Origin of the sequence: Paenibacillus sp. EKM211P (genome assembly GCF_011066175.1) — a bacterium.
Taxonomy (GTDB): domain Bacteria; phylum Bacillota; class Bacilli; order Paenibacillales; family Paenibacillaceae; genus Paenibacillus; species Paenibacillus polymyxa.
The window spans coordinates 57,672-115,342 of record NZ_JAAMNS010000009.1 but is presented as its reverse complement, the minus strand read 5'-3'; the positions used below and the strand labels follow the sequence as shown (position 1 = coordinate 115,342).

At 44.7% G+C, this 57,671-nt stretch carries 50 protein-coding genes and 1 riboswitch (2 of these 51 cut by a window edge); of the genes, 39 read left to right on the top strand and 11 right to left on the bottom strand.

The window, feature by feature from the left end:
- A protein-coding gene (locus G9G57_RS14715; protein ID WP_019686214.1) for an amino acid permease crosses the window boundary here: on the top strand, positions 1-934 show its 3' portion. Its footprint begins 449 nt before the window's first position; only the last 934 of its 1,383 coding nucleotides appear in the window; its start codon lies off the left edge, out of view; the stop codon is at positions 932-934.
- Between the two features lie 215 nt (positions 935-1,149).
- On the opposite strand, the gene G9G57_RS14710 is transcribed toward G9G57_RS14715, so the two are convergent.
- Positions 1,150-2,190 carry an NAD(P)-dependent alcohol dehydrogenase gene (locus G9G57_RS14710; RefSeq protein WP_019686215.1) on the bottom strand — a complete coding sequence of 347 codons (1,041 nt, stop codon included), beginning with the start codon at positions 2,188-2,190 and terminating at the stop codon, positions 1,150-1,152.
- Between the two features lie 260 nt (positions 2,191-2,450).
- On the opposite strand from G9G57_RS14710, the gene G9G57_RS14705 reads away from it, so the two are divergent.
- The 3 genes from G9G57_RS14705 (at position 2,451) to G9G57_RS14695 (ending at position 7,022) form a co-directional block, all read left to right on the top strand.
- Positions 2,451-2,867 carry a MerR family transcriptional regulator gene (locus tag G9G57_RS14705; RefSeq protein WP_019686216.1) on the top strand — a complete coding sequence of 139 codons (417 nt, stop codon included), beginning with the start codon at positions 2,451-2,453 and terminating at the stop codon, positions 2,865-2,867.
- A gap of 116 nt (positions 2,868-2,983) precedes the next feature.
- Complete coding sequence (locus G9G57_RS14700; protein WP_017426237.1) at positions 2,984-3,691, top strand: hypothetical protein; 708 nt, start codon at positions 2,984-2,986, stop codon at positions 3,689-3,691.
- A gap of 418 nt (positions 3,692-4,109) precedes the next feature.
- The gene (locus G9G57_RS14695) at positions 4,110-7,022 is read left to right on the top strand and encodes an S-layer homology domain-containing protein (protein WP_017426238.1); all 2,913 of its coding nucleotides are present in this window, start codon (positions 4,110-4,112) and stop codon (positions 7,020-7,022) included.
- Positions 7,023-7,134: 112 nt separating this feature from the next.
- Here G9G57_RS14695 and G9G57_RS14690 read toward each other — a convergent pair whose 3' ends face one another.
- Complete coding sequence (locus G9G57_RS14690; RefSeq protein WP_016819845.1) at positions 7,135-7,809, bottom strand: NAD(P)H-dependent oxidoreductase; 675 nt, start codon at positions 7,807-7,809, stop codon at positions 7,135-7,137.
- 142 nt (positions 7,810-7,951) lie between these two features.
- Here G9G57_RS14690 and G9G57_RS14685 point away from each other — a divergent pair, with 142 nt between their 5' ends.
- Together G9G57_RS14685 and G9G57_RS14680 are read left to right on the top strand one after the other, a co-directional pair.
- Entirely contained in the window at positions 7,952-8,332 is a 381-nt protein-coding gene (locus G9G57_RS14685; protein WP_017426240.1) for a winged helix-turn-helix transcriptional regulator, read from the top strand.
- Positions 8,333-8,536: 204 nt separating this feature from the next.
- Positions 8,537-9,529: an ABC transporter substrate-binding protein gene (locus tag G9G57_RS14680; protein WP_113050749.1), complete on the top strand. Its 993-nt coding sequence runs from the start codon at positions 8,537-8,539 to the stop codon at positions 9,527-9,529.
- Between the two features lie 118 nt (positions 9,530-9,647).
- Here G9G57_RS14680 and G9G57_RS14675 read toward each other — a convergent pair whose 3' ends face one another.
- The 3 genes from G9G57_RS14675 to G9G57_RS14665 form a co-directional block, all read right to left on the bottom strand.
- Complete coding sequence (locus G9G57_RS14675) at positions 9,648-11,150, bottom strand: stalk domain-containing protein (RefSeq protein ID WP_113050750.1); 1,503 nt, start codon at positions 11,148-11,150, stop codon at positions 9,648-9,650.
- A 219-nt stretch (positions 11,151-11,369) separates the two neighbouring features.
- Positions 11,370-12,008: a cyclodeaminase/cyclohydrolase family protein gene (locus G9G57_RS14670; protein ID WP_102998739.1), complete on the bottom strand. Its 639-nt coding sequence runs from the start codon at positions 12,006-12,008 to the stop codon at positions 11,370-11,372.
- Positions 12,005-12,871 carry a bifunctional 5,10-methylenetetrahydrofolate dehydrogenase/5,10-methenyltetrahydrofolate cyclohydrolase gene (locus tag G9G57_RS14665; RefSeq protein ID WP_113050751.1) on the bottom strand — a complete coding sequence of 289 codons (867 nt, stop codon included), beginning with the start codon at positions 12,869-12,871 and terminating at the stop codon, positions 12,005-12,007. The genes G9G57_RS14670 and G9G57_RS14665 overlap by 4 nt, the downstream gene beginning before the upstream one ends.
- Before the next feature lie 113 nt (positions 12,872-12,984).
- Positions 12,985-13,068: riboswitch (ZMP/ZTP riboswitch) on the bottom strand.
- A gap of 212 nt (positions 13,069-13,280) precedes the next feature.
- Between G9G57_RS14665 and G9G57_RS14660 the strand changes: the two genes are divergently transcribed.
- The 12 genes from G9G57_RS14660 to G9G57_RS14605 all read left to right on the top strand — a co-directional run bounded on the left by G9G57_RS14660 (position 13,281) and on the right by G9G57_RS14605 (position 26,086).
- Positions 13,281-14,342 (top strand): fatty acid desaturase, encoded by a 1,062-nt coding sequence (locus G9G57_RS14660; RefSeq protein WP_164965129.1) that lies wholly within the window; start codon positions 13,281-13,283, stop codon positions 14,340-14,342.
- Between the two features lie 60 nt (positions 14,343-14,402).
- A complete protein-coding gene (locus G9G57_RS14655) occupies positions 14,403-15,536 on the top strand; it encodes a sensor histidine kinase (protein ID WP_113050983.1) in 1,134 nt (377 codons plus the stop codon).
- Positions 15,533-16,132, top strand: a complete 600-nt coding sequence (locus tag G9G57_RS14650; RefSeq protein WP_064795848.1) for a response regulator transcription factor — start codon at positions 15,533-15,535, stop codon at positions 16,130-16,132. The genes G9G57_RS14655 and G9G57_RS14650 overlap by 4 nt, the downstream gene beginning before the upstream one ends.
- Positions 16,133-16,300: 168 nt before the next feature.
- Entirely contained in the window at positions 16,301-16,921 is a 621-nt protein-coding gene (locus tag G9G57_RS14645) for a deoxynucleoside kinase (protein WP_016819853.1), read from the top strand.
- Positions 16,921-17,562: a deoxynucleoside kinase gene (locus tag G9G57_RS14640; RefSeq protein ID WP_017426248.1), complete on the top strand. Its 642-nt coding sequence runs from the start codon at positions 16,921-16,923 to the stop codon at positions 17,560-17,562. Before G9G57_RS14645 ends, G9G57_RS14640 begins: the two co-directional genes overlap by 1 nt.
- Before the next feature lie 190 nt (positions 17,563-17,752).
- Complete coding sequence (locus G9G57_RS14635; protein WP_017426249.1) at positions 17,753-18,754, top strand: Gfo/Idh/MocA family protein; 1,002 nt, start codon at positions 17,753-17,755, stop codon at positions 18,752-18,754.
- Between the two features lie 331 nt (positions 18,755-19,085).
- Entirely contained in the window at positions 19,086-20,111 is a 1,026-nt protein-coding gene (locus tag G9G57_RS14630; RefSeq protein ID WP_017426250.1) for a methionine ABC transporter ATP-binding protein, read from the top strand.
- Positions 20,101-20,763, top strand: coding sequence for a methionine ABC transporter permease (locus G9G57_RS14625; protein ID WP_016819857.1), 663 nt, complete (start codon positions 20,101-20,103; stop codon positions 20,761-20,763). Before G9G57_RS14630 ends, G9G57_RS14625 begins: the two co-directional genes overlap by 11 nt.
- Before the next feature lie 43 nt (positions 20,764-20,806).
- A complete protein-coding gene (locus G9G57_RS14620; RefSeq protein WP_016819858.1) occupies positions 20,807-21,694 on the top strand; it encodes a MetQ/NlpA family ABC transporter substrate-binding protein in 888 nt (295 codons plus the stop codon).
- A 68-nt stretch (positions 21,695-21,762) separates the two neighbouring features.
- Entirely contained in the window at positions 21,763-22,971 is a 1,209-nt protein-coding gene (locus tag G9G57_RS14615) for a M20 family metallopeptidase (protein ID WP_017426251.1), read from the top strand.
- Between the two features lie 185 nt (positions 22,972-23,156).
- Positions 23,157-24,590, top strand: a complete 1,434-nt coding sequence (locus G9G57_RS14610) for a purple acid phosphatase family protein (RefSeq protein ID WP_164965128.1) — start codon at positions 23,157-23,159, stop codon at positions 24,588-24,590.
- Positions 24,591-24,859: 269 nt separating this feature from the next.
- Positions 24,860-26,086 carry an RtcB family protein gene (locus G9G57_RS14605; RefSeq protein WP_017426253.1) on the top strand — a complete coding sequence of 409 codons (1,227 nt, stop codon included), beginning with the start codon at positions 24,860-24,862 and terminating at the stop codon, positions 26,084-26,086.
- A gap of 92 nt (positions 26,087-26,178) precedes the next feature.
- Here the strand turns inward: G9G57_RS14605 and G9G57_RS14600 are convergent, their stop codons facing one another.
- Together G9G57_RS14600 and G9G57_RS14595 are read right to left on the bottom strand one after the other, a co-directional pair.
- Positions 26,179-27,069 carry a shikimate dehydrogenase gene (locus tag G9G57_RS14600; protein WP_017426254.1) on the bottom strand — a complete coding sequence of 297 codons (891 nt, stop codon included), beginning with the start codon at positions 27,067-27,069 and terminating at the stop codon, positions 26,179-26,181.
- Positions 27,070-27,096: 27 nt separating this feature from the next.
- Positions 27,097-28,287: an MFS transporter gene (locus G9G57_RS14595; protein ID WP_016819863.1), complete on the bottom strand. Its 1,191-nt coding sequence runs from the start codon at positions 28,285-28,287 to the stop codon at positions 27,097-27,099.
- A 216-nt stretch (positions 28,288-28,503) separates the two neighbouring features.
- On the opposite strand from G9G57_RS14595, the gene G9G57_RS14590 reads away from it, so the two are divergent.
- From G9G57_RS14590 to aroD, 3 genes are all read left to right on the top strand, one after another.
- A complete protein-coding gene (locus G9G57_RS14590; RefSeq protein ID WP_025364101.1) occupies positions 28,504-29,415 on the top strand; it encodes a LysR family transcriptional regulator in 912 nt (303 codons plus the stop codon).
- Between the two features lie 129 nt (positions 29,416-29,544).
- Positions 29,545-30,807, top strand: coding sequence for an MFS transporter (locus G9G57_RS14585; RefSeq protein WP_113050981.1), 1,263 nt, complete (start codon positions 29,545-29,547; stop codon positions 30,805-30,807).
- Between the two features lie 103 nt (positions 30,808-30,910).
- Complete coding sequence (gene aroD, locus G9G57_RS14580; protein ID WP_017426256.1) at positions 30,911-31,675, top strand: type I 3-dehydroquinate dehydratase; 765 nt, start codon at positions 30,911-30,913, stop codon at positions 31,673-31,675.
- Between the two features lie 100 nt (positions 31,676-31,775).
- Here aroD and G9G57_RS14575 read toward each other — a convergent pair whose 3' ends face one another.
- A complete protein-coding gene (locus tag G9G57_RS14575; protein ID WP_016819867.1) occupies positions 31,776-32,348 on the bottom strand; it encodes a shikimate kinase in 573 nt (190 codons plus the stop codon).
- A gap of 565 nt (positions 32,349-32,913) precedes the next feature.
- Here G9G57_RS14575 and G9G57_RS14570 point away from each other — a divergent pair.
- The 3 genes from G9G57_RS14570 (at position 32,914) to G9G57_RS14560 (ending at position 35,835) form a co-directional block, all read left to right on the top strand.
- Positions 32,914-33,606, top strand: a complete 693-nt coding sequence (locus tag G9G57_RS14570) for a pectate lyase (RefSeq protein ID WP_016819868.1) — start codon at positions 32,914-32,916, stop codon at positions 33,604-33,606.
- 137 nt (positions 33,607-33,743) lie between these two features.
- The gene (locus G9G57_RS14565) at positions 33,744-34,781 is read left to right on the top strand and encodes a phosphotransferase family protein (RefSeq protein ID WP_181575654.1); all 1,038 of its coding nucleotides are present in this window, start codon (positions 33,744-33,746) and stop codon (positions 34,779-34,781) included.
- Between the two features lie 55 nt (positions 34,782-34,836).
- A complete protein-coding gene (locus G9G57_RS14560) occupies positions 34,837-35,835 on the top strand; it encodes a glycosyltransferase (protein ID WP_016819869.1) in 999 nt (332 codons plus the stop codon).
- A 74-nt stretch (positions 35,836-35,909) separates the two neighbouring features.
- On the opposite strand, the gene G9G57_RS14555 is transcribed toward G9G57_RS14560, so the two are convergent.
- Positions 35,910-37,118 (bottom strand): MFS transporter, encoded by a 1,209-nt coding sequence (locus G9G57_RS14555; RefSeq protein ID WP_017426259.1) that lies wholly within the window; start codon positions 37,116-37,118, stop codon positions 35,910-35,912.
- Positions 37,119-37,337: 219 nt separating this feature from the next.
- Here G9G57_RS14555 and cysK point away from each other — a divergent pair, with 219 nt between their 5' ends.
- The 12 genes from cysK (at position 37,338) to G9G57_RS14500 (ending at position 51,754) form a co-directional block, all read left to right on the top strand.
- Positions 37,338-38,261: a cysteine synthase A gene (cysK, locus tag G9G57_RS14550; protein WP_017426260.1), complete on the top strand. Its 924-nt coding sequence runs from the start codon at positions 37,338-37,340 to the stop codon at positions 38,259-38,261.
- An 805-nt stretch (positions 38,262-39,066) separates the two neighbouring features.
- The gene (locus G9G57_RS25670; protein ID WP_080561132.1) at positions 39,067-39,228 is read left to right on the top strand and encodes an epilancin family lantibiotic; all 162 of its coding nucleotides are present in this window, start codon (positions 39,067-39,069) and stop codon (positions 39,226-39,228) included.
- A gap of 66 nt (positions 39,229-39,294) precedes the next feature.
- Positions 39,295-40,236 carry a S8 family peptidase gene (locus G9G57_RS14545; protein ID WP_228552540.1) on the top strand — a complete coding sequence of 314 codons (942 nt, stop codon included), beginning with the start codon at positions 39,295-39,297 and terminating at the stop codon, positions 40,234-40,236.
- 4 nt (positions 40,237-40,240) lie between these two features.
- A complete protein-coding gene (locus G9G57_RS14540) occupies positions 40,241-43,324 on the top strand; it encodes a lantibiotic dehydratase (protein WP_019686237.1) in 3,084 nt (1,027 codons plus the stop codon).
- A 10-nt stretch (positions 43,325-43,334) separates the two neighbouring features.
- Entirely contained in the window at positions 43,335-44,606 is a 1,272-nt protein-coding gene (locus G9G57_RS14535; protein ID WP_017426262.1) for a lanthionine synthetase C family protein, read from the top strand.
- 15 nt (positions 44,607-44,621) lie between these two features.
- Complete coding sequence (locus G9G57_RS14530) at positions 44,622-45,179, top strand: DUF5823 family protein (protein ID WP_017426263.1); 558 nt, start codon at positions 44,622-44,624, stop codon at positions 45,177-45,179.
- A gap of 14 nt (positions 45,180-45,193) precedes the next feature.
- Positions 45,194-46,987: an ABC transporter ATP-binding protein gene (locus G9G57_RS14525; protein ID WP_017426264.1), complete on the top strand. Its 1,794-nt coding sequence runs from the start codon at positions 45,194-45,196 to the stop codon at positions 46,985-46,987.
- Positions 46,988-47,002: 15 nt separating this feature from the next.
- Positions 47,003-47,593 (top strand): accessory gene regulator AgrB, encoded by a 591-nt coding sequence (locus G9G57_RS14520; RefSeq protein WP_019686238.1) that lies wholly within the window; start codon positions 47,003-47,005, stop codon positions 47,591-47,593.
- A gap of 228 nt (positions 47,594-47,821) precedes the next feature.
- Complete coding sequence (locus G9G57_RS14515) at positions 47,822-49,060, top strand: sensor histidine kinase (RefSeq protein ID WP_230877401.1); 1,239 nt, start codon at positions 47,822-47,824, stop codon at positions 49,058-49,060.
- On the top strand, positions 49,057-49,836 hold the full coding sequence (locus tag G9G57_RS14510; RefSeq protein ID WP_017426267.1) for a LytR/AlgR family response regulator transcription factor: 780 nt from the start codon (positions 49,057-49,059) through the stop codon (positions 49,834-49,836). The genes G9G57_RS14515 and G9G57_RS14510 overlap by 4 nt, the downstream gene beginning before the upstream one ends.
- 46 nt (positions 49,837-49,882) lie before the next feature.
- Positions 49,883-50,641 (top strand): TraX family protein, encoded by a 759-nt coding sequence (locus tag G9G57_RS14505; protein WP_017426268.1) that lies wholly within the window; start codon positions 49,883-49,885, stop codon positions 50,639-50,641.
- Between the two features lie 135 nt (positions 50,642-50,776).
- Positions 50,777-51,754: an aldo/keto reductase gene (locus tag G9G57_RS14500; RefSeq protein WP_017426269.1), complete on the top strand. Its 978-nt coding sequence runs from the start codon at positions 50,777-50,779 to the stop codon at positions 51,752-51,754.
- A gap of 83 nt (positions 51,755-51,837) precedes the next feature.
- Here the strand turns inward: G9G57_RS14500 and G9G57_RS14495 are convergent, their stop codons facing one another.
- Together G9G57_RS14495 and G9G57_RS14490 are read right to left on the bottom strand one after the other, a co-directional pair.
- A complete protein-coding gene (locus G9G57_RS14495) occupies positions 51,838-52,638 on the bottom strand; it encodes a WYL domain-containing protein (protein ID WP_017426270.1) in 801 nt (266 codons plus the stop codon).
- On the bottom strand, positions 52,613-53,938 hold the full coding sequence (locus G9G57_RS14490; protein ID WP_164965127.1) for a helix-turn-helix transcriptional regulator: 1,326 nt from the start codon (positions 53,936-53,938) through the stop codon (positions 52,613-52,615). The genes G9G57_RS14495 and G9G57_RS14490 overlap by 26 nt, the downstream gene beginning before the upstream one ends.
- 198 nt (positions 53,939-54,136) lie before the next feature.
- On the opposite strand from G9G57_RS14490, the gene G9G57_RS14485 reads away from it, so the two are divergent.
- The 3 genes in view from G9G57_RS14485 to G9G57_RS14475 are tightly spaced (at most 21 nt apart) and all read left to right on the top strand, a layout consistent with a single transcriptional unit that may run on beyond the window.
- Positions 54,137-55,705 (top strand): limonene hydroxylase, encoded by a 1,569-nt coding sequence (locus G9G57_RS14485; RefSeq protein ID WP_164965126.1) that lies wholly within the window; start codon positions 54,137-54,139, stop codon positions 55,703-55,705.
- Between the two features lie 19 nt (positions 55,706-55,724).
- Positions 55,725-56,543, top strand: coding sequence for a nucleotidyltransferase domain-containing protein (locus G9G57_RS14480; protein ID WP_164965125.1), 819 nt, complete (start codon positions 55,725-55,727; stop codon positions 56,541-56,543).
- Between the two features lie 21 nt (positions 56,544-56,564).
- On the top strand, positions 56,565-57,671 hold the 5' portion of the coding sequence (locus G9G57_RS14475) for a 3' terminal RNA ribose 2'-O-methyltransferase Hen1 (protein WP_164965124.1). 333 nt of this gene lie beyond the right edge of the window; the window shows 1,107 of its 1,440 coding nt (coding positions 1-1,107); its start codon is at positions 56,565-56,567; its stop codon lies off the right edge, out of view.

Below are 57,671 nucleotides of genomic sequence, written 5' to 3'. Positions count from 1 at the left end.
GTTTGCGATGATTAAGATTATCGCTATTATCTTCATGCTAGTAGTTGGTACGGGGATGATCTTCTTTGGCCTCGGTAACGGCGGACAACCGATAGGTCTATCCAATCTAGTCAGCCATGGTGGTTTTTTTGCAGGAGGGTTAAAAGGGTTCCTATTTGCACTATGTATTGTAACGGCGGCTTACCAGGGGATTGAGATGGTAGGCATTACAGCGGGTGAAGCAGAAAATCCGAAAATGACCCTGCGAAAAGCTATTAAAAACATCATCTGGCGTATTCTGATTTTTTACGTAGGGGCAATCTTTGTCATTGTTACGATTTATCCTTGGAACCAAATTGGCGAGATTGGCAGCCCGTTTGTTCTGACTTTTGCCAAGGTGGGAATTGTAGCTGCTGCGGGTATTATTAACTTTGTTGTACTTACAGCTGCGATGTCAGGTTGCAACAGTGGTATTTATAGTGCGGGCAGAATGTTATATACATTGGCTAAGAACGGACAAGCTCCTAAGTTCTTCGGGAAGGTTTCCGCAAGCGGTGTCCCTAGAAATAGTATAATAACGACCATTTCATTGCTACTGGTAGGCGTGTTATTTAACTACCTAATGCCTGATTCCAAACTGTTTTTGTATATTTACAGCGCTAGTGTTCTCCCGGGTATGGTACCGTGGTTTGCATTAGCCATCAGTCAATTTAAATTCCGGAAAAAGTGGAAAAACGAAATGGAAGATCATAATTTTAAGTCTCGTTTTTTCCCGATCAGTAATTACATCACTATTATCTTTTTGTTGCTGGTAATCGTTGGAATGTGGTTTAATCCGGATACACGCTTGTCGTTGATTGTCGGGGCAACATTCATGGCGATCGTCGTTGTTGGATATTTTGTCTTTGGCATAGGAAAGCGGCAGAGAATTGAAGAATTAGAGAAACACGAATAGGCTGCTCAAGATGTAGTATTTGCCGAGTGTAATTCAGATGTCCTGAGTTGCACTCGGCTTTTCTTTTTATATGAAGAGGAATAGAGCAATGGGAAGGCTGTGAGTGAGCTACAGAAGGGTGTGATCATTGCAAAATAAAGCGAAGGTATCCCCAAGCTATACTTGGAGACACCTTCAAATTAAAACTGCTTTTACAACTTATTGATTTACCTAGCTTACATTGTGCTAATGTCAATCACGAATCTGTACTTCACATCAGATGCTAATACTCGTTTGTAGGCTTCGTCAATCTGGTCAGCTGATACCACTTCAATTTTAGGAACAATATTGTGTTTCGCACAGAAATCCAGCATTTCCTGTGTCTCGCGGATGCCTCCTATCATTGATCCTGCAAATGAACGGCGATGTCCGATAAGGGACATCACATTGAGTGACATCGGCTCGCCAGGGGCACCGACGTTCACCAAAGTTCCGTCAAGAGTGAGTAGTGCAAAATAAGCGTTCAGATCGATGTTGGCACTTACCGTATTAATAATCAAGTCAAAGCGTCCAGCCAGTTTTTCAAATGTTTCTGGCTCGCTTGTGGCATAATAGTGATCCGCGCCAAATTGCAAGCCATCTTCTTTTTTCTTTAATGTTTGTGATAGAACGGTTACCTCAGCACCCATAGCATGTGCGATCTTGATAGCCATATGGCCAAGGCCTCCCATACCCACAACTGCCACTTTCTTATCTGGGCCAGCTCCCCAGTGGTTTAACGGCGAATAAGTCGTAATACCTGCGCAAAGTAATGGAGCAGCCACGTCAAGCTCAATATTATCTGGAATTCTTACTACAAAATCCTCAGTTACGACAATGTGGGTGGAATACCCGCCTTGTGTAGGCTCGCCGTATTTGTCAACACCAGCGTAGGTAGGGACATTTCCTTTAAGGCAGTATTGTTCCTCTCCTTTACGACAGTTCTCGCATTCGCCACAGGAATCAACCATACAGCCAACTCCTACCCGGTCACCAACTGTGTACTTTGTAACTTCAGCTCCTACATCCGTAACAATCCCTGCAATTTCATGTCCAGGTACAAGTGGGTAGTTCACGGGTCCCCATTCGCCGTGAGCAGTGTGGATGTCAGAATGGCATATGCCAGCATATTTAATTTCAATCAATACATCATGTGAATCAAGATCCCGTCGTTTAATTTCAGCCGCTCGAAACGGTTTGTCTGGGCCGTCGACAGCTCGTGCTTTAGCAGTAATCATAAATAGCCTCCTAATTACTTATATTTTTCAAGAGAAAGTAATTGTATTGAATACAAAGTGAAAACTAAGTGAAGTCGATTGAAGTTTTCCTCTTGCAGATCAATGTTAATCCTTATAGTTAACTCTAAGTCAAGCAACTACCTATAATCCTTTTTAAAAATTATGCTAGGAGACTTTGACACTCCACCAATAGCTTGATAGAATCCCTTTATTCCTAGAGTTAACTCGAAGTCTATATCATTAAGGATAGGAGATACATGATGAAGACATATTCGATCAGCGAAGTTGCTAAAGAATTGAATCTTACAGCATATGCATTGCGTTACTACGACAAGGAGGGACTTATGCCTTTTGTAGAACGGACATCTAGCGGAACAAGATTATTTAAAGAATCCGATATTGACGCTTTAAAAATAATTGAATGTCTAAAATCCACCGGAATGCCGATCAAAGAAATTAAAAATTTCATTGATTGGTGTTCTGGGGGAGATTCCACACTACAACAAAGATATGACATGTTTTTGGAACGAAAAGCGACTGTAGAAGCACAAATGGAGGAACTAAGAAAAACAATGGAGGTTATTGAACATAAATGCTTATATTACAAAACTGCATTGGATGCCGGAACGGAAAATATTCATAAAAACAATAATATAGGGAGTCACATGACTAACTAACAGAAAAGACATAATTTATCCACACTTCCTTCTAATATTTAACTGTTAGTAGAATTATTGAAAAGCTATAATTCTAATGATGATTTGAGTGTATATGAAGAAAAGAGGTTGTGGGTATGAAGTTGAAAAAATGGCCAGTAGTATTCATGCTAGGTATTATCATGCTGGTATCCGTAGGGTGGAACAGTGGAATATCTTATGCAAAATATTATTACGAATACTCTTGGGATCAGTACAAGGGGACTGAAATCAAGACCTACAGGCTGACACCGGTAGCCGGTAGAGCTGGATTTATGGATCAGGAAAAGGCCTTTGCTGCGATTAGCAAAACCCCGAATGTGTATGGAAAGTTCAGTGGCTACCGAACAGAGAAAACAACTGAATTTGCAACCAAGAGTGTAACGGATGAGGTTTATAAATATGCAGTTGTTGATTTTAATACCGACAAGGAGCCAGAAACTGTAGAATACATTAATCCAAAAGACGGAATTCCTCATACATGGAACGGAACCGATGAGATTCGAATTTTTATGAGAGGATCTGAGGCAGCTTCGTTGGCTGAGCTGTTTTATGAGGGAACTCCAAGTGAAGAACGCTATCATTTTAATGCTGACGATGTATACTTAGTTGCATTCTGGTCCAGCGCAGCAAAACCAATCACTGGAATGTCTGCTGAAGCACTAGTTGAGGAAGGCCCCTCTACGCTTATAAACCGAGAGTGGGTAGCTCAAATAAAAGACAAAGATCCTGCTGCTTATCCACAAAACGGATCTTTAAAGGGCTACTTTTATATTTATAAGGGCTCTGAGTTGAAAAAGGATTAGAAAGAGAAGACAGAATTTAATAAGTGCATCTTACACAAAAAATGAGATAACATTTTGTATTCAGACGAATGCGGATACAGGTGTCATCTCTTTTTTTGTTTGTATACATGAATAAAATGATAACCCAAAGGTGATAAATATTTAATTGCCAATGAAAACCATTGTTTAGTGATAGGGAATTACGGCTTAAAAAAACAGGGTGAATGAGCAGGACAGCAGATTGCTCAAACCACTTTTTTTGCTGGCTTTATTCAATCCTAGAGAGATTATTCCGATAAACCAAGTATATACAGTTTGGTGTTAACAGTAATGAAAAATCGTTTGAAAACAAAAGAGATTTATTTTCAAAGTTGATATGAAGGTACAGGTGAAAGTGGCCCAGTGCCATCTCGTAAAGGAGGTGTAATGATCTCAAATAATGAACTGTGAAAAAAGGTTGAAACAAATTAGGCATTACATGGCTGGTTTACTGGCTGTCTGGTTGTTCTGTATACATAGTGCGCCTGTTTTTGCGAACAGAGCCTTTAACGATATCGAACATTCCTATGCAGCTGATGCGATTGAGGCCATGGCTGCTCAAGGTTATGTTACAGGTTATCAGGATGGGAGCTTTCGACCTTTACATTTTATCTCGCGTCAGGAATGGGCAAGCATTTTTGCTAAAACCTTAAAGCGAACATCGAATAACAGAGGCGTAACTTCTTTTCGGGATGTGTCACCATGGGCCTTACCTTATGTACAGGCCTTGCAGGAAGAGAGCATTACGAAAGGGATTAGCGATCAATTATTTGGTGCCAGGCACAATATGACCCGTCAGGATATGGCCGTTTGGTATGCCCGGTATTTTGGTGTTACCCGATCTGCTGGAATATCCAGTTTTGTGGATCAATCAGATATATCAGACTATGCACAAACGAGTGTATGGCTAATGGAACGGTTGGAGCTGATCGAGGGGGATACGAATCACTATTTCCATCCTAAAGAGTCTGTGAGACGGCAGGACGCCACGCTGGTTGCTTATCGGATATGGCTAGGCGGTGACGGTCTGAGAGAACGTGCCAAACGTTTGCTGGAGTCATTAGGAAATGGAGCTGCAACGATGCCTCAGGCGACCAGCCAACAAGAATCGCAGAAGATTGCGGTCGATTTGACACCGGAAATTAGGCAACAACCTGTGAATTCGGAAATTGAGGAGCCTAAAAGGCATCGCCCAAGACCTGATTCACCAGTCTCCCCGGTGACACCAATAGAGCCGAAACCGGAACCGCCAGTGACACCACCGAAACCGAAGCCGGAACCGCCGGTGATACCACCGAAGCCGAGACCGGACTCGCCAGTCACACCACCGGTGCCTAATCCCAAACCACCAGTAATTCCAGTAGATCCATCGGATCCTTCTTCGGATTTTCTGGTAGATGAAGTCGTAATCAAGGCGGAGGAGCTGGTAAATCAGCCGGAAACGTACTCTTCGTATCAGCTATCCTTTCAGCTCTACCATGAAGGGCGTCCAGTAAGCATTCCTGCTGCCAGCGTCACAAGTGTTACGTACACATTTAGTGATGAGTTAGGCGTGTTTGATGTACAAGGGAAAATCGCACATCCTGAAAATATTCCGGCTGCGGACAGCTTCATTCCTGTAGAGATGAAGGTCACTATTGCCAAACCTTATCAGGTCCTTACAGCTCAGACCAAGCTGATCGTGAAAGGGAAGACTCCGCCGGCAGAGCCACCGAATGTAATCAGGTCCGTATACTCGTCTACGTATACTATTTCAGAGGCTGCTGCTTTAGATCCCGCTGCTTGGAAAATGTCCTACGTATTTCATAATGCTAAAGGAGAGGTTATAGCTCCTGAAATGCTGCCGTCCGACTTGATACTTCGGGTAGAGGATTCCAGAGGAATATTTGACGAGGATGGAAAGATTGCCAATCTGCATTTGATTCCGGTAGTAAACTCGGTTATTCCATTAAAGCTCACGGTTGAGTCACCATCCCAAGGGATTCTTTTCACATCTGATGCGGAATTAACGGTAGAACCCGGGGAACGCAAGAAGCAATATTTTGCTGTCTCCATCATGCTGCAGGGAAGCGTGACTACCGTAGACCAAATCAAGCAATCTCGTCAATTGCTGATGGATCACTTTGGTCCCAACATCAAAGTGACGTGGGCGATGGAAAACGGATTTGTTTTTGTGGAATCGAACCGACCGCAGCTTAAACAGGTTCTGGATTACGTCGATCAGTATGGAGATGAAGTCGGGATACTGGCCGGGTATCCGAATAAGCTATACGAGTTACCTATTTGGGAAACCCGGATGGACGAGTGGCTGTATATGTACCGTTACAATGCATTCAATGAGCTGCACCAATCCGGTACAATGGGATCACCATCCGTGTTTGAAAGCATGGATACAGACCAATATCGGAAGTATCTGCCGAAATCATTGACCAGCTTTACGGTGAATCCCGAACAGACTCAATGGCTTAAGGATCACTATCGAATTACATCCGCGATGGGATGGTCGGCTACACAATATAATGTCAACGGCATGTATGGTGAGGGCTCACCTTTGATGCCTTACTGGTCTCATAAGGACAATCCAATTGTTCCCGCACAAGGAATCGCTGATAATAGCGGTACCGTATTCATGAACTCGGTTACGATTGATCCGATTGGGTCACGCTATACGAAAGATTCCTCACGCTGGACTCTTCATCCGGGTGATCCCTATGTGACGGAGACGGATGCGGCACCACAACTGTATATAGTACAGCAATATTTGGATAACCCTTATCAACGTATAAATACGGTAAACTACTTGTCTATTATTTTGGACATCAACGCACTTGCCAACACCCATAACATGGGTCCAATATGGGAGAACTTTGTGAATCATTTCCCGCTTGATCGCAAGGTCGAGATTGTGGGTGTTGACGGGCTGAAACAGATTTATGAATCGGTAGCAGGAGCTAATAATGATCATACTGAGTTTACGCTTATGTTTAGAGGTTCAGGAATAAAGACGGCTATGGATTCCAATAATTCACCGGCAAATCTGCGCTATTTGTGGACTGAAAATGCCTCACAGCGGATTATTTTATCCAAAGAGGATGGAGATGCGGCATGGTCCATTATTGACTTTACCGATTATACCTCAAAACCGGTTCCGAAGCTTGCTTACAGCCCGGAAAATAGTCACACGGACGTAAGCTATGTCACTGGAAGGAACTTCAAGCTATGTCCAACGGCTCCTTTAACAGTAGATGAAATTCAGCGTGTGAAAACTCGTTTGAAGGAAATCTATTTCGTGGAAGAAGTGAATTATCAGTAGGCGTTATGAAGTGACAGCACTTTTAGGAACTATAGTTTTATGTAAAGAGGGCGCCCCTAGCCATGGAAATGGCTTGGAGCGCCCTTTGTTTTTAATAAGGATATTCCGCGCTTTATACCCACTCCACAATCTGATCTACAGGTCGCCGAGTTTTGTCGCGCGGCTCGTTCAGGCGGTATCCAAAAGCCACCATACAAGAAATACCGAAATGCTCGGCATCCATAATGCCTTCTTCGGAGAGGATGCGTTCAATTTCTTGTTTATTAAAACCTTCGATAGGGCAGGAATCAATGCCGATTTGAGCTGCGGCAGTCATCATATTGCCCAGTGCGATATAGGTTTGTCGGCATGCCCACTCGAACATAGCTCTTTCATTTTCCTCAAGCGCAAAATCTGATTTTAGGAAGGCGTCATATACCTTCTCTTTGCCTTGCATCACTTCAGCAGGTAATTGCTGCACGTTTACCATCATATTCTTGATATAATCGGATGAAGCTACCATATCTTTAGGCAATCTGGAGAGAATAAGTACGAAATGGCTTGCTGTTGGCAACTGTTTTGTGGCCCCCCAGGAATAGGGCAACAGCTTCTCACGCATATCTTTACTTTGGACGACAACAAATTTCCAGGGTTCAAAGCCAAACGAGCTTGGGGATAAACGACCGGTTTCAAGAATAAACTCAAAATCGGAATCGCTAATTTTCTTATGACTATCAAATTCTTTTGTAGCATGTCTGAACTTGTATGCAGCCAAGATTTGATCTTTAGTGGTTGTTAAGGTTTCCATCGTGATTCCACTCCTTATGGTTGTGATTGAAATTGACGCTTACTAAGTGCATGACTAATATTAGAATATACATGACCATTTTTGAAGTACGCACATTAATGTGCTGTAGTATATAAAATGATACCAAGGAGGAGAAGGGCCAATGCGCAATCGGAAAGGCGGTTTTGGTGAATGTACCGCTGGGAATGATCAGGCGTGTCCTGTTGAGTACACGTTGGATGTGATTGGGGGCAAGTGGAAAGGGATTATTTTATACCATCTCATGTATGGGACTAAGCGATTTAGTGATTTTCGGCGGATCTGCCCGGGAATTACCCAGCGTATGCTGACACTCCAATTGCGCGAGCTGGAAGAGGACGGTGTCGTTCATCGTGAAGTCTACCAGCAGGTTCCGCCTAAGGTTGAATACTCTCTCACCGAGTTTGGAGAAACACTCATCCCGATTATTAATCTGATGAAGGATTGGGGAGAAGAATATAAAACAAAACAGCGATCACCGGAAAGCAGCCCTTCAGCAACCTAGCCCCAATTTGTAGGTTTAAGAAGCAGCCGCATCCAAAAGACCTGGCCATCATTTTGGCAGGTCTTTTTATTTTAAAAGTGAAATAATAAAAAGTTCGCTTTGCAGTTGACAGCAAGGATGACGCTTGATATATTTCTTACGATATTGATAATCATTATCATAATGGTATAAGGCTATTACCATATTACATAGGGGGCTAATAGGTTGAGGAAAAAATCGATATTTATGCTGGCTACTTTGATGCTTGTATTGGCTGTATTTATCAGCGCATGCGGCGGAAATAATACTGAAAGTAATCCCGCTTCATCGTCTAGAGATAAGCAAGAGTCGGCTACCACTGGAGAGACAAGGAACTTTAAAACGGTTAAAGGGGATATTGAGATTCCCGCTAAGCCACAGCGTATCGTAACGGATTTTTACGGCGGAGAACTGCTGTCTGTTGGTGCTAACGTGGTGGGTGTGGAGCCGACTGCGTTTCAAAATCCTTTTCTGACTGATTTGCTAAAGGAAAAAGGAACCAAGGAGGTAGGTGATCCAACCAATTTGGAGAAGACGCTGGAACTCAAACCCGATCTGATCGTGGTTATGAAGGATACGAATTATGAAGCTTTGTCTAAAATTGCACCTACCCTGTATATTCCGTACGGCACCACGACTAATATCTATGATACGGTCAAGCTGTTCGGCGATATCACTGGGGAAAAGGAGAAGGCTGAGCAATTTATCGCCGCCTTTGACAAAAAGGCTGCTGAAGGCCGCGCTCGTCTGAAAGGTGTTATTGACGAAAAGGCAACTTTCGGGTTGTATGAGCTGACGGACAAAAACGCACTTTGGATCTTTGGCGACAATGCAGGACGAGGCGGACAAGCCGTATACAATGCGCTCAAACTGAACATGCCGAAGAAGACAGCTAATTCCAAGGAACAAACTGTACAGCTTTCAATGGAGGTACTGCCGCAGTATGACGCAGATTACATGTTCCTGACAACCTATGATCCAGACAAAAAGGGAACCGCGCTTAAGCAACTGAAATCGTCCGCTGTGTGGGGCAATCTGCCTGCGGTGAAGAATAATAGAGTGTTCTTTAATGATTTTGATACGTACTATCGCTATGATCCGATCGCTATTACCGGACAGATTGATATGATTGTGGATATGCTGGTTGAAAGAGAGAAAGAAAATAAAGCTAAAAAATAGGTGAATTTTGTGTTGTAACGAAATGTCGAAGGCAGATAGGAAGTTGCATACTACACGCAGTATATAGCAATAAAAGACCAGTCCAACATAAATCATGTTTGGACTGGTCTTTTATATATTATTTCGTCGTAATTACGATAGTATCTTCTTTTTGTATCCAATCTACCTTGGCTCCCAGTGTCTCGCTGATGAGCCTCAGTGGAAGATAACCAATACCGTTCACCATGAAGGGTGGATTGGTGAGTTCTACAGATTTACCGTTCACTTTTGTTTGGCTGGTTTTAAAATTTATTTCTAGAGAGACGGGAGGGTCTCCCGCCTTGGACTGATTCATTTTCGCTATTTTGCTGTTGAAATCATAAGTGATGTCGGCTCCCAGTTGATCAAAAACAGAACGCAGGGGAATAAACGCCTGCCCATTGCGGGTAATCACACCGTTGCTTAGAGGGACAGGTGTACTGTTGAGACGGACGAGAATCGGCTTTTGTACAGGAACTGGCGTACTATAAAGAAATTCATAATCGCCTATGCCGAGTTGCGCGTGTTTGTTAACACCCCAGCCCCACAGTGCGTCGTTTGCCTTTTGCATGATGACGTGCCGTGGTCCTGCCTTGATGCTTTGAATATTTTGAGCAAGTAATGTAAAAGGGACATGGGAGGATAATTTTTCGCCATCTAGAGATGCAACATATACATTGCCAGCAGTGGTTAGAGCAAGAAGGGAGCGCTCAACGAAAAAGGCGTCTTTAACGTCCTTTACTCCTGTTAGCAGTACAGGGGTATTCGTGTTGTGATAGGTTGTATTGTCTAAGGCACCTGTAACTGTAGCCCCCCAGAACCATAGCCGACCTTGCTGATCAATGGCGAGATTGGAATACCTATTAGCCTTGATGGTCTTGATGCCCGATAAGGCTTGAATTTGCGATACGGATAGCGTTTCGGACGGAGCTGCATTTTTATCAAATTCTTTGGGCCACGTCCACACGGTACCATTCTTTTTTAAGGCTATATTTTTAGTAATTGCCGTAATGTCTTTTAATGGTGAAATAGGTTCGAAGCCCTGTAAGGCTGTTGTGTTTTTCCATACACTGCCGTCTTTCTTAAGAAATATCCAGCGTTCCTCATAATCCGGTCTTTCCTCATAGTAACTGACTATATCGGCAACCTCGTCGATGCCAGACAGAATTTGAAAAGGACTAAAGGTATTTTTATCTTCGAGTTGATCAGCGAGAAATATGCTGCCTTCGTTGGTCAGAGCGAGTACATGATCATTCAAACTACTTACAGCAGCGAGGTTCTGTAGTCCTTCCAGAGGAACAAACTTCACAGATTCAGAAATGTTGTTTCTAGGCACATACCAAGCAGAGTGGTCTTGCAAGGTAAATACCAGATCACCCTCGTTGATGATATTAGAGAATGTTTTTATTACGTTTGGCTTACCCTCTACACGAGTCGGTACGGATTGATTATAGCCCCACAGCCACAAGCTTCCATCGGATTGGATCAGACTTCCGGAATTATAGGAGCGAATATGCGATGTAGAATCATTTCCGGCCGCCCACACCCTGGGACTGATCAGTAATAACGTAATTATACTGAGTAATAGACCACGTCTTTTCATACGATTTTCCTCATTTCTTGATCAATGTGTATAAGAGAAAAAGTAATCTTAAAGAATATCCCTAATCCATAGACGAAGAAAGTATAGAAAAGTTTTCCAAATATAATGAATCAAAATAAAATAGCCTCCAAATCCAACCAATAAAGATGGATTTGGAGGCTATTTCTGTTAGCAAGTAGGTAGAATATATGGGTTAGCACAGCTAGAGCGCAGTATGAGCTAACTACTCGCGATTCGACTGCGTACGGTCAACAAGGTTTGCTCTTTAATTTGTCCGATTTCACGGAGGAGTGTGGCTGTTTTGGCTTCGTAGGATTGTTTGACATCCAAGTCTTTTAGCGAGGCAAGGTTAATATCAATGGTGAGCAGGGCGGATTGAGCGGCTGCTTCAAACAAAATCGCACCGATGCCCAGATCGGAGATCACATTTTTATTGGATATTTCCACAATGTTGTAGGCTTGTGATAGTCCGTCCCGGCATACTTCCAGCAGGCGCATAGGTACCTCAATGGCAGCAATCACAGCTGTTTGTAAGGAATGGGTGCGATAGCGCTTTTCTTCGTCTGTTTCTTTGGGCAAACGCAGCGCGGTCATGTACTGTTCAAAGGATTGGATGTCTGCGGCCATCAGTTCCTCACAATGCGTAGACAATCTTTCCATACTGCTAATGACTTGCACCATTTGTTCACGGAATTGCGTGTATTTTTCTCCTTGTGAAAGGTTGGCGGTCATGGAGGTCATCGCTGCGCCTAGTGCCGCAGCCAGCGCGGATACACTTCCTCCACCAGGGGTAGGCGCTGCACTTGCAGCTTCTTTCAGAAAATGTCCGATGGACTGGTTCCACGACAGTTCACTCATGAATAAACCACCTCTCTGGAGTAATGTTGCAGACGTATCGCTTTGAGCAGATTTTTGTACAAAATTGCAGTCGTTAAGGTGCCCACACCACCGGGAACGGGAGAAATGGCATGTACCTTTTCTACAACGTCCTGAGCAGCGTCCCCCACAATTTTACCCTCCAGCGTCTCATTAATTCCTGCATCCACGAGAATCAGACCTGGATGAACCATATCCTGCGTAATCACATCAGGACATCCGACTGCGACGAAGGCAATGTCTGCATGGCTCAGATGCTCTGCAATATCACGCGTACCTGCATGACAGGCGGTGACGGTGGCATTTTCTCTTTGCAGCATGTGGAAAAGGGGAAGTCCCACTGTTTGCCCGATGCCCACGAGCGTGACATTTTTGCCTGCCAAGGAGTGGCCGTAATGCTTGAGCAGTTCAATACAGGCTTGAGGTGTAGCGGGGTATAGTCCTGCGTCACCCGTAACGGTAGCCAGTTTGTTATCAGGTGTAATTCCATCAATATCCTTGTAGGGGGCGATGGACTGTTTAATAACGGAGGCAGAAAGATGTTGAGGAAGCGGGAGTTCCAGCATAATGCCATGTACATGGGATGCATCATTTAGGGTACCGATCACGTGCAGAAGTTCGGCTTCGCTTACATGACGATTAAAAGTATGGAGATGAAATGAGATGCCCAGCTTCTCTGCTATTTTTTGCTTGGTCCGTGCATAGTATGCAGATGCCGCATCACCCTCTATCAACAGGGTTGCCAGATGGGGACGGTGTCCTTGCTGTTTCATTTGCTCTACTTGGGAACGGATCGTTGCATACACTTGCTCAGCTGCTTCTTTGGATTTCATGATAATAGCCATAGTCCGAGCCTCCTCTGAATTTATCGCATAATGGAATCAACAGGGTGTCATGGTCTTAGAAAACGAAAAAAAGTATTTGCACAAGGTCGTCAAGACAGACGAATCCTCTGCAAATACTTCTCCCAGGCGAACGGTACGCTTGATTGTATGCTCCCTCGTGGTTCATTCCACTGACTTCGCCAGTCACATACAGCGTTATATATCTTATATTTTAACAAAATAACAGCAGAAAAGAAACCCGTGAACATTTGCCAAACAGGTTTGGTTAGTTGTCTATATGACAAATGTCATATGCCTGAACTGACGTTTATGACTACAGCAGATACAGCGGTCTCCTTATACTGAGCTTAGATCAACATGTACGCCTGACAGGATTAAGGTATGGGCTGCATTTTAAAGGAGGATCATAATGGGTATGACACAACTCCCGTTAGCTCAATTGAAAAAAAATATGGCTCCCTACGAGAAAATAAACACGAAATCCAGCGTTCTGCAACTGTTCAATACCTTGGGACCGCTGATCCTATTGTGGTATGCCGCTTATCTTAGCCTAGCGGTTTCTTACTGGCTGACGCTTCCCATTACCATTATTGCGGCAGGGTTTGTGGTACGGACGTTTATTATTTTTCACGATTGTGGTCATCAATCTTTTTTCAAAAGTCGCAAGCTGAACGATATTGTGGGAACGATTACAGGTATTATTACGCTCTGCCCTTATCACCAATGGAAAAATAGTCACGCGATCCACCATGCAACCAGCAGTAATCTGGATAAAAGAGGCACAGGTGATATGTGGGTGCTCACGGTAGAAGAGTACACAGCAGCTTCCACATGGACACGGCTGGCCTATCGTGTATATCGAAATCCTTGGGTTATGTTCGGCCTAGGTCCAATCTATACTTTTTTGATTTCCTATCGGTTTAATGTCAAGACAGCCAAACGTAAGGAAAAGATAAACACTTATGTGACGAATATATCCATTGTTGCATTGTATGCACTGTTGTGCTGGGCTATTGGTTGGCAGGCATTCCTTCTGGTACAGACGCCTATCTTTTTTGTCTCTGGTATGTTGGGAATCTGGCTGTTCTATGTGCAACACCAGTTTGAGGATTCGTATTTTGAGCATGATGAAGAGTGGAGTTATATTAATGCGGCCGTCGAGGGCAGTTCTTACTACAAGCTTCCTAAAGTATTGCAATGGATTACAGGTAATATTGGTTTTCATCATGTTCACCACTTGAGCCCGAAAGTACCAAATTACAATTTGGAAAAAGCGCATGAAGCGACACCGTTGCTGCAAAAGGCGACCACGATTACGGTGAGTAGCAGTCTGGAATCTTTAAAGTTCCGACTATGGGATGAAAGTACAAAGACCTTTCTGACCTTTAAACAAGTAAAGCCGCTGCTTAGCAAACGTGTTGGCGCTTCAAAGCCCATCCCTACGCCTGTTGTAGGCACGGAACGAAAATAACGTTGTACGGAAATTGGTATGATAAAATAAGGGGTATCTAAAGTAGAAAAGGGTGGCAGGATGCAAAAGTGGTATCAGATTTTCCAAAGAAATACGGGACTTAGCCCTTATGTGTGGGTTGTCTTTTATATCCTGCCCTTTTACTATTTTAGCTCTTCATCTACAAGTCATATTATTCTGGGAACTGCTATTATTTTGGTGTTTTTTGCTTGTTATGTACTGGCTTTTGTCTCTCAAGGCTGGCTCATATACTTTTGGACCAGTGTGCAGATTGCTATATCGATTACGATGACGCTGCTATTTAGCTATATGTACTTTTCCATATTTATCGCTTATCTGATTGGTAATATGAAAAGTAAGGCTGCATTTACGGCGCTGTATATTATTTTAATGGTGATTACGATTGGATTAATTAATTATGGGTTTGTTTCTCAAAATCCTGTATTCATTAAGCAGATTCCTTTTATCCTGCTCAATCTGATTGGTGTGATCCTCCTGCCGATTACGAACTTTAATCGCAACAAAAGTGATCGGCTTCAGGTCCAATTGGAGGATGCCAATAAAAAAATATCGGAATTGATTAAGTTGGAGGAACGGCAAAGAATCGCGCGTGACCTGCACGATACCTTGGGTCAGAAGCTGTCACTCATTGGACTGAAGAGCGATTTGGCGGGCAAGCTGCTGGACCAGTACCCGGAACGGGCTCATGCCGAAATTAGCGATGTTCGTCTTACGGCGAGAAGTGCGTTAAAAGAAGTACGAGAAATGGTTACTCAAATGCGCGGCATGAGACTAGAGGATGAACTGCTGCGTATTCGGCAAATTTTAAAGGCTGCTCACATCGAACTGACCTTGGAGGGCGACCCGAAGCTGGAGCATACGTCATTAATGAATGAAAATGTGCTGAGTATGTGTATGAAGGAAGCCGTAACCAATGTAGTGAAACACAGTGGAGCTACCGCTTGCTCCATCACCATTGAGCCGTCTCGTAAGGAATTGACCCTGCGGATTCAGGATAATGGAGTTGGTATTATGGGAGAAAATGCAGTCTTTCGGGGACATGGTCTGCAAGGCATGAAGGAAAGGCTCGAATTCGTGAACGGATGTATGGAACTGCGTTCAGATCAGGGAACGACCCTGGTCATTAAAGTGCCTAACATCACTGAAAAGCCGAATGAGGAGGTGGGGCCATGATTCGAATCGTCATCGCAGAAGACCAGCGTATGCTGCTGGGTGCTCTAGCCTCCCTGTTGGACTTGGAAGAAGACATGAAAGTAGTCGGAAAAGCAAGCAACGGGGAAGAAGCTATAGAACTGGTGAAGCAACATCAGCCAGACATATGCATTATGGACATCGAAATGCCTATCAAGAGCGGATTGGATGCGGCAGAGGAACTCAAAGGCTTGAATTGCAAGGTGCTTATTTTAACAACGTTTGCTCGCCCCGGGTATTTTGAACGAGCGATTAAGGCGGGCACACACGGTTATTTACTCAAGGATAGTCCCAGTGAAGAACTGGCTTCCTCCATTCGCAGTATTATGGCAGGTCGGCGTATTTACGCTCCAGAACTGGTTGATGATGCTTACGCCGAGGTCAACCCGCTGACTGAGCGTGAAAAGACCGTTTTGGCGCTTATTGCTGACGGAAAGAACACCAAAGAAATTGCTGGTGAACTGTATTTAACAACAGGGACAGTGCGGAATTATATTTCAGTCATTCTCGATAAGCTGGGTGTCAGCAACCGGATTGAGGCCATTACACGTTTTAATGAAAAAGGTTGGTTTAAATGAGAGACAGACAAAATATTAAGCAGGACAGGGACGCTATGAATCCAAACATAGCTGCTCTGTTTTTTTGTTTTATCCATAGATTTGCTATGCCTCTAGCGTACTTCCTTGTGATACAATAGGATAGTTGTCCACAGGATGGACCCGGAGTACAAGGAGGAGCAGAACCGCATGAAACAAGCCCCGTTTATAGCCGTTGAAGGGCCGATTGGAGCCGGCAAGACGACGTTGGCTTCGATGCTTTCAACCGAGCTACATTTGCCGATGATCAAAGAGATTGTCGAGGAAAACCCGTTTCTCGATAAATTCTATCAAAATATAGATGAGTGGAGCTTTCAGCTGGAAATGTTCTTTCTCTGCAATCGATATAAGCAGCTAGAGGATACTGGCCTGCAATATATCGAGAAAGCTCAGCCTGTGATTTCAGATTACCATATCTATAAAAATCTGATTTTTGCTGAACGTACACTTAAAGGTGTAAAACTCGAAAAATATCGCCAAATCTATCATTTGCTCACCGATGATATGCCTAAGCCGGACATTATCGTTTATATTAGAGCAGATTTGGATACGTTGCTGAGCAGAATCCGTAAGCGCGGACGCTCCTTTGAACAGGAGATGGACCCTGCCTATCTGGAGCAATTGATTACGGATTATGATAAAGGCATTCAGTTTCTCGCCGAACAGTCACCTGCCCCACGTATATTGACCGTGAACGGGAATGAAATTGATTTTGTAGAAAACCAGGCACAATTTGAACAAATTGTTTCCGATGTAAAGGAGCTTATATAGTGAATAATTACAACATTCCTGCAAATGCCCTGATTACGGTAGCGGGTACGGTAGGTGTAGGTAAATCCACGTTAACAGGTGCTTTGGCCAGTCGTCTTGGTTTTAAAACCTCGTTAGAGCAAGTCGATCATAATCCGTATCTGGAGAAGTTTTATCACGACTTCGAACGATGGAGCTTTCATCTGCAAATCTATTTTCTCGCGGAACGCTTCAAGGAGCAAAAGAACATTTTCTTGTCTGGTGGAGGTTTTGTGCAGGATCGTTCCATTTATGAGGATACGGGTATTTTTGCGAAAATGCATGCTGATCAGGGAACAATGAACCCTACCGATTACGAAACATATACTAGCCTGTTTGAGGCGATGGTCATGACCCCGTTCTTTCCGCACCCTGATGTGCTGATCTATCTGGAAGGCAGCTTGCCCTCCATACTGAGTCGGATCGAAGAACGCGGCCGCGAAATGGAAATCCAGACCGAGCGATCCTATTGGGAGCAAATGCATCGCAGATATTCCAATTGGATCAACGAATTTGATGCCTGTCCTGTACTGCGTCTAAACATTGATGAGTACGATGTACACGACCCTGCCTCCATGGATGCCATTTTGACAGAAGTGGGCAAGGTAATCTCCACAAAGTAGAGATATAACCCCAAAAAGCATACAAGGACTGTGGTACAATCAGTATAAATTAAGCTGATAGACCACAGTCTTTTTTAATATGTGGAAGCATGAGGGATGACAGGCGGTAGAGTGGACAAGTCTTGGCTGGAATGCGAGAATAGGACATATATTATTTGTAATGACTCACGGGAAAGGATGGGATACTGTGATGCGTTTTGGTATCGTTGGAACGAACTGGATAACAGAAAGATTTATTCAAGCTGCGATAGAGACAGACGAATTTTCCCTGACCGCGGTGTACTCACGCACAGAAGAGAAAGGCCAAGCCTTTGCTGCCAAATATAACAGCCAGCCGGAGGTTTTTACAGATCTGGCCCAAATGGCTGCAAGTGACCAAGTGGACGCCGTATATATTGCCAGTCCCAATTCCTTACACGCGGAGCAAGCGATCTTATGCATGAATCATGGAAAGCATGTGCTGTGTGAGAAGCCTTTTGCTTCTAATGCAGCAGAGGTGCAGAGCATGATCGAAGCCGCGCGCAACAACGATGTTCTGTTGATGGAGGCTGTTAAATCCACGCTTATGCCCAACTTTAAAATTATAAAGGATCATATGTATAAAATAGGCCGGGTTCGGCGTTATTTTGCAAGTTACTGTCAATACTCTTCACGCTTTGATGCTTTTAAGCAGGGTAAGGTGCTGAATGCCTTTAATCCGGCTTTTTCAAATGGTTCCTTGATGGATCTGGGAGTGTATTGTTTGTATCCGATGGTGGCATTGTTCGGCAAACCGGATGAGATCCGAGCGGTGGGTGTGCTGTTATCCTCTGGTGTGGACGGCGAGGGCAGCATCGTGATGAAGTATCCGGATATGGATGCGATCGTCATGCATTCCAAAATTACAGATTCCTATTTGCCTGCCGAAATTCAGGGTGAGTATGGAACGATGGTGATCGACAAAATCAGCCAGCCCTATGAGGTGAAAATTCATTATCGGGACGGCACGATTGAGGATTTGACCAAGGCTCAGACGCGTGAGCCCATGTATTATGAAATTCGGGAATTTATGGATCTGATCAAGAGTGGGGAACGCAACAGTTCTATTAACTCTTTGGAGTGTTCACTGGCAGTCGCTGAAGTGATGGAGGAGGCAAGACAACAATTTGGCCTTCGTTATGAAGCGGATTTGAAAAATACTTCTGCGCATTAGTCTGTGGCGCATAATCAAGATTAACAATGCACAAAAGGCTGCCGATTTTGCATAACTTTGCAAATATACGGTTAGCCTTATTTGGCTTTGTAGGTCTAAAAAGGTAATCCATGGTGATGACGAGAGTAAGCAGATTGTATTCTTTTTTTATTGACAGATTCTCTTTCATGTCTTAAGGTGTTAACAATACATGATCAATATCAGTTAAATTATCCCATTTTCGTCCACGAAGATTAGGGAGTTTTTTTTTAGTTTTAAATCCGATTAAATCAACCGGATTACTAAATAAGATGGAGGAATACATCAATTGTAGGCGCAAGGGGGAAGCGGTTTGATAAAGTTTGAGCAAGTTAGCAAAATATTTTCCTTACCCAATCGTAAGGTAAATGCACTGGAAGAGGTATCGCTATCGGTTGGAAAGGGAGAAATTTTCGGCGTGATTGGCTTTAGTGGTGCGGGCAAAAGTACGCTACTGAGGCTTGTCAATCTACTGGAGCGTCCCTCAGAGGGACGGATTGTCGTTAATGATCAGGATATTACCCAGATACGTCCCAAGGAGCTGAGGAATTTAAGAAGGCGGATCGGGATGGTATTCCAAACCTTTAATCTGTTTAACTCTCGTACTGTGTACGGGAATTTGGCTTATCCGCTAAAACTGGCTAAACTGCCTAAGGCTCAGATCGATGTCCGTGTTAAGGAATTGCTACAATTTGTTGGATTGGAGGACAAAGCGGATTCCTATCCAGAGCAGCTATCTGGTGGGCAAAAGCAGCGGGTCGGCATTGCCAGAGCACTGGCGAATTCGCCTGATATTCTGATCTGTGATGAAGCGACCTCAGCACTCGATCCGGAAACGACAGAAGACATATTGAGGCTGCTGAAAAAAGTAAATGAGGATTATCAGATTACCATTTTGCTCATTACCCATGAAATGAATGTGATTCGTAGTATTTGTGATCGTGTGGCAGTAATGGAGAATGGTAGGGTGATTGAGCAAGGGAGTGTATTCGATGTATTTGCCAATCCACAGACGAAGACGACGAAAAATTTTATTCGTTCTGTACTGAATGACCAACTCTCACCCAAGCTGCTGGACAAGATTCGGGAGCATCACGTCGGCCGATTGTACAGACTTGTTTTTCGAGATGGGGCGACAAGTGAACCAGTGCTCTCAAGAGCGACACGTAAGTATAATCTGGATTACAACATTGTATATGGAAGCATTAATGAGCTGCAGGGGGCGCTGTTTGGAAGTTTAATTGTTGAATTAATCGGTGCAGAGGATGAAGTTAACAAGGTCGTGGAGGAACTGCGAACGACGGTGGAAGTCAGGGAGGTGGTCGATCATGAGAGTTAATTGGGATACGTTTTGGCTTAAGATCGTGGAGGCTACAGGGGAAACGCTTTTAATGGTTGTTGTCACGCTGATTTTTGCTAGTATTCTGGGACTTATGATTGGTTTAGTGCTGTATGTGACACGAAAAGGGAGCTTGTTTGAAAACAAATTTGTGTTTATGTCTCTAAACCTGCTGATTAATATCATTCGCCCGATTCCGTTTATTATTTTTTTAGTGGCGATTAGTCCGGTTACACGTTTAGTCATAGGAACTACGATTGGCACCTCGGCAGCTATTTTTCCAATGACTATTGTAGCAGCTTTTGCAGTTGCAAGAATTGTAGAAAACAATCTGGTCTCCATTGATCCAGGGATGATCGAAGCAGCCAAGGCGCTGGGGGCAACTCCCTTTCAGATCATCACGGGTGTGCTGATTCGGGAAGCACTGGGACCTTTAATTCTTGGTTTGACGTTTATTACGGTGGCCTTGATCGATTTCTCTGCTATGGCTGGCACTGTGGGCGGAGGGGGTCTCGGGAATCTGGCCATGACCTATGGTTATCAACGATTCGATACTTCGGTTATGATCGTCACGATTGTTTTGCTGATCGTCTTTGTACAGGTCGCCCAATATGCGGGGAACTACTTGTCTCGTAAATTCCTACGTCGTTAATTGGAAAACAAGGATTATACATAATGATAAAGGAGAAATGAAAATGAAAAAAATATTTCGCTTAGGTTTGCTGGCTATTCTTAGTGTCTCGGTTCTTTCTGCTTGCTCAGCTAATGGTTCAGGCTCCAATGGTAATGAAAAAGTACATGTTAAAATTGGGGTTTCAGGATCAGAGGATACGTATTGGGATGTGCTTAAGAAGAAAGCAGAAGCCAAAAACATTGAAATTGAGCTGATCAGCTTTTCGGATTATACCTTACCCAATAAGGCACTTGCGAATAAAGAGGTGGATTTGAATTCCTTTCAGCATTTGGCCTTTCTCAGCCAATTTAATGTAGAAAATGATGTGAATCTCGTCCCTATTGGTGCAACGATTATCGCTCCCATGGCGCTGTACTCCGAAAAATTCAAAAACGTATCGGATATTCCTGCTGGCTCCAAAATTGCTATACCGGATGACCCCTCCAACCAGGGACGGGCTTTGAAATTGCTCCAGTCTGCCGGATTGATTACATTGAAGCAAGGCTCAGGCCTGTATCCGACCCCAGATGAGATCGAAGGGAATCCCAAAAAGCTAGAGATTGTTCCTGTTGTCGCCCAACAGACGCCGCGCGTCTTGTCTGATGTAGCTGCCTCAGCCGTGAACAGCGGTGTTGCTACGGATGCCGGGCTCAAGCTGGATGGAGCCATTTACAAGGATGATGCAAGCAGTGAAGAAGCGAAGCCATATGTGAACGTGTTTGCTGCCCGTGCAGAGGATAAAGATAATGCGACCTACAAGACGATCGTGGATTTGTACCATGACGCTGATGTAGCCGAGGCTGTAAAGCAGGATTCCAAAGGAGCTAATGTCGTAGTAGACCAGTCTGCCGAGGAGCTGCAGGCTACATTGGATAAGCTGGTGGCGGATGTTAAAGCGCAAAAGAAATAAGGATATCTGATAGAAGTTAACTTGGAAGCATATAAAAACTACTATTATTGAAATGAGGAGAGATTGCGATGAGTACAGCGAATACGGTGGATACCCAAAGACAGCGGATTATTGAGAAAATTGAGGAGTCTCGTCAGCTCTACACGGAGACGAGCCGGTTTATTCACGCTAATCCCGAAATCGGCAATCAGGAATTTCAAGCTTCCAAGGCACTGACGGGTATTTTGGAGCAAGCGGGATTTGAGGTAACCCGTAATGTAGCGGGACACGAAACCGGATTTGTTGCTCGCAAGACTTCGGCTAGACCAGGTCCGAAAATTGGATATCTGGCTGAATATGATGCACTGCCCGGTCTGGGCCATGCTTGCGGCCACAATATTATCGGGACCGCAAGTACGGCAGCAGCTATCGCTTTGGCACAGGTGATTGATGAGACGGGGGGCGAGGTGTATGTGTTCGGTACTCCTGCGGAAGAAGGCGGTCCTAATGGAAGTGCAAAAGGCAGCTTCGTGAAGCACGGGCTGTTCGAAGGAATTGATGCTGCGCTGATGGTTCATCCATCAGGTGTGACCCGGCTGACCTCACCGAGCCTGGCAGTTGACCCGCTAGACTTTCATTTTTACGGCAAAGCGGCTCATGCCGCAGGATCACCAGAGCAGGGAATCAATGCGCTCGATGCGGTGCTGCAATTGTTCAGCGGGATCAATGCTTTGCGCCAGCAACTGCCGACCGATGTGCGTATTCATGGCATCATTACGCATGGAGGTGACGCACCCAATATCATTCCGGATTATGCGTCGGCGCGCTTTTTCATTCGGGCAAGCACTTGGCAGCGCACAGAGGAGGTTTCCACGAAAGTTCGCCACATAGCTGACGCTGCTGCTTTGGCAACGGGAGCCACTGTGAAAATCGAACGTTTTCAAAATGAAGTGCGCGACTTCATACTGAACGATACGCTGGACGAGGTCGTCGGTCGTGAACTGGAAGCGCTGGGAGAACAGGTGGATCGTGGCCCTCGTGCCGGGCTGGGTTCGACAGATGCGGGAAATGTGAGTCATGTTGTCCCAACTGCACATGCTTACATTAAAATCGGCCCGGATGATCTCATCGCTCATACGGTAGAGTTCCGGGAAGCAGCGGGTTCTGTCAAGGGAGAGGAAGCCTTGGTGACTGGAGCCAAAGCGTTAGCCTTGTCAGGCTTGGAGCTACTGGTGAATGAAACCCTGCTGGTTGCGGTGAAGGAGGATTTTAAGCGTACGCATCCAGCGGCGCAGTAAGCATCAGCGCTTTAATAACTTCTATCCTAATAGCATAAAGAGGATATCTTACTGTCTTGTTGACTGTAAAGATATCCTTTTTTATTTTTACAAAGCACTGCATCTCAGCAAATAACGTATTAACAATTGATTGTTATGATCATGTTTATAACTTTTACATATTAACTGCACAGAGGAGTGTACACATGTTTAAGAAGTTTCAAAAATGGTCAGCAACATCTATGTCTGTTGCTCTTGCACTAGGTTTGATTACTGGCATGTCAGCTTTGCCTGTTCATGCTGAGTCACCAGGGAACACAGATCAAGGTATTAGTAAAGTTACAGCTACATTTTATGGAGACACCAAAGCCTCCAAAGGATTTACCTGGTATACCTCAAAACTTTTCACGAAGAGCACGGTTCAAGTAACCAAGAAAACCGCTTCTGAAGCTGATTTTACGAGTGCTCTTACATTCGAAGGTACTTCCTCTCCATCAACCAATTCTCCAGAAGAGCTTGTCCATAAAGCCGTAGCAACAGGTCTTCAAGCGGACACAGCTTATTATTATCGTGTGGGTGATGCAGCGCGTGGGATATGGAGCGAAACAGGTACGTTCCAAACAGCTCCTAAGAGTGGTGAATTTACCTTCATTGATCTAGCTGATACACAAGCAAAAAGCGAAGATGAAGCCATATTGTCTTCACAGACGCTCGAAAAAGCACTTCAAACCGTAGGTAATGCTCAGTTTGTAGTTCACAACGGGGATATCGTAGATACCGGTACCAAAGAAGAGCAGTGGAACTGGTTGTTGGGGCATTCACAAAAAAGCCTTTTGAATACAACCATTGTTCCCTCAGCAGGTAATCATGAGGATGAGAACTACGCTTTTTATGATCACTTTAATATTAACCAACCAGCTGGTTCAGCTACTAAAACAGGAGCGTACTACTCCTTTGATTACAGCAATGCTCACTTTATCGTACTGAACTCCAATGAGGACTCAGAGAAATATGCCAATTTTTCTGAAGACCAAGTCGAATGGTTAAAGAAAGATGCTGCGGCAGCCAAAAAGGCAGGTGCAAAGTGGATCATTGTGAATATTCATAAAGGTCCTTACACTACCTCTAACCATGCAACAGATGCTGACATCATGGATAACAATGGAGTTCGTAACCAAATCGCTCCACTCATGGACAAACTTGATATCGACTTTGTCGTGCAGGGGCATGATCATATTTATGCTCGGACGAAACCAATCAACCAAGAGGGTAAAGCAACAACGCCAACCAAATTAAAAGATAGATTAAATGAAAAGACGATTGAATATAGTGTGAATCCGGATGGAAGTATCTATGTCATCCCGGCAACCGCTGGCCCCAAGGTCTACTACAAAAACCCAAGTGAAAAACCTGGAGATAAGTACTATAATCTCTTTGAACTAGCTGAAGAGAATCATGCGGCAGTTTATGGCCCAGATCCGAGTGACAATCGTAGACCTGTACGAGGACAGGTACAAAATTTTGTGGGCATCACCGTAGACGAAAATAAACTTACAGCTGTAACGTATGAAATTGATCAAAACAAAAATGATGCCAAACCTTTTATTGTGGATCAGTTCGGAATCATCAAAAAATATTAGTATATTTTGATTCAATGGTTTCCAAATAATCTCTAAATGATCATACAAGGATATCCTACAGTCTGTTTGGCTGCAAGGATATCCTTTTTCATTTCCTTATAGGGCCGGGACTTTCTTATAGAGAGACATCTGAAGTGGTGCTTGTAATACTTACGCCCTGTTCGGAAGCGGGTACATCGTACATAATGCTATTAACAGTCCAAAGTTTAAAAGTAGAGTATTCAATTTTACATAGATAATTTTTTTGCAAAATAAGGGAGGATACAACGATGGCTTATCAAGAAATGAATGGAGTACGCGTATGGGGAGCACCTGATCCGGGGGCACTATCTCAAGCCCGCACATGTGCCGAAAATGGCAATGTGATTCAGGCGCTGCTGATGGCAGATCATCATAAAGGCTACAGTCAGCCGATTGGTGGTGTGGTGGTATATGACGGACAAATTTCACCTTCAGGTGTGGGATATGATATCGGCTGTGGAAATAAGGCGGTAAGAACCAAGCTGTCTGCAGCAGATATTATGCCGCGTATTTCAACCGTGATGAATGAGATTGCACGTCAGATTTCGTTTGGCGTAGGTCGTGTGAATGAGGTTCAGGTAGACCATGAGCTGTTCGATGACCCGGATTGGGCGGTATATGCAGCGATTGGGAAGCAAGAGCATAATAAACTGAAGACCTTGGCGAGAGAACAGCTGGGTACAGTAGGAAGTGGCAATCATTTTGTTGATGTATTTGTGGAGGAAGCGACAGGACAGGTCTGGATTGCCAATCATTTCGGCAGCCGGGGCTTTGGTCACAAAACAGCAAGCGGGTTTCTAAATTTGGCCGCAGGACGGGAGTTCCTTGGAAAGGCGCCAGGAGAACATATGGATCAGCCGCCTGTGCTGCTGGATATGAACAGTGAGCTGGGGGATATGTACTACCGTGCGATGCGCCTTGCCGGACGTTATGCTTATGCCGGACGCGACTATGTGATAGAACAAGTGCTTGGTATTTTGGGGACTGAAGCGGACTTTACGGTGCATAACCACCATAATTACGCGTGGAAAGAACAGCATGATGGACGCGACACCATTGTGGTCCGCAAAGGTGCAACCCCCTCGGCCCCTGGTCAAATGGGCTTTATTGGAGGAAGCATGGGCGATATCTCGGTGATTGTACGTGGAAAAGATTCGGTAGAAAATCGGGATTCCTACTATAGTACAGTTCATGGTGCAGGGCGTATTATGAGTCGTACCCAGGCAGCTGGTAAAATGAATTGGAAAACCCGTACGCGTAGCGGTGGGCAGATTACGGACCTACAGATGAAGGAGGCCGTTCGAAACTACGGTGTCGAGCTGCGCGGAGCAGGTACTGATGAGAGTCCGTTCGTCTACCGCAAACTGCGTGAGGTGCTGGACGCTCATTCCGAGACCGTGGAAGTTATGCATGTGCTGAAGCCGATCGGGGTATGCATGGCTGGGGCCAATGAGTTTGACCCTTATAAGGATTAATGAAATGATTTAACAATAAAAAGGGACTATACCCGACAGGAATGATCATTCGTCGGGCATAGTCCTTCTGAGTTATGTAGTGCCTCTCAATCTTACAGTTGATCAGCAAAAAGCTGTTCTTTAATATAAGCGACAGGCATTTCTTGTCCTGTCCATAATTCGAAGGCAAGTGCGCCCTGCCACAGCATCATGCCCAGACCGTTAATGGCGGTTGCACCTACAGACTCAGCTTGTTCCATCAGCTTGGATTTGGCTGGGCTGTATACAACATCGGTCACGATCAGGTCGGAACGAAGCATGGACACATCCTCAATGACACTTTTACCTTCCAGCGGTTTCATACCCACACCTGTACCGTTAGCGAAAATATGACTTGTAAGAATCTCTTCACGTAGCTTCTCTTGATTCTCTAATGCATAGATATTCGCTTTGACTTGGGTATGTTTCATCTCTTCATTAATAATACGAACATTCTCTTCCGCCCGGGCAAAGAACTGGTCATTACGAGCGAAAATTGAAATTTCAGCGAGACCAGCCCGAGCGGCTTCAATAGCAATCGGCGTTGCAGCACCGCCTGAACCGACGAGTGTCATTTTCTTACCTTTCAGATCAATGCCGTGCTCCTGTAAGTTGCGAACATAACCAGATCCATCTGTACTGTAGCCTTTCAGCTTACCATCCGTATTCACGACGGTATTGACAGCACCTGTAAATTTAGCGCTGTCGTCCAGCTCGTCAAGGTACTGTAAGATCGCTGTTTTGTTAGGCATGGACACGTTGTAGCCGCGTATGTTTAGAGCGCGCATCCCACGTACTACTTCTTCGAGTTGTTCATTGCCTACTTCAAAGGCCATATATGCGTTGTTCAGCCCCAGTTTTTCAAACGCAAGATTATGCATAGCCGGGGACAAAGAGTGTCCGATCGGTGTAGCAAGCAGTCCGATTAATTGTGTTCTTCCGTCAATACGTCCAGCATTTTTCATAATAAGCCTCCAAGTGATCTGTGTAGTTTAATGAAACACTTTTTTATATCGATAAGCAACAAACACGGCCAGCAAAATGCTGACTACGGCAATCGCAATATCCAGAATGAATACCGAGGTAATTCCCAGACTTTTGGACATGCTCCCGGTAGCCAAAGGCATCAGGATGAACGATAGGCTGGCTGCTATGTTCACGAGAGAAGTCGTAGTTCCTTTGTTCTTGCGGAAAAATTCCGTCATAACCGTGAGGGCAATTTGGAATATGCCTGCGGTGGACAAGCCGATTAAGAATGAACTGATCAAAGTAGCGACAGGATTGTGCCATACAATTAAAGCCAGCAAAGAAAGCAGGGCAATAAGCGGGTACACAATCATGACGGTAATGGGCTTAATGAATCTACCAAGTACCACAGCTAACAAAATAACGGAAACTAGTGAACCTATACTATAGTAGCTAAGCAGCTTAATGGCGCTGGCTTTGTCCATGCCCAGAGCCTCTTGTCCAAAGGTAGGAAGCCATAGCTGCACGATCATGAACAATACAGTGGAAGTAAAACCGATAATAATCAGAGACAAACCTTCTTGCCAAAACTTGGGCTCGCTGTGGAACGAATCCGTTGATTGACCAGTCTCGGTTGGAGCCTTTTGTTCCTCTGCTTTGTGGTTGGGGAAACCGGTCATCGACAAGAAGATCCCGTTCAGCAGATAAATTCCTGCAGGAATAAAGAAGGAATATCCATAGAACATATCGTGGTTAATAAAAAATGCAATCATGAACGGAATAACAATGGCACCGATCGAGATGGATGCTTTGACCAGGACGGTTGCAGACCCGGCTTTTTTTCCGAACCCTTCAATGAGTGCTGGATAAGTCCCCGCATCCATCATAGAGTTGCAGAGCCCTGCGATAATGGCAAACACGAATGCCAACGTGTAGTTAGGTGCAAGCGGAATGCCGATCAGGAAGATTAAATAAGCAAATGATGCAATAACAATGAGTGGTTTCCTTCCGTATTTATCTGACATTTTTCCGGCTACTCCGAGAGCAAGCAGTTTACCGATTCCAATCGCTGACACCAGATAGCCGATGGCTGCTTTATCCGTGTTCAATTGCACGGTCAGAAAGCTCATATTCGACGAGAGAATAACATTAATCATACCCAGAAGAAAATAGTTGATATAAAGCCCTGTTGCCATTCTGATATAAGGATTTTTCATAAGTGTAACTCCCAACTTAAATTTTAGATCAATGGCCTAGATAGGCATCGTCCAGGTCTATTAAAGTGCGCCCACAAACAAGTGAAAATATTCACATAATGTCTATGTCTTAATTATATAAGGGGTGTTATTATAAATCCAATGCATATTTTTATCGTTTTTCATAGTTTGAATCTATAATTTAAAATATGAATTAAAGAGGGAGCGTACATCCTTATGAATCTGAAGCACTTACAATATTTTCGTGTACTTGCAGAGATGGAGCATTTTACCCAGGCAGCTGCGCGGCTATGTATCACTCAACCCAGTTTAAGTCATGCGATTTCAGAATTAGAAAAGGATTTGGGCGTTCATCTGTTTGAAAAGCAGGGGAGGAATATTCGGCTAAACAAATACGGGCGATTTTTTCTGAAGTATGTGGAGCACGCGATGGATGAATTGGAAAAGGGGGAGTATAACTTACGGGAATTAGTGAGTCCAAGCCATGGGAATATAGATTTGGCGTTCATTTACACGTTAGGTTCACACTTCATTCCAGCGATAATCCAAGCCTTTTCAGCTCTGGATGCCCGTAAAGACATTTCCTTTTCGTTTCACCAAGGGAATACGAACGATATTATTCAAGGCCTGAAGCAGGAACACTATGACGTGGCGTTCTGCTCTCACGTGGAAAATGAACCAGATGTAGAGTTTATTCCGCTGGCTCAGCAGGAATTGGTGGTCATTGTTTCTCCTGATCATCCGCTGGCTTCTCTGGATCAAATTGACCTCAAAGATACAGCGGATTACCCGGTGATCTTCTTCAACAAAAAGAGTGGGGTTCGGCCCATTATTGAAAATTTGTTCGCCAAGGCAGGCGTTACGCCACAGATTATTTGTGAGATTGAAGAAGATACGGCAATGGCTGGGCTGGTGTCTATTAATTACGGGATCGGAGTTATGCCTCGCATTTCATCGTTAGATTATTTTAACGTCAAAACATTGCCGATTATAAATCCAGCATACGAGCGTTTTATCTACCTAGCCAGCATTAAAAATAGATATTTATCCCCGGCAGTTGTGGAGTTTCGGAACTTTGCCCTAAGTTATGGCAAGGAGTTTTATCTGAAAACGCATCAGCGTGTCTAAGCTGGAGTCTCGCAATATTTAAACTTGATAAATTTTAAATTGTGTTCTATACTTCATCATCGACACAAGCAATGTGAAATGATTCACGTTTTGATACTACAAGACTTACTTACAAAAGCAGGTGAATTCATGATGAAACGTTCTTCTACTCCCGTGGCGACAGGTCTGTATGTGAACTATCTTTTGTTTGGCATGTTTAATATTATACTGGCGTCGCACATGTCCTTTTTAACAGAGCATTTGCATACAGATCAGGCGGGCATTAGCCTTTTGGTTTCCGCGATGGGATTTGGCAGACTGTTTACGCTGTACATATCCGGCGTGCTCTCCGACCGCTATGGTCGCAAACCGTTCATTGTGGCCGCAGGGCTGCTGATGGCCGTATTTTTGGTCGGTATACCACTGAGTCCCACCTTTGAGATGGCGATGGTACTGGCTGTGCTGGCAGGTGTAGCGAATTCTTTTCTTGATTCAGGTACTTATCCGGCTCTGATCGAGGCTTTCCCCCAATCCTCTGGTTCGGCTACAGTGTTGGTGAGAGGTTTTATATCCATTGGGGCGGCATTTTTACCGCTAATGATTATCTTTTTTATGAATCACGATATTTTTTACGGGTTCTCTTTCTTTATACCAGCATTGATATTTGCATTAAATGCGGTCTACTTGTTCAGAATGAAGTTTCCAGACATGCGGGTACAGCCCACCAAGGAGCAAAGTGGCGGTACTACTGTATCTAGTGCCGAGCAGACAGGAAATTTAAAGGCAGATGATGCGAGTAAACCGCGGTTTTGGCAGGAAGGTGTATGTCTTATTCTGCTTGGATTTACGGGGCCTACTTTGCTGTATATTGTGCAGTTATGGCTGCCTACGTTTGGACAACAGTTTATCGGCATGACGGAATCAGAGTCTCTCAGACTATTAGTTTATTACAATATGGGTTCGCTGGTTTCCGTGTTTGTATTGGTCATTGTGTTGAGAAAATGGGTTAAACCTGTTCATATCATCCTTATTTATCCTTGTATTTCCTTGTTGGCTTTTGGAGCGCTTCTTCTTTTCAAATCAGGGGCTGCCGCCATTATCTGTGCGAGTGTCATCGGGTTTTCCATATCGGGTGTACTTCAGCTGACGTTAACCGTAATGAGTGAATTTTTTAGTCAACGAAAAGGACAGATTACCGGGTTTATTTATACCGCAACTTCGCTATCCTATACGCTCATCCCCGTGTTTACAGGCTTTCTTTTGAAGCATTCTCAGATTTCCAGTGTGTTTATGCTGGCTATTATCGTGAATGTGCTCGGGATCGGACTGGCGGTGTTTGTTAACTTTCGTTACAGTGTCGTTTTTCCTGCAAAACGAGAATTGTCTCCTCAAATTGTACTGGATACGAAATAACTAGCGACTGAACCTAATCATCTGCATGCTTATTCAGAATGCGTTATACTATGAATTATTGTGAATGTTCGACTTGAAACTGTAATTGGGGAGTGAGATAGATATGGCAAAAATCGTAAAGGTAAAAGATGTACGGATCGGTGAAGGAGCGCCTAAAATATGTGTCCCCATGGTGGGAGAAACGTTGGAGCAGTTGAAGGAAGAGGCTGCCCATTTACGTACACTCGACCTGGATATCGTAGAGTGGAGAGTCGATTTTTTCGAGCATGTGGAGGAGCTGGAAAAGGTAAAGGCTGCCTTACATGAGATTCGGTCTATTTTAGCCAATATTCCACTCGTATTTACGTTCCGTAGCGCCCGAGAAGGTGGAGAAAAGGAAATCAGTGCGGCAAGCTATGTAGAATTGAATCGTACAATAGCCGAAACGGGACAAGTAGATATGATTGATGTAGAGCTTTTTAATGAGGAAGCTGATGTGAAGATGCTGATAGAAGCGGCACATAAGCATAATGTGTATGTGATTATTTCTAACCACGATTTTCAAAAGACGCCGTCGAAGGAGGAAATTGTGTCCCGGTTGCGTAAGGCACAGGAATTAGGCGGCGATCTGCCTAAAATAGCGGTGATGCCAACCAATACAGCCGACGTCCTAACCTTGTTGGACGCCACACGCACCATGGCAGAAGAGTATGCGGATCGGCCGATTATCACGATGTCGATGGCGGGAAAAGGTGTCGTGAGCCGTCTGACCGGAGAGCTATTTGGTTCAGCGTTGACTTTTGGTGCTGCCAAGAAGGCTTCTGCACCGGGACAGATTCCTGTCACTGAACTGAGAGAAATATTGCAGGTGCTGCATAGCCACTCTTAAGAGATGCAATTACTACCCACTAGCGAGCAAGGAATTCATAGTGAACACAAAAGGAGGACCCCATGCGATAAGCATGCTGGGGTCCTCCTTTTTGTAATGCTTAATTCAATCCCCGAGTAGGTTCATACAATTCCCAACCCAGATTCAGTGTTTGAATAATATAGTCTGCGACTTCTTCCGCATCCAACTGATCGGTATCGATCTTGGAGTGATTCACCGCGTAAATGTCCTGTCTGGAACGGAAAAGATCTTCAATTTCCTCTAACGTCTTGTTTTGCAGATTAGGGCGGGTGTCAATCAGCATCTTGAGCCGATCTTTCCAGGAATCCCAATTTAAATCCAAGAAGAACACAATGGAGGAAGCCAAACAAGCCTGCTTCACCTCTTCCTGTAGAAACGCGCCACCGCCAACAGAAATGATTTTAAGACGCGTATTGCTGCACAACTTCAAAATATGCTCTTTTTCAATCTCACGGAAACGCTTCTCTCCGTAAGTTTTGAAAATTTCTGTTGTAGGCATGTTGTACTCTTGTTCAATCTCCTGATCAATATCCACGAAATCGCGATACAGCTTGCGCGCTAGATGGGAACCGATCGTTGTTTTGCCCACGCCCATAAAGCCGATGAGCACAATATTTTGTTCTTTTAATGGAATCTCACTATTGTTTTGCACATAACCACTCTTTTCTCACCAGTAATGTTGAGATGTAACGCTTCAAAGCACTAAATACATTATACGTTCATCAACCGTGTCATTCAATAGTATAGAGCACATCAGCAATGAGGTATACGATAAAAGAGACTCTGATTACCAATGGAGTGATAGAACAGCAGGTAAAAAACTAGGTATTCAAGTGTTATGTAATGCGTAAATGGAAGAAAAACAAACTTGTACAAGTATAAAAGAGGCAATATTGTGTACTTAATTGAAAAAAAGGACATATTTTGCCGAAAAACGTATTGAAATTATTGGAAGTAGGAATATAATAGAGTTATGCAAATTGTAAATGTAATCGCTCTATTTACAATTTGTGATTGATTTAATTTATAAAAAAGAAAGCTACTTTGAACCAAAAACCAAGTATACATATGCAAATAATTAAATATCACTTTACGGACATGTATCGGTCAATGGGTTCATTGTACGAAGGTGGTGATACGGTCTACGCGCTTACGCTCTAGTCAACGAAGAATTGGAGATAAGAATAAAAAACGATCTAGGAGAGGGATGAATTGAAATGAAAACAAACACAGCTAAAGTATTGAAAAAGGGCATGAGTATCGCTTTATCCGGTATGTTAATCGCGTTATTTGTCGGCAATTACTCTGCCCATGCAGCTCCAGAGGTCGTTCACAAGACCATACTTGTTAAAGCTGGAGAAGTATACGATGGTAAAGGCAAGACCGTAGTGGCTGACCCCGACACCTTGGGAGATGGAAGCCAGAAAGAGGCTCAAAAGCCTATCTTTAAGCTAGAAAATAATGCAACGCTGAAAAATGTGATCATCGCTGCACCTGCTGCGGATGGTGTGCATGTATATGGCAATGGCACCATTTCCAACGTAACGTGGGAGGATGTCGGTGAAGATGCATTGACGCTTAAAGAACCAGGCACGGTGAACATTACAGGTGGTGGAGCGTTTCATGCATATGATAAAGTATTCCAAATCAATGCCGAAGGCACGATTAACATTAAAAACTTTAGAGCCGATGATATCGGTAAGCTGGTTCGCCAACTTGGGGGCTCTACGTTTAGGGTGAATATGACTTTGGATAACTCGGATATTTCCAACGTCAAGGATTCGATCCTCAGATCGGACGGTCCTAACAGCAAAGCTAAAATTACGAATACTCGTTATCATAATGTAAAACAATTGTTCAAAGGTTTTAAATCTGGCAATACGAGCGAGTCCGGCAATACTAAATACTAATCGTTAGCGTAGGATAGGAGTACGATAGGAAAGGGGCTGTCCAACAGGTCGTATGATCTGATAGGACATGCCCCTTTTTTGGTATGTTAAGTTAACCCTAAGATGATCTGGGCTTCGTTCAGAACGAGGACTATGTTATGATCGTGCTATTACATTTTATACAAAAAAGTTGGGTGGCTATGAATCTATTTCATCAATATGTGAGTCATGACGGTACTTTAAATGATACGCTGGTGCACAGTCGTGAAATTTTATATACAGGTACGAATGGCCGACATGTGGAACGTTTTTACGTGTCCTCCTCTGAAAGTTATATATTTAAACCCCTGACCAATGATGATCAGAAGGGACGGGAGAGATGGGTGTATGAGCATGTGCTTCCAGCATTATCACCCATCTATCCCCAATTGCTAGCTTGTTCCGATACAGACGCAGATGGCGGAGGAGAATGGATGGTGTTTGAGGATCTTGGTCCGTTACATCATCTACATGCAGATGAAACCCTATTGCAAGCTGTTGGATTTGTCGCAAGGTGGCATGCTTTGCCGCCGGGTCGTTTTGCCGGGATGCCATTGCGTGGACCGAAGCCGCTCATCCAGGAGATGGTTTCCGAGCTGCACACACGCAAGCCAGATATGTTAGAGCTTTGCAGCTCACTCGGTTTTTCAAAGCAGCAGATGCAGCGTATTTATGCACAGCTGGAGCATCTATCTTTTTCACACCAGCTTGTACTGTCTCATGGTGATCTTCATCCGGGTAACTATGCGTTGAGTGGGGAGAGGCTAAGGGTGCTGGATTGGGAGCATGCTCATCTCAACACACCGCTGTGGGATGTATATCACCTAATCGACATGTCGCATCCGTTGTTCCCTCGACGTATGACGTCTGAATTGCGTATTCGTATGCTGGACACCTATCTGGAACAGCTGGAGCTGTTGGGGATAAAGGGTGATCGAACGGCATTTATACAGGAGTATGGTATGTTTGCTGTGGTATTTTCGCTCTGGATGCTATTATTAATCACAAATGATTTGCAAAGGATTGGAACGGAACTGCATAGAAATAGCGGCAAATGGTCAAAAGAGCAATTAGAGTCCCAATTGGATGAAACGTTAGCTTGTTTAAACCAATGTACAGCGATGATGGATGGGGTACAAGTCCAACCATGCAAGTAGTGGCTTAAGGCACAGATTCTATATAGTCAGCCAAAGAAGGTAGGGAAATAAATCCATGAAAAAAGTCGGTTTGGTCATGAGAAAAATACAATTTGCTGAAGCGCAAGGGCCTCGTATTTTTGCAGAACGTCTGAAGCAGATCGGATTGGAACTGGGGGTAGATATCGTATTTGTATCGCCGGAGCGCCACGTAAGTAGCCATGACTGGCTTCCAGGCTATGAGCATGAAAAGAGTGACCTGGTCAATTATGACATTGTACTGGATCAACTGCATGAGCAGCAGATTGAGCACGTTATTTATACGGTATCTGGCTTTACTTATTTGAACATGTTTTTTAAAAACAGCGTACTCTTTCCACATAGTTTTCCAGATCCGGCACTGACAGGCTATGAGATGATGAAGCCTTTTTATCAGATTGTGGACAAGGCTATCGTACAGACTGCCTTTCTCAAGCAGGAGATGGCCTCGAAGTTTGGCGTAACCGATGTGACAGTCATCCCGATCGGATTTAATGAGCGGCTGGTGGAAAAGCATTTTGATCCCTCACAAGTGGTGGAGAACCGGGTGATGTGGATTGGTAGAGATGAAGAAAATCGGCGTCCGGATCTGGTGCTGGAGTATGCGCGGCATAATCCTGACAAGGATGTCTATATGGTGTTTGGTGGTGAACGCTACAAGGAGAGCATGAAGAAGTACGACATCCCGGACAATGTAAAACTTCAATTTGCATTGACGCAAGACGAGGTGTTTGCACTGATGAACACGGCGAAGGTGTATTGGAGCTGCTCCAAATTCGATACGTTCGCAATGCCGCTGACCGAAGCGCTCGCGATGGGGAAGATCGTGGTGAAACCCGAGCACCCTTGCTATGGGCACATCAGCTCTACGCATTCTTTTTCAGGAAATGAGAAAAACTGGTTCGAGCTGGTCAATATGGCTGCGGCTTCACCTCGCCGGGTTTCTGCGGAGAATCAGACATACGCCATGGAACAGTTTTCGAGTCAGGTGATGAAGCAGGGATACCGAGACTTTTTTGATGGTTGGTTAAGCTGAACGACGAGGCAGGATGCGTGGATGTAGACCATAAGAAAAAGGACTTTCGCTCTAATGAACGAAAGTCCTTTTTCTTATGACTGTATCTCTGCTATCGCTTCAGTATGAGCCGTCTTGCGATCCATCATGTAGCTGACCAGCATCAGCAGCAGACCGCCGACAGTAATGAGTGATGCAACCCATGGAATGGCGGGTAGCCCCATTTGGTTAATAACGACTCCTCCGATAAAAGCACCGCCTGCGTTGCCTAGATTCAATGCGGAATGGCTGGAGGTAGAGGCTAGCAAAGGAGCCTCATAGGCCAGATTCATGATACGAACCTGAATCCCCGGCATGATGCCGAATGCGGCAATCCCCCAGATAAAGACAGTGATCACGGCCAGTACCTTGTTTTGAAGCGTAAACGTCAGAATGGCCAGAATAATGGCCAGTACAGCATAGTTTGCAACCAAGGACGGAAGCAGCTTCCAATCTGCGAGCTTGCCGCCAACGATGTTGCCAATCGTGACACCTAGGCCGAACAGGACGAGAATCCAGGTAATGCTGTGTTCGGCAAAGCCACTAATATCCGTAAGCATGGGCGTAATGTACGTAAAGACAGTGAACAAGCTACCACAGCCAACTGCACCTGTGAGCAGCATCAGCAGCACTTTTGGATTAAACAGGCTTTTGACTTCTTGCTTGAGACTGGAAGGTTTGTCCTGCTGAATCACCGGAATGTAACGAATAATACCGAAGAGAGAAATCAAGCCGATCACAACAATGGCTCCAAAGGAAGCGCGCCAGCCGAGCTGCTGCCCGATAAAGGTGCCAAAGGGCACGCCAATAATATTCGCCACGGTCAATCCGGTCAGCACCATAGAGATGGCTCCTGCCCGCTTATCAGCACGAACCAGCCGGGCAGCGATCAAGGAACCTGCTCCCAAGAAGGTTCCGTGCGATAACGCAGTAGCCATACGGGCCGCAATCAGCAGTTCGTAGTTAGGAGCAATGACGGAAAAAAGATTGCCTAAAATGAATATGGACATCAGCAGACACAACAGCTTTTTTTGCGGAACCTTATGGGTTAATACAGTAAGCACAGGTGCGCCAATGGCCACACCAAGCGCGTAACTGGTGATTAATTGCCCGGCTTGCGGAATCGTAACATGAAGATCATGGGCTACATTGGGCAGAAGTCCCATAATGACGAATTCGGTCATGCCGATGGCGAAGGCACCAAGGGTTAACCATAGCAAGGAGGGGGGGAAGCGATTAGCTGTCATATTTTCTTGAGTACTCATAAGTTTCTTGTATCCTCCTGAAAAAATAGTAATGCGAGTATATCATTCCAGGCAACATCTGGCGACCCATTTTGCAAGAATTTTACATACTAAGTTGATAAGGTTTGTGTAATTTACAAAAGCGACAGGTTGGAAGGAGCCAATTATGTTATTTTGGTGGTAGTATGATATGAAGATAGGAAATGACGTTGTAAGGAATGATCCGGGGAGGATATAACAATGACACTTAAAGTGGTACATAGTATTACGGACTTAATCGGAGATACGCCTTGTGTGCGGCTGCAACGGCTCACAGGACCGCAGGATGCGGAAGTGTATGTGAAGCTGGAGTATTTTAATCCAAGCGGCAGTGTTAAAGATCGGGCGGCGGGCAATCTGATTGCCGAGGCGGAAAAGGCGGGACATCTCAAGCCGGGAGGCACGATTATTGAGCCAACCAGTGGCAACACGGGGATTGGTCTTGCGATGAATGCGGCAGCTCGAGGTTACCGTGCGATTTTGGTAATGCCTTCGAATATGACGAAGGAACGGATCAATATTTTAAAAGCCTATGGGGCTGAGGTCGTACTGACACCAGCGGAAGAACGGATGCCAGGAGCGATTCGTAAAGCTCTCGAACTGGGGGCAGAAATTGAAGGGAGTTTTATCCCGCATCAGTTTGAAAATGAAGCAAATCCTGATATCCATCGTACAACCACGGCACTTGAAATTTTGGAGCAGACGGAGGGGCGGTTGGATGTGTTCGTCGCTTCTTCGGGAACGGGTGGTACCATTACGGGTACAGGTGAAGTGCTGCGCCAGCATTTGCCGGATCTGCGGATTGTTGTGGTCGAGCCCAAGGGTTCGCCCGTCCTATCTGGGGGAAAACCCGGTCCGCATAAGCTGGTGGGAACGAGTCCGGGCTTTGTTCCCACCGTGCTGAATACGGAAGTGTATGACGAAATCATACAGGTTTCCGATGAGGATGCGATTGCGATGACACGGGCGATTGCTGCTCAGGAAGGGATTCTCGTCGGGCCCTCCAGTGGGGCTACAATATGGACGGCCATTCAGGAAGCCCGGCGTTTGGGAGCAGGCAAACGGGTACTCTGCATTGCCCCGGATACCGGAGAGCGTTATCTGAGCATGGGGATATTCGGATAAAAAGATGGGGATCGGGTCAAAGAGATTCGACTCATTTATATGTAAGATCCAGCCTCATTAATCGAAGTTACAGAAGTGAATTGGCGATATGGTAGACATAAACATTGAATACATCTTTGCCATATTCATAGGTTAATTTCACTCCTGACAAATCAATAAGCCACAATTCATAAGGTTATGGCTAATTAATTGTCGATTATAGCTTATATTCGTGAGAATTTTAAAAGTCTCACGGTTCATGTTCCGTTCTTCGACCTTATTTGTTTCTTCAGGATCCTCTTGAAAAAACCAAGTAATCAGAGAAGGAAACACCAAGCCTATTCTCCATTTCAGCAAGAGCTGCCTCAAACGGGTCAACTTATGAGATGCCGTGTACACGTAGTGCGTCGGTCAATTCCTTTACAGTCATGTCCTGTTTGAAAAAAATCGCAGTTCGTCCACAAGATCCAGCGTATCGTAAACATAGGGCGAGCGCTTTTTGCTAAGCATCTCTTCTTCAGCCGACTTATACGAGACACCTGTATAGGAACATACCGGATTCTTGCAAGCATCCGTCATGCTCTAAGCGTCAATCGTTCCGCTCTGTGTCGGTATTTTTTTTGTCATGCCGCATGGGAAGCAAAATGACTGCAATTTAGGAGGTTTGGAATACCTTTTAGGAATAAAGTTTAAAAAACGGGAGAATTAGATATATTCTTTATTCATCGACAGCAAGATATGACATACAGTCACTCACAATAAACATGATTAAGGGGTACCACTGAAATCATGTTTATTAGAATTTAATTTAGAGAGGAAGAGGAAAATGAAAGTAGATCAAATGTTTGACCTTGATTTAAGAAAGAGCTATGAGGCCAGTGAGCTTAGCCCACAAGCTTCAATCATCAAGACAACCATTAAGGTATCCAAAGCAGTATGTAAAACTCTTACCTGTATCTGTACCGGTTCTTGTTCCAATTGTAAATAATTCATAAGCGATTCGTAAGTCAGGGGTAGTGAAATGGGCTACCCCTACTTACATTATGGAGATTGCATGATAAAACCTAATATATATAATTGGCATGTAGCCCGGCTGACCGATCATTTTAGTTGTGGTGCAACTGTTGGTCAGCCGCTTACTATCCTGTTTATTGATACAGGCGTCGATAAATCCCACTCAGAGATCCAAGGTAATCTAGTTGAGGCAGAATGCAAGTCATTTGTACCTTATGAGCCTTGTCTAAGCGATTACGTCGGGCATGGTACAAAAATGGTTAGCTCTGTTACCGGCAAATATATATTGAAGGGGATATGCCCTTTCGCTCGGGTTGTTGTCTACAAAATTACGGACAAAAAAGGAATAAGCAAGCTTGAATGGTTGTATAGAGCGCTGGAAGAGGGTATTGCTAAAGGATATCCAATTATCAACATCAGCTATCGTACAGAATATGAGGTCGACTTATTCGAGTTCAATCGGTTTCAGGCTTTGGTTGACTGCGCTAATGCGCAAGGCATCTGGGTAGTCTGTTCCGCAGGAAACGATGGACGCGATATTACGCAGGAGTACAGAGTGCCTGCGAATTTAAAGGGAGTATACCCAATTGGATCAACTAATAAGAACGGGGATATCTCCGGGTTCAGTAATACGCTCAGCGGCCAATTTTTTGCGCCTAGTGGTGATGAGTATGAAATCAATTACAACAATGATTGGGTAATGGTTGCCAAATCAAGCTTCGACACAGAGGATTATTTATACGAAGTGCTGGGATTTGACAAAGCATACACAGTAGGTATCGGTACGAGTATTGCCAGCGCCTTATTCAGCGGAGTTGTTGCCTCTCTTAGCGGAGAGCTTATCGCGCAGGGGATGAATGCCGGGCGCAGAGAAATGGAGTGTCTGCTCCGTCAAGGCGCGAGACCGATTGATGTTCAGCGGAATTATTATGAAGTAAGCCTTGCCGGTTCAATTCGTGCTTTAAGACAGATGAGAGGTTGATTGCATGTTGGAAAACTTTGAAATCTCGGAAAATTACATGTACCGGAAGACGTTGCTTGGCATGGAGTATTATACGCGGATATTTGATCATGAACAACTAGACGATGATGAATATCTTGAAAGACTTGTACGGTTCGTTCAGAAGCAGGGGTTGATGGATTCCATTTATGTCTCCAGCCCCTCGACCTACGCTGCACTGCAAAGCCTGGAACAAGGCAGAACATTGAAGTCCAAAAAAAAGCGGAATCTTATCCTTAGTCTAAGCAAGTTCATTTCGCGGGCAATTTGTAGACCAACACCGTTTGGACTGTTCGCGGGAGTAGGCATTTCCCGGTTTGGAAACACGGGAGGCGCCGGAGAACATGTCGTCTGGGCAACTCCGGATTATAGCCTAATTTACCGCTTAATAGGGCTTTTCCATGGGGATGCGGATGTCCGCAATGAATTGAGACTGAGTGTAAATAACACCTCTTACATTGACCATCACAGGCTCGTCATCTCTTATCAGACTCTGTTTGCAGCAGATCAGGAGGAACGAAGCACTGAAAATATATCTATTCTCAAAACCCCGGTCATAGATTTCATCATGAAGATCCTTGATAAAGAGCAGCAGACTTTTCTGCAGCTTATGCAAGCTATAAAAGATGCCTTCGGCGTGGATGACACGATCAGCACAGATTTTTTGCAGCAATTGATAGAACAAGGCTTTTTGGTAAGTGAGATGATTCCCAATCCTCGGGATAGCGCTCCTTTGGAGCATCTGATCCGTACACTAAAGATGCTCGCTGCTCCCAAGGCAGCATATTACGCAGATATTTTGGAGAGAGTTGGACATGCCATTCAGGACATCACAGTTGCTGCGGTCAAACGCGAAGGCATTGAGGCTGTCCGAAAACTAGTCCAGCTTATCCTTCCCGAGTATCAGGGCGACTTGGTCAAAATAGACGTAAGGCTGAATCAAGCAAATGAAATTCACTTATCGGACAGCGATAGGCAAGCGTTGGCCCAAGTAGCTTCAATATTGAGCATGCTTTCTACGTACAGGAAAGAGGATACACTTTCCGACTATCGTCAGCAATTTACTGAGAAGTACGGAGTATATGAAGAAGTGCCTTTATTGCAGTTGTTCAGTAAGACGTTGGGGCTCGGCAAACCTGAAGAGTACAAGAGCCACTACCAGAATGGAGATAAGCACAGGCATAAGGATGAAGGCAGGTTCCGACAGCTCAAGGCGCTAATTGCTGAGTGGCAGACTGAAGCGCTTGCCAATCATTCGGATATCGTGCTTGACGAGGCCAAAATCCAACAGCTGTCTGAATTGAGTCTGGAGAATGTCCATGTCTCGTTCGATTTGTATTATTCGTGCATGGAGAATGAACAAGGTGAAGTTACGTTTTATTTAAACAACAGAGCCGGATCATTGGAAGCGTGTCAGAGCTTCGGAAGATTTGCCTACATGTTTGACAAAGATAGCCGTGATGAAATCTTCCGTTTTGTCAGGAACCCGAAGGATCAGAAAGCAGGGGAGAGCGCCGCTGAAATCTCATTTTACCCATTCAGCCCCAAAATAACTAATATTATGACGGCAGGCCCAACACCGGATCAATCCATGGATATGGCCACGTTCCCCGAGAATCGGAATTTGGATATTTCCCAATTATTGGTAGGTGTGGAGGATTCGGGATACTTTTATCTAAAGCACAGGGAAACAGGCGAACTGGTATTTCCAAAACTCAGTAGCATGTACAATACAGAGCTGGCTCCTTATCTGATCCGGTTTCTGAATGATATTAATCTGCAGTATCAGACCGGATGGTCCCATCTGGAGGAGTATCTCTATGATTCTTCTTTTACACCGAGAGTAACCTATAAAAATATCATCATCTGCCCTAAAAAATGGACATTATATGCGGATAAACGGCTCCAGAGCGAAGAACAGTTTTTGGCCTTTTTGGAGGATTGGATCATAAAGTATAACATTCCGCGATATGTATATTTGGTGGAGCTGGACAATAAGCTATTGCTGGATTTGGATCGCCATCATCATCGAAAGCTTTTGCACAAAGAATATACGCGGAATCCGGAAGGCAAGGCGGCTGTTATTATGGAGACGGAGAAAGAATTGTTCGCTTCCGTTAACCGGTATATGGAGGAGTGCGTATTTTTTTGCAAAAGCCCGATGTTTCAGTACTTGCCGATAGACAGATTGTCTGCACAGGCTACCGATAAAAGCTTAAATAAAGTGCTGAGTTCTTCGGTGAATGCTGTTTATTATCCAGGTTCGGATTGGATATCCCTGCAGGTATATTACAATCAGGAACTGCTAACCGATTTGCTGGGCAGTGCATTTAAGACATTCATGGACAATAGCGCCGAGTACTTCATTGACCAGGTTTTTTTTGTCCAGTATGCAGATAAGGAGCCGCATATCAGGCTAAGGTGCAAAATGTCGGGAAGCGTAGAGCATCAGCGTTTCACGGCCTTGAACTATGTTTTTGATTTCCTGAATACTGTAACCTCGTCCGGATTGGTTAGTTCCTATTCGGTTGTTCCTTACCGGCCTGAAATTTTGCGGTATGGCGGCACAGCCTTCATTGAACAAGCGGAGAGGTTATTTGCTATCGATTCTTATCTAGTTTCAGGCTATTATGCAGGGAAGAGGTCAATTAATGCAACCGATCAGATGTTATTTTGCTGCACCGGACTTTTTGAGGTTGTGAACTGCGCGTATCCGCTGGTAGAAGATCAATTGAAGGCTATGGCTGCGATTATTGATCCAAAGAAATTCAGACAGGAGTACCGGGAACACAAAGAAGCGCTATTCCAAAGGATTCAACAGACCCGTTCCATATCCATGCCAGCAAGCGATAAAGACGACAGGTTGCGGCAATACGCTGCATATTTCACGGCTATCCGGGAAGCTGACGACAGAACCAATTACTACGATGATATTATGTTCAGCATCATGCACATGTTCTGCAACAGAGTGTTCGGCCTGGACCGGGAAAAAGAAGAGCTTGCCCTACACCTATGCTACTTCAGTTTGGAAGATTATTTACAGGTAAGCAAATATCATGTTGCCTATTGAGGAGGAGCTTATGGCGGTCAAACAAGTCCCGGGAAATTTATCTGAAATAGTCAGGCAAAGCGCAGAAATTTACAAAGATATAGATACTGTAACCCTGCTAATCAAGAAGCACGCCATGCATGATTACCCTGAAATGGAGCTGATATCGCTGGCTTCAGGATACCCCGGGATCAGCCTTCTTCTGGATAAGCTAGATGAAGTTTACCCGGGGGAAGGGTGGGCTGCGCTTGCTTTCAAGTACAATCAGGAGATTGTGCGTTTAATCGGTAATATACCGTTCCATTCATTGTCACTGTATACCGGATTAGCAGGCGTTATTTATCTGTTCAACGAGTGTTCAAGAGGTTCAACAAGATATACAAATGTGCTCTCGCAGACGCTGGATATGTTTCTTAGCAGCTACGGGGAGTTCTATGAGGAGACAAGAGGGAAATTGGAAGACTCTTTGATTGAGGATAGCGACTTGGATTTGATTTCAGGCTGGACGGGGATTGCAGCTACATTAATGGAGGTTAAGGAACGCCAGGACAGATACGTTGGGAAGCTGGATGCAGTGCTCCTTAAGATACTTCAACTGATTACGGATGCTGTAGGCAAGCTGAGACATTTCGAGGAACTTCCCGAACAGACCATTTATTATAATCTTGGCATGGCGCACGGAATTACAGGAGCCATTAATCTGCTGGCCGTTGCACATCTCCGCCGCTACCCGTTAACTGGATTGAGAGAAGTACTGGAAGTTGCCAAGACTTTTCTACACGGAAGTATCAGGGAGTGGAACGGCACCCTTGTCATACCTAATATGTTCACACCGGATGAATCCGCAGAGACTAGTCGGAATCCAGGTTATCACAGAGATGCATGGTGTTACGGCACACCGGGAGCTTCTGTGGCTATGTTCCGGCTGGGATTGGCCCTGGAGGACAAAGCACTGCAGCAGCAGGCTCTGCAATTGTTCAATACCGTCTACTCCAGACCAGATTCGCTAAGAAAGGTAATTTCACCGACGATCTGTCACGGCTATGCAGGCTTGGTCCTGATTCAGCACCATTTCAGCCGTGCGGCAGCCATGCCGTTTAAGGATGAATTTTTGCATCGTTTGTTATCATATCGAAATACTGGTGAGGGAGTACCTTTTATAGACCTTGAGGGAAGCGTCGATGATCCGTTATCTCTCGATAAAGTTGGGCTGCTCGATGGATGTGCAGGTGTATTGCTGACACTGCTGACCTGTGATAATGAGAACTTGAGTACATGGAAGCAGATGCTGGTATTTAGCTAACAGGAGGAGACGGTAATGTTCATTTTATTAAAAGAAATTATTACAGTCATGGTGGGACTGATTACCGATTTTCTCTCTTTTCAACTGGATGCATATTTTTATATTTGGTTTCTGGTCCTGTTTATTTCAAGCTTGGCAGCGACCCTGGTTCAACGAAGCGAAGGGACTATTACCTACAGCACAGCCGAATGTGTCGGAATAAATGTGCTAGTTGTCGTATTATACCTAGTAATCGGTACAATTTTGGCCAGATACTTTGCAAGTTTTGAGGATCAGCAGATTGTTGCTGAAGATAAGATTATGCTGTATAAAATTTCTTTTATGCTTACATCCGCTGTAATTATAGTGGATATTATACTAGATAGGTTGAAGAGAGGGCGGAAATTCTCCTACTCTTTGGAGTTTCTTGCCGGAAGCGCCGTGTGCTTCTTACTGTTCCAGTTAAGCAACCAAACGGACTGGATAGGAACCAAGCTGTCGCTCTCCTATATTGTCATGGTAGCGATAGCCGCAGGTGTCTATACAATGGCAATGAAGTTTTTGCTAGAATACGAAAATCACAAAGAGAAATAGGTGATTAAGCCATAATGGAATTGAATATGGAGAGCACGGCATATAAAAAGATCGGTGAAGAAAAACAAACGGCCCATTCCTTGCTGAAGTTAATCAAAATTGCGAGATGGCCCAAGCTTGCGCTTGCTTGGAGCATCGTATTTACACTGATTTCCGCCGCTTTTTCATTAGTATTGCCGATCATGACAGGCAAGCTTGTCGATAAGATCTCAGCTATGGAGCTGACGATCCAGACCGCAGCTGTGCTTATTTCGCTGTTTCTGGCCGGAGGGATTTTAAACGCCGTGTCTTCTCTGCTCCTCAGATATGTGGGGAGCAAGTTTTTTCAGGAACTGCGACTGAAAATTTGGGAAAAAATTATCCATTTGCCGGTTAATTATTTTGATAACAACGAGAACGGCAAAATCATCAGCAGAATGACGAACGACCTTGCTATTGTAAGTAATTTTCTAGCTATCACTCTGCCTTCTATTCTGGCTGATGTCCTGATGGTCACTGGTTGCATCATCATGTTATTTGTGTTGGATTGGAGATTAATGAGTGTACTCGTTGCTCTGATTCCTATAACGGCGCTACTAATCTATCCCATTGGAAGAAGGATGAATAGGGTAGCGGTTGAGGCACAGGATGCAGCCGCAGACTTTTCCGGTGAGTTATCCAAAATTCTCTATAACATCAGATTCATTAAAGCGACGACGTCGGAAAAGCTTGAAATGAAATATACTCGGGAGATACTTGGACGTATCTTTCGCTTGAACATCAAAGAGGGAATATTGTCAGCTGTCATTGAGCCGATTGTCACAATTATCATCATGCTAGCTTTGGTAGGAATGTTTTGGTATGGAAGCGCCGGCATTGCCGCTGGACATATCACTACAGGTACTCTGGTATCCATGATCTTTTATTTGTTTACAATGGTTTCGCCTCTGACCCAGCTCAGCAGTTTTTTCTCGCAGTATCAAAAGGCCAAGGGAGCAAGTAAGGAAATTTATACCATATATAACCAGCGAGATGAGAAGCAAGAAAAGTTAGGCAGTGTGCCGGACATGAAAAGTCATGATCAGAATTCGGATATCCTGCATTTTGCCAATGTTTCTTTCTCGTACAACCAGGGCCAACCGGTATTATCCAACGTGGAGTTAACCTTCAGAGGCTGTACCACTACAGCGATCGTAGGGCCTTCCGGCTCGGGAAAAACAACAATATTTTCTTTAATAGAGAAATTTTACTCAGAATATAATGGAGAAATCTATTACAATAATGTATATTTGGATAAGATTAGGACAGAAGAATGGCGTCGCAAAATATCCTATGTTATGCAGGATAGTGACTTACTGGTAGGATCAGTGAGAGACAATCTGGTATATGGCCTAAACAGAGACGCGGATGACCATGAGATTTATGCGGCTCTTGATACAGTAGGCTTGAAGGAGGTAATTTATCAATTACCGGATGGTTTGGATACCTTTGTTGGAGAAAGGGGAGTCAAATTATCGGGGGGACAGAAGCAGCGAATCCAGATTGCCAGATGCTTGCTTTCAGACCATGAGATTCTGCTGTTTGATGAAGCTACCGCCAACCTGGATAGCGAGTCAGAGCAGCTCGTCCATGATGTAATCAAGCTTCTCTCCAAGAATAAAATGACCATTGTTATCGCTCATCGTTTGTCAACCATCTACAAAGCGGACCAGATAATCTTTTTGGATAAAGGAGAAGTAACGGGGGTAGGCACGCATCACGAATTAATGAGTTGGCATGATAAATATCGTGATTATGTTCAATTCCAGCTTCCCGCACAATTAAGTTAGGGAGGGGCGGTGGCGTTGTATCATCAATTGTCAACGTGGATCGTTGATAAATACTTTCAAGACGAAGAATTGGAAGCGGAGAAGCGTGCTTATGTGCTTTATTATCTGGAGAACATACTGGCTGGCACAGAAAAAATACTTCTTGTATTGATCAGTGCCTGTTTGCTCGGTGTATTAGCCGAAACGGCTGCGATGCTGCTTTCCTATACAGTGGTCCGGCGAAAGTCCTTTGGCTGGCATGCTCGCAAGTCGCATCATTGCACCTGGGTCAGTCTACTGACCTTTGTGTTTGTTCCCTGGCTCTTAAAGGAAGTAGAATGGAACCGCTTTTTTTTGGCGACGCTCTGTCTGCTTTCTATCATTCTGATTGTCAGATACGCTCCGGCCGATACGGAGTGCAATCCATTGGTAGATCCGAAGTTCAGAAGAGCATGCAGATTACAAGCTATCTTTTTAAGTATAGTGTTTGTTTTCATGGCCATCGCACTAGATTTTTATCCTTGGTTAATATTTGGGCTGTTTCTTGAAGCAGTTGTCATCACACCAGTATTCTATTCCATAATGAGAAGGAGTTATGCCAATTATGAACAATATCAAGAATATTAAAGAATACAGAAACAACCATACTCAGAGACTCAAGGCTAAGCTACTGGAGCATATGAGTAAAAGAGGTGAAGGAGGAGGGATTTGTTTCGGGTTGTTCTATGAACCAGTCAACCCAAAAGTTTGGAAATTGAACAAAAAATGATTACATCCGGCATTTATTTTTTGCAATACACCAGCTATCTTGTAATATATCATATGGTCAGCGGCAATGGTCTAAGCGTTTTCCGTATGAATTATAAGCTGCTGCTGTTTTTAGTCATGTATTATTTTATCGGAATAACAGCTCTGAATAACTTCGGACTGATTGTTTACCTATTTCTATTTGTGCTACTGGCATTATACGGGTGGTTGACCGACAAATATGAATCCTTGTGGGTCATAGGCTTCTACGCCATCCTTACCATCTTCATTACGACACTGCTGGGTTATTTCATAACGGTAATCAGCTATGCGGTTCCTTATGAATATAAAAACAAATGGACGGCGCCCTTCCTAACCGCTTGTTCACCTCCGCTGATCTACTTGGCGCTCCGAAAGCTTGTGTCTTATTTGTTTCCTACTCCGGCGGTCAGGCTTTTGAAGATATATCGGATTAAGCTTATCGTCGGAGCTTCTTTAATCTTAGTCTTGGGGATCATCGGACTAGGACTGATTATCTATTCGGAGTGTGAAAGCAACAATCCGTATCCAAGCAGATTAAAGATTGTGTTGATGCTGATCGGCTTGACCTCCATCTTCCTGATGACGATCAATTGGCTGTATCGCTTCCTGCGTGAACGTGAGCTAGAGAAGAACAAGACGGAACAATACCTGCAGCTGGAGGCTTATATTATGGAGATTGAAAAAATGTACGAAGACATCCGCGGCTTCAGACATGACTATACCAATATCCTGTTAATGCTGGACGAGGGGATCAGAACTGGGGATTTGGCGATGATCAAGCGGATATATGAGAGTTCTATCCAACCTACTGCCTCACAGTTGAACGGATATTCCTATAGTCTGGATAACCTGATTAATCTGGACGTGAGTGAGCTCAAGAGTATTATTACATCCAAGGTGCTGGTGGCAAAGAAGCGTGGAGTTGACGTAAAACTGGAAATTGATAGCGGTATCAGTGAAATGTATATGGATATTATAGACCTTTGCAGAGTAATCTCTTGTTTCCTGGACAATGCAATCGATGCGGCACTAGAGACCTGCAATCCGTCCATAAATATTGTGCTGATCCATGAAGACGATATTCAGACGGTGACGATACGAAACTCTTATAATCATTCTGCACTTGACGGGATTAAGGTGAATGATCTCTACAAACGGAACTTTTCAACGAAAGCGGACAATCGAGGTCTTGGCTTGTACAATATAGCAAAGGTGCTGCGCAGCAACAAGTATGTAACTTTGGATACCAAAAAGGAACCGGATTTTTTCACGCAAACATTAATTATAAAGAGAGCGACATCATGAATATTTTTATTCTGGAAGATCAGTTTATCCAGCAGCGCATAATGGAAAAGATGGTCCGTAAAAGCTGCGAGGAACTTGGCATCTGCTGCAGCAATCTCATTGCCACCAGTAAGCCGGATCTCCTGCTTTTTGAATCTAAAGCTTGTGCGAATAACTTGTATTTCCTTGATATTGAAATCTCTGGTTGTCAGATGAAGGGACTGGAAGTTGCCCAGGAAATCAGAAAATATGATATGTATGGGCATATTGTCTTTGTAACTACCCACGGTCATCTGTCTCCGCTTACCTTCCAATATAAGGTAGCAGCTCTTGATTTCATTATCAAGGATGCTACTCAGGATGAAATGGAAAAAAAGGTCAGAGAAGTTCTTGTTGTTGCCCATCAAAGAAAGCCTGTGTTGGATGTCAATGATTGGTTTATACTCGACAATAAATTTACGAAATTTCAAATTTCCTTCTCCAGCATTTATTACTTTGAAACAACCGGTGTTCCCCACAAAATCCGTCTGGTTTCCGAAAACAGAACTCTTGAGTTTTACGGCGATCTGAAAGATATTGAGGCTAAGGACCCAAGGTTGTTCCGGTGTCATCGGGCATTTATCGTAAACCTGATGAAGGTGGAATCTATAGATAAGAGCAAGAAGGAGATCATTTTTCAAACCAATCAGAATTCCGGAGAAGCAAGGCGCATTATTCCCGTTTCCCGCCAATTGTTGAAGCACCTCTTAGATAAGATGGGAGACCGGAGCCTCCTGAACAGACCTGTTTACGAATAGAATAGATACGGAGGGCATAGTTCTTCGGGAAGAAAAGGGGAGGAATATGGAACAAAGATTATCCGTTCAAGCAGAGGTGAAAGGCATTGATGCCACCAGTTTAAAATTAATTGCAGTATTGGCAATGCTAATTGATCATATTGGAGGGCTATTTTTTGCCGATTTTTTGGGCTTTCAGGTGGTAGGCAGAATTACATTGCCTATCATGGCTTTTTTTGTAGCCGAAGGATATATCCATACCAGAAGCTTCAAAAAATATACAATGCGCCTTGCTCTAACCGGGCTAGCCAGTGTGGTGCCTTACGGATTGGTATTTAAAGATTGGTATACTTCGGGAAACATCATGCTAACGTTGTTGATGGGCCTACTGGCAATATGGTTCTATGACAACACGACCAATCCTGTGCTTAAATACTTGGCTATTTCGGCTCTTTGCGTAGTCTCTCTTTTGGGAGACTGGAGTGTGATTGGAGTGTTCCTGGTTCTGGCTTTCTATGTGGCTCGCAAACAACAGAAGATTTACAACGGATGGATTATTGCAATAATTGCGCTTATGTTCATTTTCGGAGTCATCATTATATGGGCTGTTCCCGATTCGCTCAGCATCATGGGCATCAACGCCAGCACAATGAACGAATATCTTTATCCGTTTGCGATCGGCGGGGCCTGTATTTTTGCACTCCCTTTGCTATCCCGATATAACGGAGAGAGGGGAAAAGGCCCACGAACCTTCTTCTATTTGTTTTATCCGCTGCATTTGCTCGCGCTTTATCTGCTGAAGTTGGCTATTGATTATTACATATAAGAAGGGCTGTCTAATAAGTAACTAAAATAAAATCAGACGGGAAACGACATGTTTTCCGTCTGATTTTTGCGGTTTGACGAACTATTCGAATGTTGATGAAGCAAGGAATACTTTGAGGGTTCAAGGAGGAGCAGCATGAAAATTATGCCTTTACAGAAACGTGGAATCTCCGATAGTCGGCTGGTACTTGGCTGCATGCCTTTTGGTGGAGAATGGAGCCATGCACCGTATACACAGGAGCATGTCGTTGAAGCGGAGAGAGCTGTAGAAGCTGCACAATCCATCGGGATTACGATGTTTGATCATGCGGATATCTATCGTATGGGAAAAGCGGAAGAAATTTTCGGTCGGATTTTAAAGGGACAGCCCGGATTGCGTGAACAAATCGTAATTCAGTCCAAATGCGGCATTTTTTTGCCGGATGGCACGCTCCCAGGCCGTTTTGATTTCTCATATGATCATATTATGGAGTCCGTAGATGGTATCTTGAAGCGTCTGGGTACTGAGTATTTAGACATCCTGCTGCTGCACCGTCCCGATCCGCTGGTAGAGCCGGAAGAAGTAGCGAAGGTGTTCAGCGAGCTTAGGACATCCGGCAAAGTACGGCATTTTGGCGTTTCCAATATGAATGTAAGCCAAATTTGTTTTCTGGAGCGTAGCCTAACGGAGCCGCTGATTGTTAATCAGCTGGAGATGAGCCTGGCACATCTGCATTTTATAGATCAGACCGTACACGTGAACCAGCAGGCAGGGACGAATGTACATTTTGGCGAAGGATTGCTGGAATATTGCCAAACTGAGGATATTCAGCTCCAGGCTTGGGGACCGCTGGCGCATGGACGTTTTAGCGGAGGTTCTCTGGAAGGAGAGCCTGAGCATATCCGTAAGACGGCAGAACTGGTGCAGAAGCTGGCTTCTGAAAAGGGGACGACACGTGAAGCGATCGTCCTGGGCTGGCTGATGAAGCATCCGGCACGGATTCAGCCTGTCATTGGCAGCGCCAATCCTGAACGAATCAAAGCATGTCAGGATGCAGAACGCCAGAGCGAGCTGATGACCCGTGAGGAATGGTATCAATTGTATGTCAGTGCACGCGGACAAGCCTTGCCATAACTCGTTTAACAGGCCCTCCTTTCGTCTCATTAGCAGACGGAGGGAGGGCCTTTACGTGGATTCATCCTATATTTCTTCAGCAGCTATTCCTCTTCGTATCGTGCGAGGGCCTTGGCAGTTGTTTCCTTCATTCGCGATATTAATCGAGAGCCTTGAACGACCTTGACACGTTTGCCGAGGAAGCGGATTTTGGATAACACATATTCACATTCGTCTGCCTGGAAAGTGAGCGTAATACGATAGGTATCTGCTTCCTGATCATATTCGACCTCCTTTTCAAAACAGGAAAAAGCATATAAAATACGAGACATTTCACCGTTATATATAGGAATAATTTCGATGATGCCCTGTTCTTTGCGTGACTCCAGTATACCGAGTATTCGTTGGGTAAACGTCTCGGCTTCTTCAGGTCGGATCTCATCCTCCGTAACGGTTACGATGTTGGACAGTTTGGTGGACATAAATGCGCGGTGGCGGCGATTATACCACAGCAGACTCCATTCTTTTTTGACCATGGAAAACTCCAGCTTATATGGGAATCCGAACATTCGCTCATGCAGGCGTCCGTTGCGCAGTTTGTAGGTCATACAGATGCCTGAACGGGATCGCAGAATGGAACGCAATTCACGCAGGAGTGGATGATAAACCGAAGCAGCAGGGACCCCTGCTTTTTCGCGCAGGCTGCCATCAGCCTCCAGAGGCTCGTCATCTGCAAGTAATTGCCGAAGCTTATCAAGTGTAGACGGGGTAAAAGCCTCTGTCGCTGCCGAGTCTGCAAGCATGGACTTAAGCCAGACTCTTTCCTGCGATGTGGTAGCAAAAGCGCCCGATTCATCCAGTCGTGAGACGATCTGATAGTTAAATATTTTCTCGAAAAGGCTCATAATAGGCTTGCAGCTCCTTCCATTCCTGTCTGAATTCCTTACGCAGCCGCTGGGGTTCCAATACCTCACAGCTTGATCCGAAGCTGCGAATCCACGGTTTAATCTCAGTGATTCCATTCACTGTGATTTCATAGATAAAGGATTCACTTTCTTCCTCCGTAATTGCACCCCATTGTCCCTGTGACAGTACACGTTCCCGGATAAAGTTGCGCTTTGCACCCTCAGGATTAAAAAAACGTACCCGTACCTTCACGGGACGACCCGTATCAACAAGCCAGCTGTACCGCATTTTTTCTTCCAACACGGCTAACAGGTCGGCATAAAGCTGCTCTGGGACAGGCTTGCCCTCCACCAATTGAGTCATGCCCTCCATTCGAAACTTCATGATTCCTTTGCCGCCTACATGACCAAGCACATACCAACGTCCGTATTGATGATCATAGATGACTTGCAAGGGCAGAATGGTATGTTCACGGCCTTCAGTCTCTTTTTCAAATCGTGGGTTTGTGTTCTGTGACCCGTACATGCTTCGTTTGGATGCCGAAAAATATAAAAAGGTTACGCAGCGGCGTTGCCGAATGGCATGCAGAAGCGGATGAATATGGGCTTCGTCCAGAATGCGTGAATAATAATGGTATTTATATAAAAAAGGCTCTGCCATCTCCCGATCTCCGAGCTGGCGGCGCATGGCCTTTTTAAGATGATCTCGCAACAGATATCCCTGCACAGAGGGGAGCTGAGTGTTGGCCATAACGTCCACAAAATCATATAAGTCCAGTAATTCCTCGTCCGTCAGTTCTGTCACCAGATCATTACGGACAGCATAGCGATAGGGTCTGCCGCCAGGCTCCTTACGAACTACGCCGACTTCGACCAGATATTTCAGATCAGAACGGATTGTTTTTTCATCCGGCAGTGCACTGTCGGAAGGCAGCCCATTGCAGCAAGCGTCCAGCAGTTCCATGGTGGTCATAGGCTGTGATTGCAGCGCTGTCAGCAGAAGGGATAAGCGGACGCTTTCCGATTCCTTGAGCGATTTGGCCCGAAACAGGAATAACAATAATGGGTCAGCGGATTCGTAATAATTAAAGCGCAGCATCTCATTAAAATCATGTCCCTGTTCCGCAGGCAACTGCTGTTGTACGGATTGGACAATTTCCTTGAGACGCCGAATCGTTTTATCAAAGGTGTGCACCGAAATGCCAAGTCTGTCTGCAAATTGCTGCCGATTATAAGCGCCGCTGGTTAGTGTGAGCATGCGCAGGAATTGAATTTCTTTATCAAAACTCTCTCTCGCCATGATGCATTCCCCGTTTCTGTAGCCGTTCTCCGAAAACAAGTATCCCTTTATTCTATCAGGGAAGGGATGCAGGAAAAAGGTAATTTATTCATCTTTGTAATACTTTCACCATGTTCATGACTTCCAAAATAAAGGATTATAGGGACATAAGGTAGCACGATAAGTAAAAATTCATACATAACAGAAGGGTGAGGCAACATGTTTGGACGATTTAAAAATGAAGTGTTATATCCATGGGTAGGTAAGCTTTCGATTTATGAAACAATTAAGCAGGGACTGGACCCTCAGGGAAGGCTTACGGATGATCATTTGCCGGATGATGAAGAATACTGGGCAGGTCACACGATGCGTTGGGTGGCAGGAGGGCTGGATGGAGCGTTTGGGCATCACGGCGCTGGCGGAGATGGAGAGACTGAGAAAATTAAGGAGCTAGCACACTTGTTGTCCAGACAATGCCGCAAGCCAGGGATGAAAACAAGACGTGAGACGTATGTACGCTTGATGGAGGAAAATGCGCTCAGCCTGATTGATCCGCTGCTAGATGCGGTGCGCGAACATCCAGCAATTCAGCCGGATCGATTGTATGAGGAAGCGCGTTGGCTGGCCGAACACGGAGCACATCGCAATGTGGTGAAGGTCGGTATTGCATTGCTCGGATTGCTGGAGACGGATCAACACCACGAGCTTATTTTAACGCTAGCCAAGCATGATGAATTCACGCTATATGCGGCTGTAGCTATCCGTAATATTTCGGATCAGGCCAATGAGCAGTTGTATAATTTAGCCTTACAGGTACATGGTTGGGGACGTATTCACGTCGTGGAACGACTGGAGCCGGCGCGGCAGGAAATACGTGATTGGTTATTACGGGAAGGATTCCGTAACAATGTCATGTATGAGTATCTTGCTTATGAGTGCGCTCATAAAGGCGAGCTGCATACAGCCATCGCTGTACCTCATATTGATCGGGAGTTATTTGACGGAGCAGGCGATATACTGTCGGCTTTGCTGGCGGCAGGCGGACCTGCGGAAAGTATAGACGATTATGAGCATGCCGCTATGGTCATAGGCAACTACCTTCGTCATGCTAAGACTATGTGTACGACTGTGAAGCATCTTACGATCATCATGGATATTGCGGACTTCCTCGATGAAGAAGACGATTCATGGGAGGCACGTTATGACCATGAATGGACGCCGGAATTACGTAAACGTTACGCGTCGATATGCCAGCAGATGATGGACGATCCGCAGTGGATGAAGCTGGTAGAGCAGGAACTACATCATGCAGATTCACCGCATCTTCACTGTGCCATTCGCGCAGCTCGAATGCTAGCACTAGATGTATGGCCCGTGCTATTTGATCAATTAAGCAAACACCCAGTCAAGCCTAATCTGTACTTTGAACTTAGCAAGACAGAGGATGAACAGCGGGCATGTAAGCTGGTGGCTTTTGCAGAAAAGCACTTGCCTCTGGGAGAGATAGCTTCCGGTCCTGCTGATGTGCCGGGCTTTGGACCGGAGTATGAAGCGCATCAATGTCTGGGGATGCTGCTGCAACTATTGTCTTCTTACGAAGGAATGGGACAAGAGCTAGTTGCTACCGGACTTTGGAGCCCGGTGACCTCCAATCGCCGTGCAGCGCTTCATGTACTCAAGGAATGGCCTTCTGAGATGTGGGGAGAGGCAACGATAGAGCGCCTTCGTTGCTTATCGGAAGCTGAAACGGAGGAGTCGATCAGAGAACAGATTTGGGAAATACTTTAAGGATAAGGGAGGGAACAACATGACAGATATGAAGCATGGGCAGGGTTTCATTCAACCGGAAATGCGCGACACGATTTTGCGTGAGCTGCGCGCGTTGGAGCAGGAAGAGCAGGTGCGCATTGTGTACGCCTGTGAATCAGGCAGTCGGGCATGGGGGTTTCCTTCACAGGACAGTGACTATGATGTACGATTTATTTATGTAAGACCCATAGAATGGTATTTATCTATTTTTGATAAGCGGGATGTGATTGAGCGGCCAATCAGCAATATGCTGGATATAAACGGTTGGGATTTGAAAAAGGCGCTCCATTTATTTCGCAAATCCAATCCGCCTTTGCTGGAATGGCTGCAATCTCCGATTCCCTATCTGGAGCAATATTCAGTGGCCGATCAGATCCGTGCAATCTCGCCGTTAACCTTCTCTCCGAAGTCCTGTATGTATCACTATCTGAATATGGCACGGGGAAACTATCGGGACTATTTGCAAGGTGAACAGGTGAAAATTAAAAAATATTTTTACGTGCTGCGTCCGCTGCTGGCCTGTGGCTGGATTGAACGTTACAACAGTATGCCTCCTATAAAATTCGTAGACTTGCTAGCGGAATTCATTCCGGTAGATACCGAACTTTATCAGGTGATCGAGCATTTGCTGGAGCGTAAAAAAGCGGGTGAGGAGCTGGATATGGAGCCGCAGCTTTCGGTGGTGAATGACTTTATTGAGCAGCAAATTGCTTATTTTGAACAGAAGGCGCCTTTGCTTCAGCATATGGAGGGCGGACGGGATCAGCAATTGGACGAGATGTTCCGCGCTGCGGTGAATGAAGTATGGAAAACATAAGCTGGGAAGGAGAAGTGGAGTATGCACATCACGCTAAAAGCAACCGGAAACAAGGCCGGGATGATTTCGCATTTGCTCGCCAAGAACCCTTACAATACGTATGATCGCACGGAAAAGGGTGCTCGTGTACGCATGGTGTACACCGTTTTTACGGAGGAAGAGGCAGAAATCGTCATTCAGGCTTCACCAGATTCGATAGATTTGGTCAAAAATAGTCCGGATAGCTATGACATTACACAATATATTAATGACCGGGAGTTTGTAACCAGCAGCTTGTTTTGCACCTATATTCGCGGCGCGCTTGGCACGGCCTTGAACGGCAAACCCAAGGAAGACTATGCAGCATGGGTGACGCATCCTTTTGCGCTGGAGTTATCGTTTGGGCCTGTTGCGTCAGATTTGCCAGATGCTGTGGTGGAGGGACTATTTGCGCCGCTGGGCTATCAAGTGACCATCGAACGAGGGAAAGCGGATTATTCTTTTCAGCTGAAAAATCGAAGCACCGTCAGATATGTCACGCTAAGCGGCCATCAGACGGTGCAATACGCGCTGCGTCAGTTATTGCTGTTAATTCCAGTGTTGGATAATTATAAGCACTACTATATTAGCAAAGAAGAGTTTGATAAGCTGAAACGTTACGGTGAAGGCTGGCTGCAAGAGCATCCGATGCGCGAGCTCATCATTCGACGCACGCTTCATTTTACCAATCTGATTGAGCAATTTGAGCAATCTGATTCTGCTGCTACACAGACTGAAAAACATGCGGTCCAAGAACAAAACCATAATCACGAACAGGATCAGCAGCAAGATCAGTCACTGGAGGAAGGAAAGCAACAGCCTGTAATGCGGCTAAATGAGCTGCGGTATCAAGCCATTATGGATGTGATTCGCAAGCTGCCCCGAAGACAGAAAATCGTAGATTTTGGATCAGGGGAAGGGAAGCTTTCGGCTCGGATGGCTCGAATCAAGGGCATTGAAGAGATTTGGGCTGTGGAGCCGTCTGCATATGCACAGGTGAGGGCTGTGGAGCGTTTTGCCAAGCTGGAAAGGCATGCCGATGCAATTCGCCCTACACCTATGATGGGCTCTCTCTTTTATTATGATGAACAATTGAGGGGAAAAGATGTG

Excerpts from the sequence above, each read along its gene's own strand:
- G9G57_RS14655 (WP_113050983.1), top strand. The coding sequence starts at position 14,403 with ATGCAAAAGTGGTATCAGATTTTCCAAAGAAATACGGGACTTAGCCCT.
- G9G57_RS14560 (WP_016819869.1), top strand. The coding sequence starts at position 34,837 with ATGAAAAAAGTCGGTTTGGTCATGAGAAAAATACAATTTGCTGAAGCG.
- G9G57_RS14510 (WP_017426267.1), top strand. The coding sequence starts at position 49,057 with ATGAATATTTTTATTCTGGAAGATCAGTTTATCCAGCAGCGCATAATG.
- G9G57_RS14605 (WP_017426253.1), top strand. The coding sequence starts at position 24,860 with ATGGCTTATCAAGAAATGAATGGAGTACGCGTATGGGGAGCACCTGAT.
- G9G57_RS14535 (WP_017426262.1), top strand. The coding sequence starts at position 43,335 with ATGGCGGTCAAACAAGTCCCGGGAAATTTATCTGAAATAGTCAGGCAA.
- G9G57_RS14700 (WP_017426237.1), top strand. The coding sequence starts at position 2,984 with ATGAAGTTGAAAAAATGGCCAGTAGTATTCATGCTAGGTATTATCATG.
- G9G57_RS14590 (WP_025364101.1), top strand. The coding sequence starts at position 28,504 with ATGAATCTGAAGCACTTACAATATTTTCGTGTACTTGCAGAGATGGAG.
- G9G57_RS14595 (WP_016819863.1), bottom strand. The coding sequence starts at position 28,287 with ATGAAAAATCCTTATATCAGAATGGCAACAGGGCTTTATATCAACTAT.
- G9G57_RS14710 (WP_019686215.1), bottom strand. The coding sequence starts at position 2,190 with ATGATTACTGCTAAAGCACGAGCTGTCGACGGCCCAGACAAACCGTTT.
- G9G57_RS14620 (WP_016819858.1), top strand. The coding sequence starts at position 20,807 with ATGAAAAAAATATTTCGCTTAGGTTTGCTGGCTATTCTTAGTGTCTCG.
- G9G57_RS14650 (WP_064795848.1), top strand. The coding sequence starts at position 15,533 with ATGATTCGAATCGTCATCGCAGAAGACCAGCGTATGCTGCTGGGTGCT.
- G9G57_RS14540 (WP_019686237.1), top strand. The coding sequence starts at position 40,241 with ATGTTGGAAAACTTTGAAATCTCGGAAAATTACATGTACCGGAAGACG.
- G9G57_RS14480 (WP_164965125.1), top strand. The coding sequence starts at position 55,725 with ATGACAGATATGAAGCATGGGCAGGGTTTCATTCAACCGGAAATGCGC.
- G9G57_RS25670 (WP_080561132.1), top strand. The coding sequence starts at position 39,067 with ATGAAAGTAGATCAAATGTTTGACCTTGATTTAAGAAAGAGCTATGAG.
- G9G57_RS14690 (WP_016819845.1), bottom strand. The coding sequence starts at position 7,809 with ATGGAAACCTTAACAACCACTAAAGATCAAATCTTGGCTGCATACAAG.
- G9G57_RS14505 (WP_017426268.1), top strand. The coding sequence starts at position 49,883 with ATGGAACAAAGATTATCCGTTCAAGCAGAGGTGAAAGGCATTGATGCC.
- G9G57_RS14495 (WP_017426270.1), bottom strand. The coding sequence starts at position 52,638 with ATGAGCCTTTTCGAGAAAATATTTAACTATCAGATCGTCTCACGACTG.
- G9G57_RS14665 (WP_113050751.1), bottom strand. The coding sequence starts at position 12,871 with ATGGCTATTATCATGAAATCCAAAGAAGCAGCTGAGCAAGTGTATGCA.
- G9G57_RS14530 (WP_017426263.1), top strand. The coding sequence starts at position 44,622 with ATGTTCATTTTATTAAAAGAAATTATTACAGTCATGGTGGGACTGATT.
- G9G57_RS14675 (WP_113050750.1), bottom strand. The coding sequence starts at position 11,150 with ATGAAAAGACGTGGTCTATTACTCAGTATAATTACGTTATTACTGATC.
- G9G57_RS14705 (WP_019686216.1), top strand. The coding sequence starts at position 2,451 with ATGAAGACATATTCGATCAGCGAAGTTGCTAAAGAATTGAATCTTACA.
- cysK (WP_017426260.1), top strand. The coding sequence starts at position 37,338 with ATGACACTTAAAGTGGTACATAGTATTACGGACTTAATCGGAGATACG.
- G9G57_RS14555 (WP_017426259.1), bottom strand. The coding sequence starts at position 37,118 with ATGAGTACTCAAGAAAATATGACAGCTAATCGCTTCCCCCCCTCCTTG.
- G9G57_RS14525 (WP_017426264.1), top strand. The coding sequence starts at position 45,194 with ATGGAATTGAATATGGAGAGCACGGCATATAAAAAGATCGGTGAAGAA.
- G9G57_RS14500 (WP_017426269.1), top strand. The coding sequence starts at position 50,777 with ATGAAAATTATGCCTTTACAGAAACGTGGAATCTCCGATAGTCGGCTG.
- G9G57_RS14565 (WP_181575654.1), top strand. The coding sequence starts at position 33,744 with ATGATCGTGCTATTACATTTTATACAAAAAAGTTGGGTGGCTATGAAT.
- G9G57_RS14610 (WP_164965128.1), top strand. The coding sequence starts at position 23,157 with ATGTTTAAGAAGTTTCAAAAATGGTCAGCAACATCTATGTCTGTTGCT.
- G9G57_RS14695 (WP_017426238.1), top strand. The coding sequence starts at position 4,110 with ATGAACTGTGAAAAAAGGTTGAAACAAATTAGGCATTACATGGCTGGT.
- G9G57_RS14625 (WP_016819857.1), top strand. The coding sequence starts at position 20,101 with ATGAGAGTTAATTGGGATACGTTTTGGCTTAAGATCGTGGAGGCTACA.
- G9G57_RS14515 (WP_230877401.1), top strand. The coding sequence starts at position 47,822 with ATGAATTATAAGCTGCTGCTGTTTTTAGTCATGTATTATTTTATCGGA.
- G9G57_RS14570 (WP_016819868.1), top strand. The coding sequence starts at position 32,914 with ATGAAAACAAACACAGCTAAAGTATTGAAAAAGGGCATGAGTATCGCT.
- G9G57_RS14670 (WP_102998739.1), bottom strand. The coding sequence starts at position 12,008 with ATGAGTGAACTGTCGTGGAACCAGTCCATCGGACATTTTCTGAAAGAA.
- G9G57_RS14485 (WP_164965126.1), top strand. The coding sequence starts at position 54,137 with ATGTTTGGACGATTTAAAAATGAAGTGTTATATCCATGGGTAGGTAAG.
- G9G57_RS14660 (WP_164965129.1), top strand. The coding sequence starts at position 13,281 with ATGGGTATGACACAACTCCCGTTAGCTCAATTGAAAAAAAATATGGCT.
- G9G57_RS14645 (WP_016819853.1), top strand. The coding sequence starts at position 16,301 with ATGAAACAAGCCCCGTTTATAGCCGTTGAAGGGCCGATTGGAGCCGGC.
- G9G57_RS14600 (WP_017426254.1), bottom strand. The coding sequence starts at position 27,069 with ATGAAAAATGCTGGACGTATTGACGGAAGAACACAATTAATCGGACTG.
- G9G57_RS14490 (WP_164965127.1), bottom strand. The coding sequence starts at position 53,938 with ATGGCGAGAGAGAGTTTTGATAAAGAAATTCAATTCCTGCGCATGCTC.
- aroD (WP_017426256.1), top strand. The coding sequence starts at position 30,911 with ATGGCAAAAATCGTAAAGGTAAAAGATGTACGGATCGGTGAAGGAGCG.
- G9G57_RS14585 (WP_113050981.1), top strand. The coding sequence starts at position 29,545 with ATGATGAAACGTTCTTCTACTCCCGTGGCGACAGGTCTGTATGTGAAC.
- G9G57_RS14615 (WP_017426251.1), top strand. The coding sequence starts at position 21,763 with ATGAGTACAGCGAATACGGTGGATACCCAAAGACAGCGGATTATTGAG.
- G9G57_RS14635 (WP_017426249.1), top strand. The coding sequence starts at position 17,753 with ATGCGTTTTGGTATCGTTGGAACGAACTGGATAACAGAAAGATTTATT.
- G9G57_RS14545 (WP_228552540.1), top strand. The coding sequence starts at position 39,295 with ATGATAAAACCTAATATATATAATTGGCATGTAGCCCGGCTGACCGAT.
- G9G57_RS14685 (WP_017426240.1), top strand. The coding sequence starts at position 7,952 with ATGCGCAATCGGAAAGGCGGTTTTGGTGAATGTACCGCTGGGAATGAT.